The sequence below is a fragment of the Frateuria sp. GZRR33 genome (genome assembly GCF_051900425.1).
In the GTDB taxonomy this organism is placed as follows: domain Bacteria; phylum Pseudomonadota; class Gammaproteobacteria; order Xanthomonadales; family Rhodanobacteraceae; genus Frateuria_A.
In genome coordinates, this window is the sequence record NZ_JBHZGK010000006.1 from 1 (window position 1) to 56,380 (window position 56,380).

Genomic DNA, 56,380 nt, shown 5'->3' on the forward strand with positions numbered 1-56,380 from the left:
TGGATGCTCGACTACAACGAGCAACGCCCCCACGAATCGCTCGGTGATCTGACACCCGCCGAGTACCGCCAACAAGCCGCCAGTCGTTCTACTTTTGAAGTGTCTGCTTGACGGGGGAGCTTACGCCAGCGCTCCATAGCCTCTTGTAGAAGCTCTACAGCCCTATGCGTAAGAGGGACATTCCTAGTTCCTGTCTTACCGTCGACAACATCGGCTATGCGTTCCTCTAGATGTAGGCATGAGGGAGTTAGCTTGATGATCTCAGAGCGCCTCATAGCGGTTTCATAGGCTATCTCTACGATAATCCGCATCATGGGCTTAAGCCTTCCTAGGAGGGCGTCTAGCTCTGCCCTACTCACCACCTTGTCATTAGGCTTACTAGCAGGAGGCATAACTAGACTCGCTACAGGGTTAGCAACGTCTAAGAGGAGTTCCCTTATGGCGTACCTGTAGAAGCGGGAGAGGAACGCTAGTTGGCACCTACAAGTCTCTGACTTCACCTCCTTCAACCTAGCGAGCTTGAAGTCATTGACCATCTTCGGCGTTAGTTGGTTGATGGGGAGAGGGAACACCTGCCCTAGCTGTCTAGCCATGAGGCTAGCCTTCCAATAGCTCTCCCTGCCCTTTAGCTTCGCCTCGGCATAGGCCATGCCTAGCTCCTCCACCGTAGGCCACTTAGCCGCCTCAGTGAGCTTAGAGAGCTTGTGTAGGGACTCAGCCTGAGTAGCCCAAGCCTCTGCCTGTTCCCTTGAGGGGAACGTCTTAGACCTGGGGGATTCTCCCTTGATGCGTACCTGTACGTTCCAGCTACCGCTAGGAAGCATTCTGAGCGTTGCCATGAGTGAACTCCTGTCGTTAAGGGGAGTTCCTCAGTACGTCTAAGCCATTGATTCTATGAGTCCTTCACACGGCAGGTGTCGCAAGTTCGATCCTTGCATCGCCCACCACGCATAAAGAAAAAACCCGGCCTCGCGCCGGGTTTTTCTTTGCCGTGCCGGCTGCTCAGCCGCAGCTGCCGCCGGCTTCGATTTTCCGGATCGACGCGCGCCCGGATGTCGACAGCAGCACTTCCGCGCCCTGTACGCGATCGGTGCTCTCGCCGACGGTATCGCCATCGGACTTGGGGCACACCAGGAAGCTCAGCGGCTTGTCGCTGGTGGTCGAACCGTCCTGGCTGAATCCCACGTCGTTGACTGCCGCGCCGGTGTCGTCCACCAGGCGGATGCTGATTCCCGACTTGGGCTGCGTCACGCGCAGCACTTCGTCGGCCGAGGTGAACGTGGCCGCGGAACCGGGCGCGGTCTCCCGGTAGATCACCCAGCCGCCCTCGAACGTGTTCGTGCCCGTGCAGGCGGTTGCGTCCGTGCTGCCGCAGAGCTCCGTGATCACCCGGCGGGTGATCGCGTCGTTGCGTGCGTACTGGAGGTCCGCAAGCATGGCGTTCGATTGCGACGTCACCGCGTTGCGGCGCGTGAAATCACGGAAGTTGGGCAGGGCGATCGCGGCCAGGATCGCCAGCACGACCACGGTCACCATCAGCTCGATCAGGGTGAAGCCGCGCGAAGGCCTGGACGCGTGCATGCTCATGGCTTGGTCCCCGTCTCGCAGAACTGGGTGATGCGCTGCCTGGCGCGCAGTTCGGCCTGGTTGCGCTGCTCCGCATTGAGCTTCGTCGCGGCATCCGGGCTGTCGCCGCTGACCACCATGCGGTTCTTTTCGAGCAAGCCAAGATCGTTGCGTGCCGCTTCGCAGGCGCTCTTGCGATAGGCCGCCTGTGCCTCCTCCAGCTCTGCCGTCGGCTCCGTCGCGGGCGCCGGCGGGGCGGGCGCGGCCTGCTCGGCGTCCTGCCCCTGCAGCTTGAGCGTCTCGGCCTTGTGCCCGGGCGGAGGCGTGGCGCTGAAGTGGACCGTGCCGCTGGCGTCGGTCCATTTGTAATAGGTGCCGTCCTGCGCCGTCGCCGCCAGGCACAGGCATGCGGCGATGCACCCTGCCAGAAGCCTGCCGCGGGCCATGCTCAGCGCCCCCAGCATGCTGGATCGTTGGTGGTCGAGCCGGTCGATTCCTGGCGCCCGGCCTGGTCGAGGCTGAGCGTCTGGCACTGTTTGTCGTCGTCATGCTGCGAGCCCGCCGCCGTGGCCACCACGGTGTAGGTCGTGGTGGACGCGGTGGCCGGATCGACGGCAACGGTGTAGTAGCTTCCAGCCATGGAGCTCGTGCCGCCCAGGGCGGCGACGCTGTCTGCGTAGGCGTTGTTGCTGTAGAGGTACCGCTCCTGCCTGGCCGCCAGTTCGGTGAGCGCGCGCTGCGCGTCCACGCGGTGCGAGCGCACCACATACCGGCGATAGGACGGGATAGCGACCGCCGCCAGGATGGCGACGATCAGCAACACGATCATCATTTCGATCAGCGTGAAGCCCTGCTGCCTGCGCATGTGGCGCTCCTTATTTGTCCAGCGGTTCATGCCAGGATACCTCGCTGCTGAGCACCGACTTCAGGGTGGTGATCTCCTTGCAGATGATCGCACCGGTCGAGGTCTGCACGCAGGCGGTGAGCTTGCTCTTGCCGGTACCCTCGCCCACGTGGAGGCTCGGCGGCGCCGGCAGGCCGGGGCCCATGTCGGTCGACTTGTTCACCGCCTGCTTGCCACCGACAGTGGTGGTACCGAAGAACTGCTCGGTCGGACTGGCCGTGCCGCTCTTGTAGTTGAGGCCGTAGAGCGCGCCGCGGCCCACGTCGGTGCAGGTATCCGTGCCCGGGAAGAACGTGGTGGTGAGCAGCACGCCGCCCAACAGGCTCTGCGCGCTGACCACACGCTCGGCTGGCGTCTTGTCGGTCGTGGAGGTGGGCGCGGTCAGGTCCTGGTACCAACCCAGCCGCGTCGCCGTGTCGAAGCTGCCGAGCAACTTGTTGAAGGTGTTGATGCTGTTGCCATCGGCGTCGCTGCCGCCACCGCTCACCGAGTTGTCGGTGAACACGCTCACACCGGTGACATCGAGCAGATCGGACATGGCCAGCGGCAGCAGCTTGTATTGCTGGTCGCTGGTGGACAGGAGCGACGTGTCGATCAGGCCGACGATCTTCTGTTGCGCCGTCGAGGCCAGGTCGCTCTTGGTGTAGGCCCGGCCGGTGCCGAAGAAGACCATGGGCGCACCGCGGTCATTGCGGCCGACCGTGGGACGGATGGTGATCGGCAGTTCCAGGTCCGAGATCACGCGCTGGGGCGTCCAGTTGTCCGGATCCGGATCGGGCACGCCGTCGTTCATGAAGCTCAGCTTCCACAGGGAACCGCCGAAGCCGTTGGCGCCCTTGTCCTGCACGCTGCCGAAGTAGACACCCTCGGACCGTCCGTCGAGGTTGTAGTCCGAGGCGATCAGGTCACCGGCAAAGCTCTTGGCGCCGGGCGTGATGTTGTCCGTGGTCCCGCCGATGGAGGTCAGGTCGAAGGTCTTGGCCGGCGTGGCCGAGCGCAGGGTGGCGCTCAGGTCCTCCAGGTCGTACGCACGGATCTTCAGCGACGTGGAGGCAACGGCATTGCCGCCCTCGGTCTTGCCCACGCCGCCGTTGTCGGTCGTGCCTGAACCGGTGAAGAGGAAGAACTTGTTCGGGCTGCCGGTGGTGTTGTCGCGGAAGATCGCCGCGGCCGGAATCGAGGAGGTGTATGTATCCACCACCTTGGTGATGTCGGCGCATGAAGGCACGGCGGCGTTCGTGCCGCACTTCAGGCCGGTGCCGGAGAGCTCGGTATTGGTCAGCTCCGCCAGCAGCACGGGTGCCTTCTCCGGATTGGTCACGTCCAGCACGGCGTACGCCGAGAACGAGTTCTGCGTGGCCGTCGTGCCATCGGTGGCGGTGTTGACCGAGATCGGGCCGCCCCCGAAACGGAACGGCACGATCAGGATGGTGCCCCACCCGTCGGGGTGGTCGGTGTCATCGGCAAAGACCTTCACGTCCTGCGCGATCGGGCTGCCGTCGACGTAGAAGTTGTGCTTGTAGTCCGGATCGGCCAGCCAGCGCAGGTGCGGCAGCAGGTTGCCCGGGACGTAGGCCCACAGCTCGCCACCCAGCGGATCGGCGGTCACCGTCTGGCTGGTGTCGGTCGGGGTCAGCTGCAGCTTCTGTTCCCTGGCGTTGTAGAAGCCGCCATTGAAGGCATGCAGCATGCCGTCGTTGGCACCCACGTACACCACCTGGCGGCGGCTGCGGTAATGGTCGCGGAAGGTGCCGTAACTGGTATCGCCGTACAGCAGGTCGAACGCCTCGGACGGTGTACCCACCACGACCGGCGTCGAGTCGACGATGTCGCCCAGCCGCAGGGTCCGCAGCGTGCCGTCGTTGTTGTAGTCGACCGTGCGCGAGCGCCACAGGGCCGCACCCTGGCTGTCCTTGTCGGCCACCTCGTAGCCGCGGATCCACGCCACGATGCGCTTGGCCACCGCAGGGTCAGCCGTGTTGAGGTAGCGGAAGTTGCCCGTGGAAGTCGCAGTGGACTTGCCGCCCGAGTTGCTGGTGCTCTGGCTGCCGTAGAAACCGCTGCCCGCGCTGCTGCCGCTGAAGACGAACGGCTGCTGCTCGTTGGCGTCGACCACACCATCGTGGTCGGCATCGATCCACGTGAAGATGTAACGGCCGTTGCTGGTAGACCCGGTATAGCTGCGGTTGCTGCTGGTCAGGTCGGTGGTGTTCACGCCGGTATTGAAACCGGTGGTCCACAGCTGCTCCTGCGCGCTCCACACGGTCCTGAGCTCATCGAGCCCGTGATCGGTGATGGTCGCCTGGGTCTTGTCGAAGACTGTAACCGGGGTGCCGTCCGCGTTGCCGGGCATGATTTCCCGATGGAACTTGGTTTGTCCGTCGTTCGGGTCGTAATAGAACTCGATCACCGGGTCGACGTCATAGCCGTCGAGTGTGGCCACGCCACTGGACAGACCGTTGCCGTTCTCGCGCAGGCGCCCGAAGCTGTCGGTCCACAGGCCGTTGAGCGTGCCGTTCCAGTCGGCCGCGCGCTCGTTGGAGTCCTTGCGCTCGGCCTGATAGAGCGCCTGGTAGACCAGGCCCACGCCCTTGGCGCTGTTGGCGACCACCGCCGCCGCCGTACCGGAGCCGGCGCGCTTGAGGATGGCGTCGAACGTGCGCGACAGGCGATCGGCAAGCTGCGCCGGGTTGCGCACCAGGAAGTAGTTGTCGGGAATGCCGTCCTGTCCCGCCGCTCCGGTGTCGTTGACGATGGCGTCCCATTCGGCCGAGTCGGCGCGGTCGGGCTTGTTGTCGGCGTTCTGGTCCGCGAAGCCACCGTACTTGGCTGCGAAGAACAAGGGGTTCTCCAGCGGCAACTGTTCGGCCGGACCGGTGCTGTATTTTTCGACCGAGGGCTGGGTCCAGCTCTTCGCACCGCCGTAGTCGCCGAACAGCAGACTGCCGTTGGTATTGCCAGGGCGCAGCACCGTGAACTTCACGCCGCTGACGTCCTGATTGCCGCTGTTGAAGGCGCCGGCGGTGGTGTAGCCCACCTGCAATGCGTTGCCTGCATAAGCCGACAGCGATTCAGTGCGGACCAGGATCTGGCTTTCCTGCAGCGACTTGACATTGTTGCAGGCGTTGGAGGTCGTCCCTTCGCAGATGTCGGGCGTGGAATTGCCGTCGCCCGCGCGATCGTAGCTGCAGCCGCTGCCCTTGCAGAAGGTCAGCATCTCCACCACGTCGTTGTCGTGGTCGTTACCCCACTGGGAATCCTCCCAGGTGATGGTGAAGCTGCCGCTGATCGGCTCGCCGTTGACGTCGAGCGTATAGGGCAGTCCGAATACGTGACAGGGATTGCTGCTGGTGCCGCAGGTACCCGGGCTGGATGGCGTGGTGCCGCTGACGATCTTCTCCCAGTCGCTCTGCGAAAGAGTGGTCGACGTCTTCGTGCCGATCGTCAGATTGCCGAGATAGCAACTACGCCAACCGTTGGCACTGTTGAGGCTGGCCGAACCGTCGTTATTCGCCTGGCAGGCCGGTGTAATGGTGATCAGGTCGGTGGTGCTGGCGCTGGCACGCACACGGATCTGGAAGGTGGGCAGCGTTTCGGCCAGCGCGATCGCGTAGGTCTGCACCTTGGTCTTGCCGGGCTTGGCCGGACGCAGGTCCGGGCGCATGTCATTGGTCCAGGCTTCATAGGCCAGGCCGGCAAGCTGGTAACCGCCTTCCAGCGAGGGGATGTCCGGGCAGATGCCGAAGGTCGTCGACAGATCGGCGATGAACTTCGGTGTGCAGACGTCCTGGTAGGTCGTGGAAGTCAGTGCGCCCACGCGGCCAACCAGGTACTTGGGCGGCTTGCCGCTCGTCGCACCCGAGAGGTCCTCGTTGATGCCCACGTCGGTAGTAGCTGCGTTCGCCTGCTTGGGCAGGCCTTCCACGGTGGGGATCTGGTCGCTGTCGAACGAGTTCAGACCGGTGGAGATGAGCACGATGCTGCAGTTGGCGCAGTATGCGTTGCCACCTTCGCTGGGGTCGCGGTAAGGATCGAGCCAGCTCGCCTGCGGCAGGCCGGCGATGATGCTCGAGTCGCTCACGTTGAACGTGCCGGTGGGTGATTTGCCCTTGATGTAGCGCAGCGCCTCGGCATACATCTCGGCTAGCGGGTTGCCCGAGTCCTTGCACTTGTATGCGGTGGTGTTGCCGCTGGCGCCGTCTGGATCGAGCAGATGGCCGTTGGCGCCCTTCACGTCACGCTGCAGGATGCCGTAGGTGTTGCAGTCGGAGTAGACGTCGTTGGATGGATCCCACGAGGTCAAACGGAAGCGCCGAAGCGTGTTGATGATGCCTTCGTTGCCGTCTGTCTGGTTACAGAACTGGCCTGTCTGCAGGTTGATCTCGTCGACCTTGCCGGCGGTGTTGGAGCACGCGGTACCCGGCACGTTGCCGGCCAGCAGACCGATGTTCCGGCGCAGCATGCCGCCGGCGCGCGGTGCGCTGTAGGTGCCGGTAATCAGGCCGAAGCGCATCTCGCCGTTCTGGCCATAGCGTTGCAGCAGCCCGTAAGGCTTGTAATGGGTCGCGGTGGTGCCGTCGCTCTTGGTTTCGATATAGGCCTTGCAGAAGCTCTCGCGGATCGCACTGCTGCTGGGATCGCAGACTTCCACGCGCACGGTGTAAACGTAGTTGCCCAGGCCGTCGTTGGTCTTGGAAGGCGAGTCGGACTTGTTGATGTCCGCGCCGCTCTGGGTGATGTCCTCGCGCCAGCGACACTGCTCGCGCGCGGTCGAGGCCCATTCGGAATACGCGCCCTTGGCCACGCGCAACTGCGGCGCCCCGGTAAGGGTCGGCGTCACATTGCACATGGACAGGCCCTTGCTGCTGGTGTCCGAGGTGGTGAACGGGGTGAACGAATTGACGTCCGCGCCCAGGTACACCTTCGACCAGGCATGCAGGTCGCTGGGAATATAGGCGCGTTCCAGCACCGTCTTGTCGGCGTCATCGGTGGAGCGGTTGCCGCCGTAGAGCACGTAGCGCAGCACGTCGATGCGGCTCATCGCGGCCCAGTTGAGGAAGTTGCCGCTCCAGCTCTTGCCGTCGCACTCGTGCGCCTTGCCGTTGCCGTTGGCATCCGTAGCTGCCGCAGAGGCCTTGTACACACCGCTGGCGTAGCCGTAGCAGAGGTTGGAATCGAAGTACCCGGAGTAGTCGAACTTGTCCTGGTAGGTGATGTCGACGACACCGTCGTTATTCAGGTCGGTGTAGTCGGTATACGCCTTGATGTAGAGCTGCTCGTCGCGCGACATCACCAGCATCACCAGCGGCGGCACGGCACCGACGTTGAGCAGCGGATAGGCCGTGTAGTTGTCGGCGTTGGCGGAGCTTCCATTGGTCGTGGTCGAAATCGGCGCATCCAGCCCCACCGGGGTGGAGGTGCTGCCGCTTCCGCTGCCGCTGTTGCCGCCGGAACCGTTGCCCGCGCGGGCCGCCGGCACGACGCTGATGCCTGCCGTCAGCGTGACCAGGAACAGCGCCGCAATCGTGCGCAAGGATGCGTGGAGGGTTCGCATGGGAGGGTTCCCTTAGCTTCAGTTGCGGATCGATTGGCGATACTGGGCCATGGTGACGGCACGGCCGTCGCCAGGTACGGTGCCAACGCTCATCACTTCGAAATACATGCTGCCGCCGCCGGCGGCGGCGCCGCCGCCGATGCCGCGATAGCCGGCCGCCTGGGCGCCGCCGGAACCTTCCGCCAGCACCGTGCCGTCAGGCACGATGGAGATCGTCGCGGAGACATCGCGCGAACAGCCGCTGCTGGTCACGTCGCACATCGACAGGATCGCGTCCGGATGCCAGGTGCTGGTGTCGTAGCGCACTTCGGCCGGGAGGGAGCCGCAGCTTGGCTCGAGGTTGCCGTAGAACAGATCGACGTCGCCCGCGCAGTTCTCCTGCAGGCCGTTCTTCACCACCGTCAGCATGTCGTCCGTGAGCTCGAAACTGAAGTCGTCGTCCGGCAGCGTGCCGCCCAGTTGTTCGGGCCAGCCGCGCTGGAACACGTGTTCGTCGAAAAGGGCCACCGGCACGGCGCGGAGGGTCTCGGACGTCTCGAAAGCGCGCTGGTGGTTGGCCACGTTGGTGACCAGTCGCATCTCCATGAGCGTGCCGCGCATGGCGATCACCGCCACCAGCGACAGCACCACCAGAAACACCAGGCCGACGAATAGCGCGATGCCGCGCTGGCGTGAGCGTGTCGGGGAAATGTTCATCGGGAAGCCACCAGCATGCGGACGCGGTTGCGCAGTTGGACCACCTGGGTCAGCGGGGTGCGGGCGAATTGCCACGGCTGGTTGCCCGCAACCGTAAAGCCGGTGCAACCGGTCGTGGTCGTGGACGAGGCGCCGATCTGGTAAGTGCAGTTGCCCACGCGGAAGGTGCCAGTGTGCGGCATCGATACGTCACGCTGTTGTGACACCGCGACCAATCCGACATCGACGGTGATCACGCGCGACCACTCGTCGGCCGCCACGGCGCTGGCGTCCTTGTAGGCCGCGGGCACCAACTGGCTGACATCGGTGCCGGTAATGCCGTAGCGGAACTGCAGTTGCTCGATGCCTTCCACCAGCGGCTCCTCGGTGAGGTTGCCGGTGCTGTCCAGGCGCATGCGCATAAGCGTCGGAATCGGCGTCCCGTCGTCATCCGAAGCGTCGCAATGGGATGTGTCCGTTCCGCCGGACGGGTCGCTGCAGGGCCGCAGGTAATACATGTCCAGCCGGTAGGGATACACGTAGCGGCCGATCGCGGATGCCGGAGGGGTCGTCGGCACCGAATCGCTGCCCAGAAACAGGGCGGCTTGCTGGCCGATCGCCGACACCAGGTACACCTGCTTGGGCACGGCGCCGATCGTCGAGCTGGCTGCCGGGTCCATGCCATCGGCGTCCACGTAGCGCGTCACCAGCACATCCGAGCCCTTGACGTAGTCCTTGTCGTCCACGCAACCGGAAAGCGGGAAGGTGGTACCACCTTCATAGCCGTAGACGCCTTCCCGGGTGTCGAGGATCCAGTCGCTCTTGCAATCGCCCCGCGCGGTCACCGACGGGGAACCGGTCACCACGCTGCCGGGATTGCCGCCCCAGAAGTCGGCCATGCGCAACGACCAGCCGATGCGGTCGGAAGCAAAGCGCATGTTCTGCTGGAGGATGTTGGTGCCCTGCTGCAACTGGTAGGACTTGCGATTGGCCAGCAGCACCTGGATCAGGCCCGCGACCACGATCAGGCCCAGGACCAGGGCGATCATCATCTCCACCAGCGAGAAGCCGCCGGCCGAGCGGCGGGAACGGTTCGATCCCATGCGTGGCGTCCTCATGGCAGCATGCTGAAGCTGTAGGTGCCGTTGTCGGCGGAGGTCAGCTGCTTGTCGCCGTTGAGATCCAGGCCGTTCCAGGACACCGTGATGGTGAAGGTGCCCAGGTTGGCGTCGCGCGCCACGGTTGCTGCAGGTACGCCCTGGGCCGCAATCGTGCTGCGGTTCAATCGGTCGAGCCAGTCCTTGAGATCCTGCTTGGCCTGGGCACACGGCTGGTTGCTGGCGCAGGTGGCCGGATCCGGCGCGACCGAGCCGTCATAGATGTAGTAGCTGCTGCTGCCGTCGGCCGGGTCGACGCCCAGCGGGTTGGCGCGCATGGCGTCGGCCAGGCTACGCGCCTGGATGATCGCGTTGGTGCGCGAGCTCGATTCCTTGGTGAACTGGGCGCCCTTGGTCTGCAGCAACGCCAGGCCAAGCATGCCAATGCCGAACACGACGATCGCGACCATCACCTCGATCAGCGACACGCCGCGCTGGCTGCGCGCGTAACGATTCATTCCCGCCCCCTACCGGATCACGCCGATTCCAGCATAGGCGACCGCGCGCGGGCCGCCAGACCCGGGCGGACGAAAGGCGGCTTTTTTCCGACGAGCGGCATCCACCACCCCGCCGGATGAGGCCTGCGTCACACCACCTGGGCGCGACCGCCGACCTCCACGCGGTTGCGCCCGGCATCCTTGGCGCGGTACATCGCGTTGTCGGCGCGCCGGATCAGCTCGGCCAGGTCGTCGGCATCGTGGTCGGCCACCGCCGCGCCGACGCTGGCAGTGATCTGCAGCCCCGGAGCGAGGTTCGCCAGCGGGAGGGTCTCGACCTTCCGGCGCAGGCGCTCGGCGATCTGCAGTCCCAGTTCCAGCGAGGTATCCGGGAGGACCACCAGGAACTCCTCGCCGCCCAACCGTCCGATCATGTCGAAGCGACGCAGCGCCTGCTTGCACGATTGCGCCACCCGCACCAGCACCTGGTCGCCCACCGCATGCCCGAAGGCATCGTTCACCGCCTTGAAGTGGTCCACGTCCAGCACGAGCACGCACAACGGCTCGCCGTTGGCGCCGGCATGGGCCAGCGCCCGCTGGGCCAGCTGTTCGATATGGCGGCGGTTGGCGATGCCGGTGAGCGGGTCGGTCATCGCCAACCTGTGCAGTTTGCGCGAGCGCCGGAACTGCCGAAGCGCAAGCCATAGCAACAGCACGATCAGCACGCCGCCCAGCACCAGCGCCAGGCGCTGCCAGTGACGCACGCGCTCGAGCGATTCCAGTTGCTGCTCCTTCAGCGCACGGTCCGCCGCCAGCCGGCGGTTTTCCTGATCGCGCTGGGCGGTCTGGAACTGATAGTTCATCAGCGTGGCGTTGTCCGAATGCGCCTTGCGGTCCAGCGCCTCGTGCACCGAGACCAGCCGGCGCAGGTCCGCCACCGCCAGATCAAGGTGGTTGAGTGCCTGGTAGCTGCGTGCGCGGGCATCGAGCAGTTCGGCCAGGTAGCGCAGGTTGCCGCTCTGTTGCAACAGCTTCTCGGCCTGGCCGTACTCTTCGATGGCCTCGGCGTGCCTGCCCATCCCCGCGTGCGCCTCGGCGGTCTGCAGCATGATCATGTCGCGGTTGGAGCGATCGCCCATGCGCGCGAAGCCGGGCTTGGCCTTCTCCAGCTCTGCCAGCGCCTCCTGGTAACGGCCCTGCAGGTTGTCGACCTGGGCCAGTCCCAGATGGATGCTCGCGCCGCGCGAACGGCTGTCGACCGCCTGCGCCAGCACCAGCGCCCGGCGCAGGTGCCGCTCTGCCGATGCCTGGTTGCCCGCCTCGCTTTCCAGGAAGCCCAGCTCCATGTGCGCGCCGAGCTGCTGCGCGCGATCGTGCCGCTGTTCGCCCAGGGTGAGCAACTTGCCCAGGTACTCGCGCGCCTGCGTTTCCTCGCCCAGCCGGCGATAGGCCACCGCAATGTTGAAAAGGTTGTCTTCGCTTTCGACCGGTGCGCCGCTGGTTTCGTAGAACTTCTGCGCCTCGAGGAAATCCACCAGCGCCAGCGCGTGCTCACCCAGCAGCGATTGCACGCTGCCGCGCCAGGTCAGTCCGTCGGCGACCAGCCGCTGGTCCTCGTGCTGCCGGGCCAGTGCGATGCCGGCATCGTAGTCGGCCAGCGCATCGCGCGGTGTGGTCAGCGCTTCCTGGTTGGCGCCGCGGCAGAAGTGGAAGTTGATTTCGGCTTCGACGTAGCCCAGGCGCCTGGCATCCTCGATGCCCTTGTCGGCATAGGCGATGGCCTGCTCGGGCGAGGTGTCCAGCCCGAGGATGCAGTACATGTAGCGGTAGCGCAGTTCGCGCCGCGCGTCCCCCGGCGGCACCAGGCTCTTCATGTGCCCCAGCGCCTCGAGCACACCGGCCTGGGTGTCAGGGGATATTTCGCCCCGCTCCAGACGGCCGGCGTACTGGTCGAAGGCGGCCGCCTGTTCGGACGGCGCGGCCGCAAAAGCCCGCCCCAGGAACAGGCAAACGATCAGGATCGACACTGCCCGCAGCAGCGGCTTTGCTCTGGCTGTCGATGTGGGCAAGGCTGAGGAATCCGTTGGGCGCCCTTCCCTGGCGAGCTCTGGCTGTCATGTCTTCCTGCGTAACGGCAGGAGACCCGGAAACTGTAGTGGGCGGCGCCCCTTCATCCATTCGCCATCCACCGCAGTCCCCAAGCTTGCCACGGACGGCGCGCTTGCGTGCGCAGCGGCCGATCCGTAGAATTTCCGCCTCTTTGCCGGAATAGCTCAGTTGGTAGAGCGGCGCATTCGTAATGCGTAGGTCGTAGGTTCGAATCCTATTTCCGGCACCAGACCAAAAAAAGGCCCGCGCAAGCGGGCCTTTTCTTTGCGGCGGCGTAAGGCCTCAGAGGCTGGCGGGGACGTTCCCGCCATCCAGGCGCAGCTCCCGCGGCAGCGCGAAGGTGATCGTTTCGGCCTCGCCCTGCAGCTCTCGCACGTCCCCGGCGCCCCAGGATTGCAGGCGGGCGATGACGTCGCGGACGAGCTTGTCCGGCGCGGAGGCGCCGGCGGTAATGCCGATGCGGGCCACGCCATCGAGCCAGGCACGGTCGATGTGCTCCGCGCCGTCGATCAGGAAGGCGCGCACGCCATGTTTTTCCGCCAGCTCGCGCAGGCGGTTGGAGTTGGAGCTGTTGACCGAGCCGACCACCAGCACCAGGTCGACCGCTGCGGCCAGCCGGCGCACGGCGTCCTGGCGGTTCTGCGTGGCGTAGCAGATGTCGTCCTTGCGCGGCCCCTCGATATCGGGAAAACGCTCGCGCAGCGCGGTGATGATCGCCTTGGTGTCGTCCACCGAGAGCGTGGTCTGGGTGACGTAGGACAGCTGGCGCGGAAAGCGCGGCGCCAGCGAGGCGACGTCCTCGACCGACTCGACCAGCAGGATCTCGCCGCTGTTGGCCGGATTCCACTGGCCCATGGTGCCTTCGACCTCCGGGTGGCCGGCATGGCCGATCAGCACCACGCTGCGCCCGGTGCGGCCCAGCCGCGCCACTTCCATGTGCACCTTGGTGACCAGCGGACAAGTCGCGTCGAACACCTTCAGCGCGCGCTGGCCGGCTTCCTCGCGCACCGCCTGCGATACACCGTGGGCGCTGAAGATCACCGTGGCCCCGTCAGGCACCTCGTGCAGTTCCTCGACGAAGATGGCGCCATCGGCGCGCAGCTTCTCCACCACGTACCGGTTGTGCACCACTTCATGGCGCACATAGATCGGCGCGCCATAGGACTCCAGCGCGCGTTCGACGATGGCGATGGCGCGGTCTACGCCAGCGCAGAAGCCGCGGGGATTGGCGAGCAGGATATCCATGGGCATTCGCAGGAGTGGAACAGGTTTCTGTGGGAGCGCACCTGTGCGCGACCGCGATGCATCCGGTCGCGCGCAGGTGCGCTCCTGCAGTGGCGGCATTATCGCACGTTGGCCTTGCCGCTCCTGAAACCGAACAGGATCAGCAGCACCGCGCCCACCGTGATGCCGCAGTCGGCCACGTTGAACACCGGATAGCTCCACTGCCGGTAGTAGACCTGGATGAAATCGGTCACCTGCGCCGCGTGCAGGCGGTCGACCAGGTTGCCCAGCGCGCCGCCGACGATCAGCGCCAGCGGCAGCGCCGTGCGCCAGTCGCGGCGCGCGGTGCGCGCCAGCCATACGACCAATACGCCACTGATCACCAGCGCGAGCACCACGAAAAACCAGCGCTGCCAGCCGTCACTTTGCGCGAGGAAGCTGAAGGCGGCGCCCGTGTTGAAGGCCAGCGTCCAGTTGAGGAAGCCCGGAATCACCGGATGCGGCATGCCGGGCGGCTGCAGGGCGTGCAGCGCCCAGGCCTTGGTGAGCTGGTCGAGGCCGATGACCAGCAGGGAAAGCAGCAGCCAGGGCAAGGCGTTGGGTTTGGGGTGCATGGGTTTCTCGCTTCGTTCCCACTCCCACCGGGAGGGGTGCCCGACAGGGCGGGTGAGGGCTCGGGCGGAGCGCGCTGTCGAGGCTCGCCCGGACCCTCACCCCAGCCCCTCTCCCGGAGAGAGAGGGGCTTTCAAGGTCAGAACCAGCGGCGCGTTTCGCCCTGCCCCGCCACGTTTTCGACACAACGGCCGCACAGTTCGGGGTGCTCCGGATGGCTGCCCACGTCGGGGCGGCGGTGCCAGCAGCGCACGCACTTGGGCGCGTCGCTGGCGACGGCCGAAACCCAGGCCTCGCCATCGGCCAGCTCCACCTTCGCCGCCTCGTCGGCGCGCGCCGCCAGCGGCGCCAGCGAGGCGCCGGACGTGATGAAGAAGAAGCGCAGTTCGTCCTGCGCCGGCGCATACCGCTCGACCAGCGCCGGATCGGCATGGATCGCCAGGTTCGCCTCCAGCGACGCGCCGATCTGTTCGGCCTTGCGCATGCCCTCGAGCACGCGCGCGCCGGCTTCGCGAATCGCCAGCAGATCGGCCCACCAGCGTCGCTGCTCGGGCGAGCCCTGCGTCGCGACCAGGCCGTCGTACCAGGTTTCGAACAGCACGCTTTCGCCACGCTCGCCGGGCAGTTGCTGCCAGATCTCCTCGGCGGTGAAGGCCAGGATCGGCGCCAGCCAGCGCACCAGCGCCTCGGCGATGCGGAACATCGCGCTCTGCGCACTGCGCCGGCCGTGGCTGTCGGTCGGCATCGTATAGAGGCGGTCCTTGGTGATGTCCAGGTACAGCGCGCCCATCTCGTTGGTGCAGAAGTTCTGCACCCGCGCGACCACATCGGGGAAGTCGTAGCGCTCGTACGCGGCGATGACCGCCTGCTGCACGTCGAACGCCTGCTGCACGGCCCACTGGTCGAGCGGCAGGGTCTGCTCCACCGGCAGCAGATGCTTTGCCGGGTCGAAGCCGTCCAGGTTGCCGAGCAGGAAGCGCGCGGTGTTGCGGATGCGCCGGTAGCTGTCGGAGACCCGTTTCAGGATCTCGTCGGAGACGGTCATCTCGTTGCGGTAGTCGGCCGAGGCCACCCACAGGCGCAGCACGTCGGCGCCGAGCGTGTCCATCACCTTCTGCGGGGCAACCACGTTGCCGAGCGACTTGGACATCTTGCGGCCGGACGCATCGACGGTGAAGCCGTGCGTGAGCACCTCATCGTACGGCGCGCGGCCGTGGATCGCCGAGGAGGTCAGCAGCGAGGACTGGAACCAGCCACGGTGCTGGTCCGAGCCTTCCAGGTACATCACCTTGTACTGCGCCGCGTCGCCCTGCTGCAGCTCGGGCCGTTGGCCGATCACGCAGAAGTGCGTAACGCCAGAATCGAACCAGACGTCGAGAATGTCGGTGACCTTCTCGTAGTCGCCCGCCGCCTCGCCCAGCAACTCGGCGGCGTCCAGCTCGTACCACGCGTCGACCCCGCCCTGCTCGACCTTCTTCGCCACCTGCTCGAGCAAGGCGACCGAATCCGGATGCGGCTCCTGCGTCGCCTTGTGCACGAACAGCGCGATCGGCACACCCCAGGTGCGCTGGCGGCTGATGCACCAGTCGGGGCGGCCCGCGACCATGCCGGCGATGCGCTCCTCGCCCCAGGTCGGCACCCAGCGCACGTCCTTGATCGCCTTCAGCGCGGTGGCGCGCAGCTGCGCCTGCTCCATGCCGATGAACCACTGCGGCGTGGCGCGGAAGATCACCGGCGTCTTGTGGCGCCAGCAATTGGGGTAACTGTGCTCGATCTTCGCGTGCGCCAGCAGCATGCCGCGCCCGCGCAGCAACTCGACGATGGCGTCGTTGGCCTTCCAGATGTGCATCCCGGCCAGGGCGACGCCATCGGCGGCCGGCACGTCGTCGCGGTAGGCGCCACGCGGGCCGACATAATTGAGCGTACCCAGGCCATTCTCGCGGCCGACGATGAAGTCCTCCATGCCGTGGTCGGGCGCGGTGTGCACGGCGCCGGTACCGTCCTCGGCGGAGACGTGCTCGCCGAGCAGGACCGGCACTTCACGCGGGTAGAACGGATGGTGCAGCTTCAGGCCATCGAGGTCGGTGCCTTTGACGTGGCCGAGCACCTTCGGCGCATCGACGCCGTAGCGCTTGAGCGCCGGCTCGACCAGCGCACTGGCGATCACCAGCAGCACGCGTCGACCGTCGCGGGCGGGGCCCTCGACCAGCGCGTACTCGAGGTCCGCACCCAGCGCCACTGCCTGGCTGGACGGCAACGTCCACGGCGTGGTGGTCCAGATCGGCACCGCGACGATCGCATCGCCCGGATCGACGCCGAACTTGCCGGCCAGCGCTCCCGGATCGACCGCATCGTAAGCCACGTCCACCGCCGGCGACTGCTTGTCGCCGTACTCGATCTCGGCCTCGGCCAGCGCCGAGCCGCAGTCGAAGCACCAGTACACCGGCTTGGCGCCGCGTACCACGTGGCCGTTGTCGACGATGCGCGCCAGCGCGCGCAGCATGTCCGCTTCGTAACGGAAGTCCATCGTCTTGTAGGGGTGCGACCAGTCGCCCAGCACACCCAGCCGCTTGAAGCCCGCGCGCTGGCCGTCGACCTGCTCCTGCGCGTATTCGCGGCACTTCTGGCGGAACGCGCGCGCGTCGAGCTTCTCGCCCGGCTTGCCGTGCTTCTTCTCCACCGCGATCTCGATCGGCAGGCCGTGGCAGTCCCAGCCGGGCACATACGGCGAGCGGTAGCCGGCCAGCAGCTTGGACTTGACCACCATGTCCTTGAGGATCTTGTTGACCGCGTGGCCGATATGGATCTCGCCATTGGCGTACGGCGGGCCGTCATGCAGCACGAAGGCCTTGTCGCGACCGGCAACCTTCTGCTGGATCTGCGCGTAGCGGCCGACCTTTTCCCACTCGGCAAGCCAGTGCGGCTCGCGCTTGGGCAGGTCGCCGCGCATCGGAAAATCCGTCTGCGGCAGGTTGATCGTGCTCTTGTAGTCGTGCGTCATGAGGAGCTGTCCGTGGGGCGACGCCGGAAAGGCGCGAAACGCACCGGCGAACCATTGAAAATAGTGGAAATTGCTGCGTTGCGGTAGAGGAAGACCCGTAGAAGCGCACCCGTGCGACCCGTCACGCAGGCCGACTGCGGCCGCGCTCAGGTGTGCGTGTACTAGGCCTCGGCCAGCCGCGGATTCATGCCCAGCAGCTCGCGCGCCTGGCGGGCGTCGTCGTGCATCTGCGCGGTCAGCGCCTCCAGGCCGTCGAATTTCTGCTCGTCGCGCAGCTTGGCGACGAACTCCACCGCCATGCGCCGGCCATAGAGATCGCCTTCGAAATCGAACAGGTAGACTTCGAGGACCGGCTGCGCGACCTGGTTGACCGTCGGCCTCAGGCCCAGCGACGCCACGCCTGGCCAGCTGCACGGCGCCTCGCCGAGGCCGACCCGCACCGCGAAGATCCCCCGGATGGGACTGACACGCCCGCGCAGGTGGATGTTGGCGGTGGGGAAACCCAGCGTTCGACCCAACTGGTTGCCGCGCTTGACCTTGCCCTCGATCACGAACGGGCGGCCCAGCAGCGGCGTGGCGCCGGCGAACTCGCCGGTGGCAAGCAACGCCCGCACGCGAGTGGCCGACACGCGTGCGCCGTCGAGCAGCACCGGCGGCATCACCCGCGTGATGAATCCCAGTTCCCCGCCCAGGCGTTCGAGCATGGCCACGTCGCCCGCCCGCTTGTGGCCGAAGCGGAAATCCTCGCCGACCCACACCTCCCGCGCGGCCAGCCGCTCGACCAGCACGCGCCGTACGAAGTCCTCGGCGGACATCGACGTCAGCGCCCCGTTGAAACGCAGCAGCAGCGCATGCGACATGCCCGCCGCGGCAAAGCCCTTGAGCTTCTCGCGCACGCCGGAAAGCCGTGGCACCGGTTCGGGCGAGAAGTACGCCCGCGGCAGCGGCTCGAAGCTGATCACCGCGGGCGCCGCTTCCAGCGCCTGGGCGCGAATGCGTACTTCCGCGAGCAGGGCCTGGTGCCCGCGATGCAGGCCGTCGAAGGCGCCGATCGCCACCACGCTGCCTTCGGGGGCCAGGCAGGGGCCCGCAAGGTCCCGGGAAAGTCTCGTCATCGGGCCAGTATAAACGGACGTCCGTCGCCAGCCGTTCACGCCCCTGCGGTGGCGCTCGAGGACGGGCGCGCCTGCAGCACTAGACTCCGCGCAGCTCGCGCAGGCGGAAGCCCATGGCGAACAGCGCCACCACGTAGGTCGACCCGCCGGCCCCTACCAGTACTGCCAGGTGCCACAGACGCGTGAAGGTCGGCACCGCGGTCCAGTCCTGCCACAGCCAGCGCCCGAGCAGCAGCACCGCCACCATCGCCGTGCAGGCCACCGCCAGTCGCACGAAATGGCGCGCCCAGCCGTGCTGGCGCTCGTACACCCCGGCCTGCTTGAGCCAGCGCCACAGCAGGCCCAGGTTGATGTAGCTGGCCAGCGCGCTGGCCATGCCCAGCGCCATGTGCAGGCCCGGCACCTCGGCCAGCGCCTGCAGCCATGGGGCCTGCTTCTGGCTCGGGGTCGCCCACAGCGCGAACAGCAGCGCCACGAACAGCACGTTGAGGGCCATGTTGGCGACGAGCGAGGCCACGCCCGCCCGCACCGGCGTGCGCGTGTCCTGCCGCGCGTAGAACGCCGGCAACAGCACCTTGACCAGCGCGAACGCCGGCAGGCCGAAGCTCAACGCGGTGATCGACAGCGTTGCCATGCGCGTATCGAACGCGTCGAAACGGCCGTGCTGAAACAGCGTCGCCACCAGCGGCTCGGCCAGCAGCATCAGCCCGAACATCGCCGGTACCGCGATCAGCAGCGTGGTGCGCAGGCCCCAGTCCAGCGCGCGCGAAAAGCCGCTGCGGTCGGTGGTGACATGGTGGCGCGACAGCGAGGGCAGGATCACCGTGCCCAGTGCCACGCCGAATACACCCAGCGGCAGTTCGAGGAAGCGGTCCGCCTGCGACAGCCAGCTCTGCGAGCCGGCGATCAGCAGCGAGGCGATCACCGTGTCCAGCAGCAGGTTGATCTGCGCCACCGAGGAGCCGAACAGGGTCGGGACCATCAGCCGCATGATCCGGCGCACTTCCGGATGGCTCCAGCCCCAACGCGGCAGCGCAAGCAGGTCCAGCCCGCGAAGGGCGGGCAACTGGAACAGCAACTGCAGGATGCCGGCAGCCAGGATCGCCCAGCCCAGCGCCAGGATCGGCGTATCGAGCCACTTGGACAGCCACAGCGCGCCGGCGATCATGCACAGGTTGAGGATCACCGGCGTCAGCGCCGGCAGGCCGAACCTGTGGAAGCTGTTGAGCGCACCGCCCGACAGCGCGGTCAGCGAGACGAACAGCAGGAAGGGGAAGGTCAGCCGCAGCAGCTCTACCGTCAGCGCGAATTTCTTCGGTTCGTCCAGCGCACCTGGCGAGAAAAGCATGGTCACTTCCGGCGCAAAAATGAGCCCGATCGCCGTGACCACCAGCAGCACGCCACCCAGCGTGCCCGACACCCGCGCCATCAGCTCCTTGAGGTCGGCGTGGCTACCCTTCTCCTTCACTTCGGTGAAAACCGGCACGAAAGCGGTGGAGAAGGACCCCTCGGCGAACAGCCGGCGCATGAAGTTGGGGATGCGGAACGCCACCCAGAACGCGTCGGTCGCCGCGTTGGCGCCAAAGGCCGAGTTGATCGCCATGTCGCGCACCAGGCCGAGCACGCGGGAAATCATGGTCATGCTGCTGAACGAGAGCAGCCCACGGAACATGCTGGGGGATTTCATGCGTGGAACGGAACCTGGCCCGGCCAAAGGCGCTAGTGTGACAGCCCCCCGGGGCGCGCAGGTAGCCGGGACATGGCAGCGGCGGGGAACCGCCGCTCGTGCGAGCACGCCCTGTGTGCAACCTCGGCCTGCCGGTCGCGCACCAGGGGGCGCTCCTACAGGGGCGTGTGCCGCCCTGCGCCCCCTAAACAGTTGACCGGCCAGCGCATTGCCCGCATAATTGCCCGTCTTTTTCCAACCCAAGCCTTCTCTGGAGTTCTACCTTGGCCAACATCAAGTCCGCGAAGAAGCGCGCGCGCCAGTCCGAGCAGCGCCGTCTGCGCAACGTCAGCGCCCGTTCCATGGTGCGCACCGCCCTGAAGAAGGTCGTCAAGGCCATCGAGGCGAAGGACAAGGCCGCCGCCGTGGAAGCCTTCGCCGCCGCCCAGCCGGTCATGGACCGCTACGCCGCGCGTGGCCTGATCCACAAGAACAAGGCTGCTCGCCACAAGAGCCGCCTCAACGCGAAGATCCGCGAGCTGGCGTAAGCCGGCTTCGCACATCACGGGTTGGTGGAAAGGCCGGCGCAAGCCGGCCTTTTCGTGTGTGCGGAAGAAAAGGCAGGCACCCGGCGGTGTGCTTGCCCTCCGGTCAGGAAAAGCTGGTCGTGTACACGCTGGGCGAGGCGAACAGGCCATCCTGCTTCTTCGCATCGCACACGGCGTAGGTGAAGCCACGCTGGATCGCGTGCGCACCCACGGCACCGTCGCGCCGCAGCGCGAGGAAGCCCACCTGCATTTCCTTCGCGCCGTCCGGGCGCTTCTTCACGATGCGCCGCACGGCCTCCTCGCAGGCCTCCTGCGGGCTGCGCCCCTGGCGCATCAGCTCGACCACGAGGAAGCTGCCGGCATTGCGGATCACCTCCTCACCCACGCCGGTGGAGGTGGCGCCGCCCACTTCGCCGTCGACGTAGAGGCCCGCACCGATGATCGGACTGTCGCCCACGCGGCCGTGCATCTTCCACGCCATGCCGCTGGTGGTGCAGGCGCCGGCCAGATGGCCATGGGCGTCGACGGCGAGCATGCCGATCGTGTCGTGGTTGTCGTGCCCGCCGGGCAGGCTGCGGTGGTAGTCGAGGTTCTCGCTGTTGGCGACTGGCCGGTACTTCGCGGTCTCGAGCCACTCGTGCCAGGCCTTTTCCGCTTCGGGCGTGAGCAGGTTTTCCTCGTGGAACCCCTGCTCCCGGGCGAACTGCAGTGCGCCCTCGCCGACCAGCAGCACGTGCGGCGTGGCTTCCATTACACGTCGCGCCACGCGGATCGGGTGCGCGATGTTCTCCAGGCACGCCACTGCGCCGCAGCGACCATCGCCGTCCATGATGCTGGCGTCCAGAGTCACGTGGCCGTCGCGGTCGGGATAGCCGCCCTTGCCGACACTGTGGTTGGCCAGGTCCGATTCGGGCACCTGCGCGCCCTGCTCCACCGCATCGAGCGCCTTGCCGCCGCGGGCAAGAACGGTCCAGGCCATCCGGTTGGCGGGAACGCCGAAGTCCCAGGTGGAAACTACGCGGGCGCCGTCGGTGCCCGGCAGCGCGCCTTTCGAAGGCGTGGCACTCGCGGCCGCAAAGCGGGGCGCGGCAAGCGCGCCGGCGGCCAGCACCGAGGTTTTCAGGAATTCGCGGCGGGAGGGCATGACGGGGACTCCTCGGACAGAAGCTCCGCATCATGCGCGAATCGGGCTGGGCAGGCGAATGCGGGTTTCCGGCAAGGCCTCCCCCATCCGCCTGTCGGCACCTTCCCCGTGGGACGGGGGAAGGCTCGCTGAGGATAGTCTGCCGCGATTGCGTCCTCCCTTGGTTCAAGGAAGTACGGCAGCGATCGAGTCCTTCCCCCGGTTCCACGGGGGGAAGGTGTCCGAAGGGCGGATGGGGGAAGCCTGCGGGAAAAGCCGCTACGGCTCCCCACGCAGCCGCACGTCGCCAGGCTGCATATCGATGCGCTCCTCGCGCACCTGCCGCTGCGATTCGAAGAAGCGCTGCACCTGCTGGCAAACGGCCATGGTGTTGTCGCGCGCGATCGCCGACACAAGGAACCAGGGCTCCTTCCATTCCAGCCGGGCCACGATGTCCTCGGCCACTGCCTGCCGGTCATCCTCCGGCAGCACGTCGGCCTTGTTGAGCACCAGCCAGCGCGGGCGCTCCAGCAGCTCGGGATCGAACTTGGAAAGCTCCTGCTCGATCGCGCGCACCTGCTCGACCGGATCGGTACCGTCGATCGGGGCGATGTCCACCATGTGCAGCAGCAGACGGGTGCGCGAGACGTGGCGCAGGAACTGGATGCCCAGGCCGGCGCCTTCGGCGGCGCCTTCGATCAGGCCGGGAATGTCGGCGATCACGAAACTCTGGTCGGTACCCAGGCTGACCACGCCCAGGTTCGGGTGCAGCGTGGTGAACGGGTAATCGGCCACGCGCGGCGTCGCGGCCGAGACGGCACGGATGAAGGTGGACTTGCCGGCGTTGGGAAAGCCCAGCAGCCCCACGTCCGCCAGCAGCTTGAGCTCGAGCTTGAGCTCGCGCACCTCGCCCGGCGTGCCCGGCGTGGATTTGCGCGGAGCCCGGTTCACCGAGCTCTTGAAGTGGATGTTGCCCAGCCCGCCCTTGCCGCCCTCGGCCACCAGCAGGCGCTGGCCGTGCTGGGTGAGGTCGCCAATCACCTCGTCGGTGTCGACGTTGGTGATCACGGTGCCGACCGGCACGCGGATGGTGGTGTCCTCGCCGCCCTTGCCGTACATGTCCGAACCCATGCCGTTCTCGCCCCGCTGCGCCTTGAAGCTGCGCTGGTGGCGGAAATCGATCAACGTGTTGAGGCCCTCGTCGGCGACCAGCCAGACCGAACCGCCGTGGCCGCCGTCACCGCCGTTGGGGCCGCCGAACGGGATGAACTTCTCGCGACGGAAGCTGACGCAGCCGTTGCCGCCGTCACCGGCCTGGACTTTGATGATCGCTTCGTCGACGAATTTCATGGGCTCGGCCTTCGGAACGTGAACGGGGAACATGGGGACGGCGGACTGACAAGGTTAACCGGGACGCCGCATGAATCTCGTCCCTGTTCGCCGTCCCCTGCTTCACAAAAAACAAAAGCCCCGCCGAAGCGGGGCTTTCGCTGCATCGAAAAGAGCGATCAGCCCTTGACGACGTTGACGAACTTGCGGTTGTTCTCGCCGCGGGTCTTGAACTCGACCACGCCGTCGGTCAGCGCGAACAGGGTGTGGTCGCGACCCAGACCCACGCCGGTACCGGCATGGAACTTGGTGCCGCGCTGGCGAACGATGATGTTGCCGGCCTCGATGGCCTGGCCACCATAGATCTTCACGCCCAGGTACTTCGGGTTCGAGTCGCGACCGTTGCGGGACGAACCTACGCCTTTTTTATGTGCCATGACTTAATTCCTCCGGCTCTATCAGGCGTTGATGCCCGTGATCTCGACTTCGGTGAAATGCTGCCGGTGCCCCATCTGCTTCTTGTGGTGCTTGCGGCGGCGGAACTTGATGATGCGGATCTTGTCGGCGCGGCCGTGGCGACGCACGGTGGCCGAAACGGTGGCGCCGGCAACGGTCGGCACGCCGACGTTGACCGCATCGCCCGAGCCGACCAGCAGCACCTGGTCGAAGCTCACGTTGGCGCCTTCCTCGGCATCCAGCAGCTCCACGCGCAGCACGTCGCCCTGCTGGACGCGGTACTGCTTGCCGCCGGTCTTGATGACTGCATAACTCATGGGATGGTCCCTTCTGTCGTTATTCTCTTGGGTCTCACCGCGCGCGTGACGGCCGTGGTGAACGGCGAAGTATAGCGGCGCCGTCCGTCGCTGGTCAATCTTTAAGCAACCCGCTCAAGGCGTTGCGGACGAGCCCCCGGACGCCGGCGCCGACAGCCTCGCCCCGGGCGTGGCGGCAGGCGACGCCGGGCAGCGGCCCTGGGCGTCGATCCGACCGCTTTTCTGCAGTTCGGCCAGCATCGCCTGGGCGCGCTCGCGGCCCCATTCCTGGCCCAGTTGCATGCCCTCGGCCATGGTCGCGGGCATCTCGGTAACCACTTTCTTGCCCAGCGGGGAGCGGTAGAACTTGAGCAGCCCCTGGATATCGGCCGCGCTGAAATGGCGCTGGTAGATCGGCACCATGCGCTCGGTCAGTTCCTGCGCCCCCTTGGCATCGATGAAGCCCTGCCAGTAGCTGGCCGGAACGCAGGGCAGCTGCTGCTGCATCATCGCGGCCATCTGGCTGTTCATCTGGCCCAGCATGCGGTCGACACCGAACACGTCCATCAGCGCGCGCACCTGTGCCTCGCTGGGCGGCTTGGGCGAAGCCGCCAGCACGGTTCCCGTCGCCAGCCAAAGGGCAACGCCCAGTCCGGTCCACTTGCGCATGGGGGTCTCCTCGTCGCATCGCAGGGTTCGGCATTTGGCCACAGCCAGCGACCGACGGAAAGCTCGAAGCCGGCCGTCTCCAGGGCCGCGGAAGGCTGAAGCCCGCCCTACCGAGTCTCAATTTCTGACCTCGGCAGGTTGGTATAGTGGCCGGTCTCCCCCATATCCCAGCGCGCATGGAAACCATACGCATCCGCGGCGCCCGCACGCACAACCTCAAGAACATCGACCTGGACCTGCCGCGCGATCGCCTGATCGTGATCACCGGCCTGTCCGGCTCGGGCAAATCCTCGCTCGCTTTCGATACCATCTACGCCGAAGGCCAGCGCCGCTATGTCGAGTCGCTCTCGGCCTACGCGCGGCAGTTCCTGTCGATGATGGAAAAGCCCGACGTCGACCACATCGAAGGCCTCTCGCCGGCGATCTCGATCGAGCAGAAGTCGACCTCCCACAACCCGCGCTCGACCGTCGGCACGATCACCGAGATCTACGACTACCTGCGCCTGCTCTACGCCCGCGTCGGCACGCCGCGCTGCCCGGACCACGCGATCCCGCTGGAGGCCCAGACGGTCAGCCAGATGGTCGACGCCACGCTGGCGCTGGACCCGGACAAGCGCTGGATGCTGCTCGCACCGGTGGTGCGCGAGCGCAAGGGCGAGCATGTGCAGGTGTTCGACCAGCTGCGCGCGCAGGGTTTCGTGCGCGCCCGCGTCGACGGGGTGGTGTACGAACTCGACGCGGTGCCGCCGCTGACCCTGCGCCAGAAGCACACCATCGAGGTAGTGATCGACCGCTTCCGCCCGCGCGAGGACCTCAAGCAGCGCCTGGCCGAATCGTTCGAGACCGCGCTGCGCCTGGGCGACGGCCTGGTGATCGTGGTCGACATGGACGACGACAGCGCGCCCGAGCAACTGCTTTCCTCGCGCTATTCCTGCCCCGTCTGCGACTACTCGCTGCCGGAGCTCGAACCGCGCCTGTTCTCGTTCAATTCGCCGATCGGCGCCTGCCCGAGCTGCGACGGCCTGGGCGTGACCCAGGTGTTCGATCCGGCGCGGGTGGTCGGCCATCCGGAGCTTCCGCTCTCCAACGGTGCGATCCGTGGCTGGGACCGGCGCAACCCGCACTACTTCCAGATGCTGCTCTCGCTGGCCGCGCACTACGGCTTCGAGGCCGACACGCGTTGGCGCGACCTGCCTGCGCACGTCCAGCAGGCGATCCTGTACGGCAGCGGCAAGGAGAAGATCGCCTTCCGCTACCTCACCGAGCGCGGCGGCCGGGTGACCCGCGAGCACGCCTTCGAGGGCATCCTTCCCAACCTCGAGCGTCGCTACAAGGAGACCGAATCGTCCGCGGTGCGCGAGGAGCTGGCCAAGTACATCAGCGACCATCCCTGCCCCACCTGCGAAGGCCAGCGCCTGAACCGCTCGGCGCGCAACGTGTTCGTCTCCGACCAGCCGCTGCCGGCGCTGACCAACCGTTCGATCGACGACGCACTGGGGTTCTTTGCCGACCTCAAGCTGGCCGGCTGGCGCGGCGAGATCGCAGCCAAGATCGTCAAGGAAATCCGCGAGCGCCTGACCTTCCTCAACGACGTCGGCCTCAACTACCTCACGCTGGACCGCCAGGCCGATTCGCTCTCCGGCGGCGAAGCCCAGCGCATCCGCCTGGCCAGCCAGATCGGCGCCGGCCTGGTCGGCGTGATGTACGTGCTCGATGAACCCTCGATCGGCCTGCACCAGCGCGACAACGAGCGCCTGCTGGGCACGCTTACCCGCCTGCGCGACCTGGGCAACACGGTGATCGTGGTCGAGCACGACGAGGACGCGATCCGCATGGCCGACCACGTGCTCGACATCGGCCCGGGCGCCGGCGTGCACGGCGGCGAGGTGGTGGCGCAGGGCACGCTCAAGGACATCCTGGCTTCGGAGCGTTCGCTAACCGGCCAGTACCTGTCCGGCACACGCGCGATCGAAGTGCCGACCGAGCGGCGCAAGCCGGTCGACGAGGACGCCTGGCTGCGTCTCAAAGGCGCGCGCGGCAACAACCTGAAGCATGTCGACCTGTCCATTCCGGCCAAGCTGTTCACCTGCGTCACCGGCGTGTCCGGCTCGGGCAAGTCCACGCTGGTCAACGACACCCTGTTCCGCCTGGCCGCGTCCGAGTTGAACGGCGCGGGCGCGCAGCCGGCGCCGTTCGAATCGGTCAGCGGCATGGACCTGTTCGACAAGGTGGTCGACATCGACCAGTCGCCGATCGGCCGCACGCCGCGCTCGAATCCGGCCACCTACACCGGCCTGTTCACGCCGCTGCGCGAGCTGTTCGCCCAGGTGCCGGAGGCGCGTGCGCGCGGCTACACGCCGGGCCGCTTCAGCTTCAACGTGCGCGGTGGCCGCTGCGAGGCCTGCGAAGGCGACGGCATGATCAAGGTGGAGATGCACTTCCTGCCGGACGTCTATGTGCCCTGCGACGTGTGCCACGGCAAGCGCTACAACCGCGAGACGCTGGAGATCCACTACAAGGGCAACACGATTGCCGACGTGCTCGACATGACGGTGGAGGACGCGCTGAAGCTGTTCGAGAACGTGCCGACCATCGCGCGCAAGCTCGACACGCTGCGCGCCGTCGGCCTGGACTACATCAAGCTCGGCCAGAGCGCGACCACGCTCTCCGGCGGCGAGGCGCAACGCGTGAAGCTCTCCAAGGAGCTGTCCAAGCGCGACACCGGCCGCACGCTCTACATCCTGGACGAGCCGACCACCGGCCTGCATTTCCACGACATCGAGCAGTTGCTGGATGTGTTGCACCAGCTGGTCGACCAGGGCAACACCGTGGTGGTGATCGAGCACAACCTCGACGTGATCAAGACCGCCGACTGGATCGTCGACCTCGGCCCCGAGGGCGGCGCCGGCGGCGGCCGCATCCTGGTCGCCGGCACCCCGGAGGAAGTGGCCGCCTCGCCCGAGTCGCACACGGGACGCTTCCTGCTGCCGCACCTGAAGACCCCGGCGCCCACGCCAGCGGCGCAGAAGCCGGCGGCCAAGCGCACCAAGAACACGCTCAAGCACATCGCCTCGGCCGACAAGCACCGGCCCATGCCCCGCAGGAAGAAGGCCCCATGAGCCCGCGCAAGCCGACGAAGAAGGCCGAGGCCGAAGCGCCTGCCGAACAGCCTGTATCGGCCTCGCCCTCGCCGCTTTTCACGGCAACCCTGCCCGTACGCTGGCGCGACCTGGACGCGTTCAACCACGTCAACAACTCCAACTACCTGACCTACCTCGAAGAAGCGAGGCTGCAGTGGCTCAGCCACGTACCGGGCCCGTGGTTCGACGACCACGCCATGCCGGTGATGGCCGCCGTCCAGCTCAACTACCGCCGCCCGATCGAGTGGCCGGCACAGCTTCGTGTCGAACTCTTCTGCGAGCGGCTGGGCAACAGCTCGATGACCATCGGCCACCGCATCCTGGACGTCGAACATGCCGACCGCCTCTACGGCGACGGCCACGTAGTGATGGTCTGGATGGACCCGGCCAGCGGCAAGCCGGTGTCGCTACCCGAGGCGATCCGCGAGGCGGCCGGCTAGCTGCCAACGCTCGCGATCCCGGGCATGCCAGACAGGCGCTGCGACGCTCTCCCGGGCGTTGCGCGCCTCGCTCTCGCGACGTTTTCCTGAAAGGGACCCGGCGCAGCCGGTCACCCGAGCGTCGGCACGAAGCCCGTGGACTCGAAGGCTCGTCGCGACGGCCGTCCAGACTGCCAGACCTGGAGTTGGTGCGTTGCCTCCAGGCCCATGCCTCTATGATGGCCCTTCCCCACGAAGGAGCTCGTCATGACCCTGCCCCCTCGCCGTGCCCTCGCCTTCGCCTGCGCTGCCGCCTGCCTGGCACCCGCCGTCCAGGCAACCGACACCGAACTGACCCTCTACCGCAGTGACAACCCCGCGCTGTACACCGCCGCGGGCGACGGCAGCGTGGCCGAAGGCCATGCGGTGGCGCGCGAACAACGCACACTGCACCTGAAGGCCGGGACCCAGGACATCACCCTGGGCGATCTTCCGCTCTACCTCGACCCCGAAGCCATCGCCCTGTCCTTCGCCAACGACCAGGCCCGGGTGATTTCCCAGCGCCTGTTGCTGGGACAGGGCAACGAGGCGGCGCTCGCCGGCCTGGTGGGGCAGGACATCACCGTGCTCGGCGGCAACGGCGAATCGCTGGCGCAAGGCACGCTGCTGCGCGCGGGCAATGGCCTGCTGGTCAAGGGCACGCTCGGCAACACGCTGGTGCGCGACTACGCCGCCGTGCGCAGCGCCGGCGGCGACTTCCCCACCGGTGCGAGCCTGCGCCTGCGCGTGGACGCAGCACGCGCCGGCAACGCCACTGCCACGCTGAGCTATCCCACCGCAGGCCTGGGCTGGCGTGCCGCCTATGTGGGCACGCTCGAGCCGGGCAATGCCTGCCGCATGCAGTTCGAATCGCGCGCCAGCATCGCCAACCGCAGCGGGCGGGACTGGCACGACGCCACGCTCAAGCTGGTCGCGGGCGAACCGCATTTCGCCAAGCCGGACGCGCCCCAGCCGATGGCGGTCTCTATGGCCCGCGCGTACAAGAGCGAAGCGGCCGACATGCCCCGGCAATCCTCGCTGGGCGACTACCGTCTTTACACGCTCCCCCAGCCGGTCGACCTGCCGGACGGCAGCGTGAGCCAGGTGCCGCTATACACGCCCCGGACGCTGGCCTGCGAGCGCACCGCCCTGTACGAGAACGGCAATGCGTGGACGCCTCCGGAGCCGATGCTCGCCCCCGACTTCAACACCGGGGGCGGCAACACCATCGAAAGTACCCTGCGATTTGCCGCGTTCGACAGCCTGCCCGCCGGCTACCTGCGCGTGCTGGGCAACGACAACCGCGGCACGCCGCAATTCCTGGGCGAAGGCCGCATCGAGGACACGCCCAAGGGCAGCGATGCCACCCTCACCCTGGGCACCGCGTTCGACCTGCGCGCCGAGCGCGAGCGCACCTCCTTCAAGGTGGACAAGGCCGCCCGCACGATGGACGAAGCCTTCCGCATCACGCTCACCAATGCCGGCGAATCGGCGCGCGTGGTGACCGTACGCGAACACCCCAGCCGCTGGCGCGAATGGGCCCTGGCGTCCTCGTCGGTCAAGCCGAGCAAGCAATCGCCGGACGTACTGGAGTTCAAGGTGAATGTGCCGGCCGGCGGCAAGGCGACGCTGGACTACGCGGTGCACTACCGCTGGGCCGAGTAGGCGGGTCCGGGGCAAGGCCTCCCCCATCCGCCTGTCGGCACCTTCCCCCGCGGAGCGGGGGAAGGCTCGATCACGGACTGCCCCTCCTGGTCCTCCTCTGCTTGGGTGGGAAGGCTCGACCACGGGCTGCCGCCTACCGATCCCCACCCTGCTTGGGGGATGGCTCGACCACGGACTGCCACCCACTGATCCTTCCCCCGCTCTGCGGGGGAAGGTGCGAAGGGCGGATGGGGCAAACTTGCGACAATCCCACCAGCTTGCGCCCGACGAACCAAGGAATCCTCCATGCTCGACATCCTTCCGCACGACGGCGACATCGCCGAGATCCGCCTGGCCCGTCCACCGGTCAACGCGTTGAACCTGGACCTCATCGGCGCCCTGCGCGATGCCCTCGCCCAGGCGCCACGCGACGGCGCGCGCGGCCTGGTGATCTCCGGCGCCCAGGGTTTGTTCTCCGCCGGCGTGGACGTGCCCGAACTGCTCCAGCGCGACCGCGCCGGCGTCCGCGCCTACTGGCGCGCGCTGTTCGACCTGTGCGCAGACCTCGCCTACCTGCCGATCCCGGCGGTCGCCGCGATCACCGGCCACAGCCCGGCGGGCGGTGCCGTGCTCGCCTTGTTCTGCGACTACCGCGTGATGGCGCAGGGCCCGTTCCGGATCGGCCTCAACGAAGTGCAGGTGGGCCTGATGGTGCCCGACTGCATCCAGCTCGCACTGCGCCGCGTGGTCGGCATCTACCGCGCCGAACGGCTGCTGGTCGCCGGCGCCATGATCGAGGCCGAGCAGGCGCTGGCCTGTGGCTTCGTGGACGAGCTCACCAGCGTGGACCAGGTGGTCACCCGCGCGGTCCACTGGCTCACCGAACTGCTGGCGCTCCCCCGCCACGCCATGCTGGCGACGCGCGAACTGGCCCGCGCCGACCTGCGCGAGGCGTGGAAGGATGTCGATGCCCTGCCGCTTGACGCGTTCATGGACGCTTACTTCAACGCGGAAACGCAGGCGACGCTGCAGGGGCTGGTGGCGAGGCTGAAGGCAAAAAGCGCGGGCTGAAAGAGGCCCCCACGCCTGCTCGCAGGGGAGGGTCGGGAAAGGATTCTTTCTGCCCCGAAGGCCCCCTTCCCCGCTTGCGAACAGGGAGAAAGAGCCACCGTCAACCCGTGGCGATGGGCCGCGACGGGTCGCTCAGCCAGCCGCTCCACGATGGCGCGTACAGGCGCGAGCCGTGCAGCCCGGCATGTTCCATGGCCAGCAGGTTGTGGCAGGCAGTGACCCCCGAGCCACACATGTGCACCACCGTCTGCGGCGGCGTGTCGCCCAGCACCGCCCTGAACTCCTCGCGCAGCTGCGCCGGCGGCTTGAACCGGCCGCTGGCGTCGAGGTTGTCGGCAAAGGGGCGATTGAGGGCACCCGGCACGTGGCCGGCAGCACGGTCCAGCGGTTCGGTCTCGCCGCGATAGCGAGCGGCGGCGCGGGCATCCAACAGCACCGGCGCCGGATCGGCATGCAGCGTGGCGTGGTCGGTAATCGCCTGGTGGGGATTGAAGTGCAGGTCGGCCTGGCTGGCCGTTCGCTCCACGGTACCGCTTTCCACCGGCAAGCCGGCTTCGCGCCAGGCGGCGAAACCGCCATCGAGTACAGCGACCTCACGCACGCCCGCCAGCCGCAGCAGCCACCAGAGCCGGGCGGCCGCCAGCGCGCTGCTGCCGGCATCGTAGGCCACGACCTGCAGGCCCGGGCGCCAGCCCCAGCGGCCGAGCACGGCGGAAAACGCCTGTTCCAGCGGCAGCGGATGACGTCCCAGCCCCTGCCCCTCGCGGCCAAGATCGGACAGGTCGTGTTCCAGGCTGGCATGCACCGCGCCGGGGATGTGCGATTGCCGGTACTCGCGCTCGGGCTTGTCCGGATCGGACGCGCCGGCGCCGGCAGGGTCCGCCCGGCAGTCGACGATCAGCACCTCGTCCGGCGGCAGCGCGGCCAGCGTGGCCGCATCGATCAGCGTGGTATGCAGGCTCATGCGTCTTTCATCCTTTCAAGGAGGTTGAGCAGCATCGCGGCGGTGGCGCCCCAGATGCGGTGGCCGCCGTGGACGAATTCCACCATCGGCCGCCGATGCCCGCGGTAGTCCATCACATAGCGTTTGAGGTTTGCCGGTTCAAGGAAGAACGCGAACGGCACTTCGAAAACCTCGGCCACCTCCGCCGGCGTCGGGTAGAGCACCGCGCCCTCGTCGATGCGCGCGACCACCGGAGTGACGCAGTAGCCGCTGATCGTCTCGAAACAGTCGAGGAAGCCCAGCGGTTGCACCAGCGCGCGCTCCAGCCCGATTTCCTCCTCGCTCTCGCGCAGGGCGGTGTCGATCGCGTCGACGTCCTCCGGGTCCTGCCGGCCACCCGGAAAGGCGACCTGCCCCGCGTGCGACTGCAGGTGGGCGGTGCGCACGGTGAAGACCAGTCGCGGCTGCACGCCTTCGCGCACGCCGATGAGAACCGCCGCAGGACGCCTGGGCGTGTCGCCAAGGAGGTCGGCCATCTGGGCATGGTTCCATCCGGGGGCCGCCGGTGGATCGGAAAGCGAACGCAGGGCCTGCGGCAGCCCATCCAGCAGCCGTTGGAACGGTCGCTCGGGCGCGCCGTCCATCACGTCCTCGCGCGCGCGGGCAGGATCTCGCGCATGTAACGCAGGCGCTCGGCGTCGTCCATGGACCGCCAGCGCGCGATTTCCTCGCCGCTGCGCAGGCAGCCCTCGCACCAGCCGCGCGCGTCCAGCCGGCAAATGCCGATGCAGGGCGTGAGTGGCGCGGCGGGGACAAGGGGATCATGCGGCATTCGTGCGATTTTAGCCGATGCGCACAGGGGTGGCTGTGCGGATGGCCGCGACATGCGCTTCGACTTCGCCCCGCGGGCTGCGCTTGGCGCGAACGGTCTTGCCACTCGTGCGCGAAGGACTCGCCTACTTCGCGATGTCGAGCAATTCGATCTCGAACACCAGCGCTTCGTTTGGCCCGATGCGCGGCAGTTGGCCGCGTTCGCCGTAAGCGAGCCGGGGCGGGATCACCACCTTCCAGCGATCGCCCACGTGCATGCGCGGTATCACGTCCTGCCAGCCGGGGATGACCTTGTCGACCTGGAAGGTGACCGGCGCGCCATGTGCCCACGAACTGTCGAACTCGGTGCCGTCCACCAGCATGCCGCGGTAGTTGACCGTCACCGTGCTGGTGACCCTGGGTCTTTCGGTGCCCTTGCCCGACGCGATCACCGCGTACTGGATGCCCGAAGGCAACTGGACCACACCGGGGCGCTTGCGGTTCTGCGCCATGTAGTCGGCGCTCTTGCGCGCATTGGCCTCGGCGATGTGCTTGAACTCGGCCACGGCGTTGGCGTGCAGTTGCTGCTCCAGCCGCTGGAGCTGGGCATGCATGTCCTGCATCGAGACGGCCGGATGGCGCTTGGCATACGCATCGGTCATGGCCTTCTGCACGGTAGCCAGGTCCACGTCCGGTTGGCCGCCGGCGAACTGGCTGCCGATCTGGTACCCGATCGCATAGGACAGCTTGTGCTTGTCCAGCTTGACCTGCGACGTCGGCGCATCGGCGCGGTCCTGCGCATGCGCGACGCTTCCCAGCAGCAGCATGCCAAGCGCCAACCCACCCAGTCGTGTCATGCCTTGCCTCCAACGTCGACGGTACCGACATGCTATGCGCATTGGCGAGGCCATGCAGCGCCGCAACCGGCGTTTGCTTCGATCCCGCGCAGCCGCAAAGGTTCCCGCGCTACCATGCGCGTTTTCCTTGCCATCGGAGCGCTTGTCATGGCCTATCGCAACCTGGAAATCACCAACCGCGGCGCGGTGCGCGTGATCACCGTCAACCGCCCCGACAAGCTCAACGCGCTCAACCGCGACACGCTCAACGAACTGACTCTCGCCTTCACCCAGGCGGCGCAGGACGATGCCGTGCGCGCGGTGGTGCTCACCGGCGCGGGCGAAAAGGCCTTCGTGGCCGGGGCCGACATCGCCGAAATGAATGGCTATACACCGGTGCAGGCGCAGTCGTTCTCGCGCACGGGGCAGCGCCTGATGAGCACGATCGAGCGGCTGGGCAAGCCGGTGGTCGCGCGCATCCAAGGCTTCGCGCTGGGTGGCGGCATGGAGCTGGCGATGGCCTGCCACCTGCGCGTGGCCAGCGAGAAGGCCAGGTTCGGCCAGCCGGAAATCAACCTGGGCCTGATCCCCGGCTTCGGCGGCACGCAGCGCCTGCTGCGCCTGGCCGGTCGCAGCGCCGCGCTGGAGCTGTGCCTGACCGGCGCACCGATCGCTGCGGCGCGTGCCTATGAGTTGGGGCTGGTCAATCGCGTGGTAGCGCCCGAGGCGTTGGACGAAACGGTCAATGCGCTGGCCGACCAGTTGGCCGCCGCTGCACCGCTGGCCGCCGCCGGCATCCTCGATGCGATCCTGCTCGGCGGTGAAACGGCGCTGGACCAGGGCCTGGAGTTCGAAACGCAGGGCTTCGCGCTGGCCTTCGCCACCGAGGACATGCGTGAGGGAACCCAGGCGTTCCTGGAAAAGCGCAAGGCCGCGTTCAACGGCCGCTGATTTTTTTGTAGGAGCGCACCTGTGCGCGACCGCCATGCATCCCGGTCGCGCACAGGTGCGCTCCTACAATGAGGCGACTAGTGTCCGCCGCGGTACTTTTTCTCGCCGGCGGTCACGGCGACATCCAACCGATTCTCCGGCGGCGCCAACGGGCACGTCGCGAACGGCGTGAATGCACACGGCGGGTTGTAGGCCTTGTTGAAGTCCAGCTCCACCTTGCCCGGGTGCGACAACCCGCCCTGGGGCAAGGCGGCGTAGAAGAAGCGCGCGGCGCCGTAGGTCTGCTTGCCGGAGGTGCGGTCGGCGATCACGAAGAACAGCTCGCCGCCCGGCTCTTCCTGGTAGGGCATCAGCTCGAAGGTGTGGCCGTCGCGCTGGAACACCGCCTTGCCGGGCACGTCCACCGCCTCGATCGTGCCGATCACCGAACCGATTTCCAGCTTGTGCCCGGGCGCGAAGGGTACCCAGTTGGCTTCGATGCGCCAGGAAGGATCGATCGGAAAATAGTCGATGCCCACGAAGTGCGCGCGGGTGGGCGCTTCCGGGTCCTTCACGCGCAGCGCCTTGCGGCCGTCGCGATCGATCACGTAGAAGCTCGCGCTGCCGAAACGCACGAGCGTGGGACCCGCCGCACCGGCGTGCATGTCGTCGACCAGCGTCGCCTCGGCCACCGGCTTGCCGTCGACGGTGGCACCGGCGTCCTTGTCCAGCGCAATGCGCGCGGTGCCGTCCTGACCGAGGGTCACCGTGGCCAGGTGTGCAGGACCGGCGCTCAGCACGATGTCATTGTCGGCGGCGCTGCCGATACGGTTGGCACCCTCGTGCAGCCATTCCAGCCCGATCAGGCTCAGCCAGCCGTCCGGCGCGGTCAGCTTCGCGACGCGGTCGGCCCGCCACTGCTCGATCTGGCGGGTGTACGGATCGGTATCGGCGGCGTGCACGGCAACGGCTCCCAGGGTGATGGCGGCGACGAACAGGCTGGCGCGAAGCATGGGCTCTCCAGCATGGGGGATGGCCATCGAGTATAGACGAGCCTGCATCCCGCCCCTGTGGGAGCGCACCTGTGCGCGACCGCCATGCATCCGGTCGCGCACAAGTGCGCTCCTACGGCATCAGCGACCGCGCAGGAACAGACGATCGAGCTCGCCCAGCGACAGCTGCACCCAGGTCGGCCGCCCGTGGTTGCATTGGCCCGAGCGCTCGGTCGCCTCCATCTCGCGCAGCAGCGCGTTCATCTCGGGCAGAGTGAGGCGACGCCCGGCGCGCACGGAACCGTGGCAGGCCATCGTCGAGAGCAGCTCATTCTCCAGCTCCTGCAGGCGGCGCGAACTGCCGTGCTGGGCCAGCTCCGCCAGCACGTCGGTGACGAGCTGGTTGACGTCGGCGCCCTCCAGCAACGCGGGGATGCGCCGCACCACCACGGTGGACGGACCGCTGCGCGAAAGCTCCAGGCCCCACTCGGCCAGCGCCTCCGCGTGCTCCTCCGCGGCTGCCGCCTCCTTCGCGCTGACCGACAGGTTGAGCGGCACCAGCAGCATCTGCGAGCGCAGGTTGCTGCAGGCGCGACCGGCCTTGAGCTTCTCGTAGGTAATGCGCTCGTGCGCTGCGTGCATGTCCACCAGCACCAGGCCGTGCGCGTTCTCGGCGAGGATGTAGATGCTCTTGAGCTGCGCGATGGCAAAACCCAGCGGGGGCGCCTCGCGCTCGTCGGCCTCGGGCATGGCCACGGTCACGGCAGCCCCCGTCTGCGCCGCAGGCTCGCCGAGCAGCGCGGCGTAGCCGGCCAGCGGCTCGTCACGCAGACCAAGGCTGAGCCGGCTCTGCGCGAACTGCGCGGGGCGCGAACCGCCAGGGCTGCCGTAGGCGTACGCCGGTGCCGGCGAGAGCGGCGATTCGGGCGACGGCGGCGGCACGGCCAGTCCCGCCCGCGTCTGCGCCAGCGCCTCGTGCAGGCTGCGGAACAGGAAGTCGTGCACCAGCCGCTGCTCCCGAAAGCGCACCTCGTGCTTGGCCGGATGCACGTTGACGTCCACCCCGGCCGGGTCGAGTTCCAGGTACAGCACGAAAGCCGGATGCCGGCCGTGGAACAACACGTCGGCGTAGGCCTGGCGTACGGCGTGGGCGACCACGCGGTCGCGCACCAGCCGTCCGTTGACGTAGAAGTACTGCCCGTCGGCCTGCGCGCGCGACGCAGTCGGCAGCCCGACCCAACCGGAGAGCTGCATGCCCGCCGCGGCGTGATCGATGTGCAGGCTCTGCGCCGGGAACCCCTCGCCGAGCACCTCGGCCACGCGCGCCAGCGCCGAGGGCTGGTCGGGGCAGGCCCTGAACAGGCGCAGCGGCTTGCCGTTGTGGCTCAGGCGGAATTCCACCGAGCGGCGCGCCAGCGAGAGGGACTTCAGCAGGTCATCGATGTGCGCGAGCTCGGTGCGCTCGGCACGCAGGAATTTTCGCCGCGCCGGCACGTTGAAGAACAGGTCGCGCACCTCGACGCTGGTACCGACCGGATGCTGCGCAGGACACACCGGCTGCATGCGGCCGCCATCCACTTCCAGACGGAATGCGCTGTCGGCGTCACGCAACCGGGAGGTCAGCGCGAAACGCGCCACCGAGGCGACGGAGGCCAGCGCTTCGCCGCGAAAACCCATGCTGGCGACGTGCTCGAGGTCGTCGAAGCTGCCGATCTTGCTGGTCGCATGCGAGGCCACCGCCAGCGGCAGGTCGTCGGGGCCGATGCCGCCGCCGTCATCGCGCACGCGGATCAGCCGCGCACCACCCTGCTCGATGTCCACCTCGATACGGGTTGCGCCGGCGTCGAGGCTGTTCTCGACCAGTTCCTTGACCACCGACGACGGGCGCTCGATGACCTCGCCGGCGGCGATCTGGTTGACGAGGTCGGGGGGAAGCTGGCGGATGACGGGCATCGCGCAAGCTTAATGGGTGGGGACGAAGTTGCCCACGCCGCCAGGCACTCTGCAGGAGCGCATCTGTGCGCGACCCGGATGCGTAACGGTCGCGCACAGGTGCGCTCCTGCAGGGATTTCGGTTTGGGTCAGCCGGCGGGGATGGCCAGCACCGCGCCGGCCTGCACGGTGTCGCTGCTCATGCGGTTGGCACTCTTGAGCGCGTTCACGCTGACGCCGTACTGGCGCGCGATGCTGCCCAGGCTCTCGCCGCGTGCGACCCGGTGCAGGTCGCGCACGTTGGCATCGGCGCGCGTGTCCGCCACCGTCGCGGCGGGCTCGCTGGCGGACGCCAGGATGCCGCTGCGACGCATCGCCTGCGCGGCAAACCAGGTGCCCGGCGGCGGGGTCGCCTCGAAGTAATTGCGCACGCCACCCATCACCGCCTCCGCCAGCTGGTGCTGGTGTGCCGGATCGCGCAGCTTGCGCTCCTCGGCCGGATTGCTGATGAAGGCGGTCTCGACCAGGATCGAGGGTACGTCCGGCGAGCGCAGCACCACGAAGTTGGCGTGTTCGACGTGACCGCGGTGGGTCGGGCCCAGCTTGGCCAGCGCCTTGAGCACGTTGCCGGCGATCGCCTCGCTGGCCTGGATGGCGTAGCCCTGCTGCAGGTCGAGCAGGACCGCGGCGAGGCTGTCGTCCTTGTCGTCCAGCGAGACGCCGCCGATCAGGTCGGCGCGGTTTTCGCGGTCGGCCAGCCAGCGCGCCGCCTCGGAGGTCTTGCCGCGCGGCGACAGCACCCACACCGAGGAGCCCTTGGCGTCGCTGCTGGTGAAGGCATCGGCGTGGACCGAGACGAACATGTCCGCATTCTGCTCGCGGGCGATCTGGTAACGACGCTTGAGCGGGATGAAATAGTCGCCGTCGCGGGTCAGCACGGCCTTCATGCCAGGCTGGCGGTTGATCTCGGCGGCCAGGGCGCGCGCCACCGCGAGGGTGACGTCCTTTTCCTGCGTGCCGCTGGGTCCGTGCGAACCGGGATCCTTGCCGCCGTGGCCGGCATCGACCGCAACGATCACCTTGCGCTCGCCGCCGAGCAGCGCGGCAGCCTGTCTGGCGCCCTTGCCCACGCTGGAGGTGGGCTTGACGCTGGCCAGCACGCCGGGCGTGGGGTCGTCCGGCGTCAGGTTGTCCGCCTCGTCCGCGATGGCTCCGTCCTTGCCGGGGTAGAGATCCAGCACCAGGCGATAGCCGTGTTCACCCGCGGGCTTGAGCAGGAAGCTCTTCGGTTGTGCACCCGCGGCGGCATGCGCCACCAGATCCAGCTCGCCAGCGGAAACCCGGCTGTCCAGGCTCCTGTAGAGACCCTGCGCCGCTGGCGCGTCGAAGCCCTGCGCCAGGTCGCTGCTGTGCAGTTGCAGTTCGATCGTGTTGCCGTCACGACGCAGCTTGTAGTCCACCGGGCCGGACAGGTCGAACACCACGCGCGTGTACTCGGGGCCCGCCCATACGCGCGCGCCCTGCACGTCGGCCGCCTGCGCAGGGCACAGCGGCAACGCGGCGGCAAGGGCCACCACAGCCAGACTTCCCAGGCGCGCAAACGTACGTGTCATGGCGCCGCATTGAAACGCAGCAAAAACGCGATTGCAAGCGTTTTTCCCTTGGATATCCATAACCTGCGTTGCTTTTGTCATGCAAACCCAAGGTATTGGACCTCGGCCGCGCTCCTCCACGCGCACGCGCGGCGGATTGTTTTTTCTTACGGAACCGTAACTTAGCCTTCGCCCAGGCGTTCCAGAAGGGCCCTGCCGCGCTTGCTACGCGGGTCCGCGCGCGCACGCCGCCCATGGCCGGCGTGCTCCAGTTCGAACACCAGGTCCGGCGCGGGCAAGGCGTCGGCACCCCGTTCGGGCCACTCGACCAGCACCAGCGCGGCCGGATCGCCCAGGGCATCCAGCCCGAGCCATTCCAGTTCCCCTGGATCGGCGATGCGGTAGAGGTCCAGGTGCCAAGCCGTGAGCTCGCCGGCGCGGTAGGACTCCACCAGGCTGTAGGTGGGACTCTTGACCCGCTCGCCCACGCCAAGCGCGGTGAGCAGCGCGCGGGCAAAGCTGGTCTTGCCTGCGCCCAGGTCGCCATGCAGGTAGATCACCAGGCCGCCGTCGACCGCCGCGGCGAAGCGCTGGGCCAGCGCCGTGGTAGCAGTTTCGTCGGGGAGGGTCCAGTAGCTCATGCATCCAGTCCGTTCAGAAGGTGGCGCAGCGGGGCGAACAGGTCGCTGGCGAGCAGGCCGCGCTCACCTTCGCGGGCGGCCAGGTCGCCGGCACGGGCATGCAGGCCCACGCCCAGGCGGGCGGCATCCCGGGCGCTGCAGCCTTGCGCCAGCAAGGCAGCGACAAGGCCCGTCAGCAGGTCGCCCATGCCGCCCGAGGCCATGCCCGGATTGCCCCAGGGGCAGACGTCCAGACGGCCATCCTCGTCGGCCACCAGCGACCCGGCGCCTTTGAGCACCGCCACCGTGCCGAAGCGTCGTGCAAGCGCGCGCGCGGCGGCGAAGCGATCGTCCTCGACGTCGCCAACGGAACATCCCAGCAGTCGCGCGGCCTCGCCAGGGTGCGGTGTGATCACCACCTGACGCGTCGGATCGAAGCGCCGCGGCTCGGCCGCCAGCAGGTTGAGACCGTCGGCATCGAGCACCAGCGGCAGCGCGCTGTCCAGGGCGGTCAGCCAGAGCGCGTGCCCCCAGGCGCCTTGTCCCAGGCCCGGGCCGACCGCCAGTACGGTCGCCCGCTCGAGCAAGGGCTCCAGTGCCTGGGGACCGTTGACCGCATGCGCCATCAGTTCGGGGCGGGCGGCGTTGAGCGAGACCAGCTGCTCGGCCCGCGTCGCCACGCTGACCAGGCCCGCACCGCCGCGGAGGGCGGCCTCCCCGCACAGGCGGACCGCGCCCGCGGTGCCGTGGTCGCCGCCGATGGCCAGTACGTGGCCGTTGCGCCCCTTGTGCGCATCGCGCGGGCGTGGCGGCAACGTTGCCGCTTCGAGCAGGTGCGCATCGGGCGCTTCCTGCCACAGGCTTTCGGGCAATCCAAGCGTGGCCAGCTCGACGCGCCCGGTATGTGCGCTGGCCTGGCCGGTATGCAGGCCACGCTTGGCCGCGATGAAGCTGACCGTGAGGCTGGCGCGGATCGCCACGCCCGGGCAGCGACCGGTGTCGGCGTTCAGCCCCGAGGGCACGTCCAGAGCCAGGATCGGCTTGCCGCCAAGATTGAGTCGCTCGATCAGCGCGGCCGCGGCCGGCTGCGGCGGACGGTTCAGGCCGGTGCCATAGAGCGCGTCGACGTGCACGTCCGCTTCGGGCAACGGTGACATGCCGTCCCAGTGATGGACCGGTACGCCTCCCTGCTCGCAGGCGGTCCGGGCGCGGGCTGCGTCCCCCTCGCCCGCGGCCTCGGCCAGGGCCAGCACGTCGGCGGCCATGCCGGCTTCGTGCGCCAGCAGCGCGAGCAGATAGCCGTCGCCGCCGTTGTTGCCGGGCCCGCAGTACACCGCGATGCGCTGCGCGTGCGGCCAATGCCGGCGAAGGGTGGCGAACGCCGCGGCCGCCGCGCGGCGCATGAGCTCGTAGCCGGGAATCCCCAGCACCTCGATCGCACGCCGGTCCAGCGCGCGCACCTGGGCGACTGTATACAGGGCGTGGCGATGTGGCGCGGTCATCGGGCGATTATAGGTGCGGGCCCGCACTTACAATGGATGCATGTCCGTCGTTCCCTCCCCCGACTATGCCGCCCTGGCCCGCGAGATCAAACAGTGGGCGCACGAGCTGGGGTTTGCGCAAACCGCCATCAGCGGCGTCGAGCTGGGCGAGGACGAGTCGCACCTGGAACGCTGGCTCGAGGACGGCCTGCACGGCGAAATGGATTACATGGCCCGCCACGGCACCCGCCGCAGCCGCCCTGCCGAACTGGAACCGGGCACCCTGCGCGTGATTTCCGTGCGCATGGATTACCGCGCGCCGGGGACCCGGCACGCCTGGGACGTGATCAACGACGGCGAGGCCGGCTACGTGGCCCGCTATGCGCTGGGCCGCGATTACCACAAGCTGATGCGCAACCGGCTGCAGAAGCTCGCCGAGCGCATCCGCGCGGCGATCGGCGAGTTCGGCTACCGCGCGTACGTGGATTCGGCGCCGGTCCTGGAGAAGGCGCTCGCCCGCAACGCCGGGCTGGGCTGGATCGGCAAGCACACCGTGCTCATCAACAGGGACGCCGGCTCCTACTTCTTCCTCGGCGAGCTCTACACCGACTTGCCGTTGCCGATCGACGCGCCCGCCACGGCGTACTGCGGCACCTGCACGCGCTGCATCGACGTCTGCCCCACCCAGGCGATCGTGGGCCCTTACCGGCTCGACGCGCGCCGCTGCATCTCCTACCTCACGATCGAACTGAAGGGCTCGATCCCCGAGGATCTGCGCGCACCGATGGGCAACCGCATCTTCGGCTGCGACGACTGCCAGCTCGTGTGCCCCTGGAACAAGTTCGCACAGGACGCCACGGAGCCGGACTTCGCGCCGCGGCACAGCCTGGACGGCGCGAAGCTGGTGGCGCTGTTCGCGTGGAGCGAGGAGGAGTTCCTGCGCCGCACGGAGGGCATGGCGATCCGCCGTACCGGCTACGAGGGCTGGCTGCGCAACATCGCGGTCGCGTTGGGCAATGCGCCCCCGACGGCCGAGGTGGTCGCCGCCTTGCGTACGCGGGAGCAGCACCCCTCGCCCGTCGTCCGCGAACACGTCGCCTGGGCACTGGCACGCCACGGAACCGCGCCGCTGTAGGAGCGCACCCTGTCGCGACCCGCCATGCGGGCACACCGGGTGTGCGGCATTACCGGTCGCACACAAGGTGCGCTCCCACAGGTAACGCAACTTCCGAGGGCATGGGTCGGCACGCGGCGCAGTGCCGGTCGCGCGCAGGTACGCTCCTGCACGTCAGGTGCGGCGCTCGTGGATGGCACCGATCAGCGCGCAGGTCGCCGCATCCAGCGGCGGCACGTCCGACTGCTCGCCGCGCAACGCCGGCAGGATCTGCCGCGCGATGCTCTTGCCCAGCTCCACGCCCCACTGGTCGAACGCGTTGATGCCCCACAGGTGGCCGAGCAGGAACACCTTGTGCTCGTACAGCGCGATCAGTGCGCCCAGGCTCTCGGGGGTGAGCGCATCGAGCAGGATCACGGAACTCGGGCGGTCGCCCGGGAACGTGCGCTGGGCTGCCAGCGTCGGGCCGCCAGCGGGGTTCTCGGCCAGCGCCTCCTCGGTGGTCTTGCCCAGCGCCAGCGCGGCCGCCTGCGCGAGCAGGTTGGACAGCAGCGCGTCGTGATTGCCATGCAGCGGATGCGCCGGGTTGACGATGCCGATCAGGTCCAGCGGCACCACCTCGGTACCCTGGTGCAGCGCCTGGAAATAGGCGTGCTGCGCATTGGTGCCGACGCTGCCCCAGACCACCGGCACGGTCGGCTGGCCCACTGGCTGGCCTTGCGGCGTCACCGACTTGCCCAGGCTCTCCATTTCCAGCTGCTGCAGGTAGCTCGGCAGGTCGCCGAGCAGGTCCGCGTAAGGCACCACGCCGCGCGTCGGGTAACCCAGCACGTCGCGGTTCCATATCTCGACGAGCGCCAGCAGCACCGGCAGGTTCTCCTGCCACGGCGCGCTGCGGAAGTGGTCGTCCATGCGCGCGCCACCGGCCAGCACCGCACGGAAGCCCTGCGTGCCGATCGCCAGGGCCAGCGACAGCCCGACCGCCGACCACAGCGAGTAGCGCCCGCCGACGAAGTCCCACATCGGGAAGATCTGCCTGAGCGGCACGCCCCAGCTGCCTGCGACCTCCGTGTTGGCGCTGACCGCCAGGAAATGCCGCGCCACCTCGCGCTCGTCGCCGTTGCAGGCCTCCAGGATCCAGCCGCGCAGCACGTTGCCGTTGAGCAGTGTTTCCTGCGTGGTGAAGGTCTTGGAAACCATGACCACCAGCGTTGTCCTCGGATCGAGGCGGGTGATCAGGTCGTAGGCAGCCTGGCCGTCGACGTTGGTCAGGAAATGGCTGCGCACTTTCGGTGTGCGGAATGGCGCGAGCGCGGCAACGGCAAGCCGGGGCCCCAGGTCCGAACCGCCGATGCCGATGTTGACGATGTCGGTGACCGTATCGGGCAGCCCCAGGGCCGCCTGCTGGCCGCCATGGATGGCGTCGACAAGCTGGCCGATGCGCTCGAGTGTCGCCTCGATCTCGCGGCGTGCCCCGGCCGGTGCCGGCGAGGGCATCGACGAAGCGCCCGCCCGCAGCGCCGTGTGCAGCACCGCGCGGTCCTCGGAGGTGTTGATCGGCTCGCCGGCGAACATCGCGTCACGCGCCGCTTCCCAGCCGCTCGCTTCCAGCTGCGCACCCAGGGCATCGAGTGCCGGCACGTCCAGCTTCTGCCGGCTGAGGTCGAGCAGCAGCGGGCCGGCGCGGTGGCGCAGGCGCGCCCCGCGGGCCGCATCGGCGATCAGCGTGCGCAGGTGGGTCTGCGAAAGGCGGTGGGCGTGGTCGGCGAACAGCGAAGCGTACGTCGGGACGTTGGCGGGCATGGGCAGACGCGCTGGCGAGGGAAGCCTTGCATCTTAAGCCGGGCGCGCGTGAGGAACACGTCGGGCGGCACCACGCGCCGAGCCTCTCCGCGAACGAGGGGGGGGGGGGGGCACGACAGGCGACGGGGCTTTTCGGCGCGATGCCTGGGCGAGCCTCTCGCCAGGCCTCCCCCATCCGCCCTGCGGGCACCTTCCCCCGTAAACGGGGAAGGATCATGGGCTACGCGGACGCGGAGGACATGTCCGACACATCGGGTGGCATCACGCGCTCGAGCCTTCCCCCGCGAACGCGGGGGAAGGTGCCGACAGGCGGATGGGGGCGCTTTTGGGCGCGATGTTTGGGCGAGCCTTTCGCAAGGCCTCCCCCATCCGCCCTTCGGGCACCTTCCCCCGTAAACGGGGGAAGGATCACGGCACGACCAGGGCACTCCGCGGACGCGGAGGAAGGATCCGGTCAGGCGGCGGCCATCTGCTTGGGGATCGAGCGGTTGGTGTGGCTGATGCGATTGTCCGCATCCACGTACACCAGCGTCGGCTGGAACTTCTCCAGTTCCGCCTCGCTGAGCCCGACGAAGGCGGCGATGATGATCAGGTCGCCGGCCTGCGCGCTGCGCGCTGCGCTGCCGTTGACCGAGATGATTCCCGAGCCTTCCTCCGCGCGCAGCGCGTAGGTCACGAAACGCTGCCCGCTGTTGATGTTCCACGCGTGGATCTGCTCGTACTCGCGGATGCCCGAGGCATCCAGCAGCAGGCCGTCGATCGCGATCGAGCCCTCGTAGTGCAATTCCGCGTGGGTCACGGTTGCACGGTGGATCTTGGCCTTGAGCATGTTCAGGTGCATGACAGATGTGTTTCCGGCAGGAACAGCCTGCGTGCGTCAATTATCGAACCCCTGACGCTGCGCTGCAACATCGGAACCCTCTGCAGGCACGCACCTGTGCGCGACCGGGTTACGCGCGGTCGCGCCAGGGTGCGCTCCTACGAGGGCTTATGCGCGTTCGGCCATCCAAACCCCGCATGCCATAATGCGCGATCCCGCCGCAACGCCGCCCCGCCATGACCCGCCGCCTGCTCGTCACCAACGCCCTGCCCTACGCCAACGGCCCGCTGCACATGGGCCACCTGCTGGGCTACATCCAGGCCGACATCTGGGTGCGCGCGCAGCGCATGGCCGGCAACGAGGTGGTGTACGTCTGCGCGGACGACGCGCATGGCACGCCGATCATGCTCGCCGCGCAGAAGGCCGGCATGACGCCGGAGGCGTTCATCGAGGGCATCCGCGCCGGGCACGAGGCGGATTTCGCCGACTTCGGCGTGCACTTCGACCACTACCACTCGACCCACTCGGAAGAAAACCGCGAGCTGGCGACGCTGATCTACACGCGCCTGCGCGACGGCGGTTTCATCGCGCGCCGCGACATCAAGCAGCTGTTCGACCCGGAAAAGGAAATGTTCCTGCCGGACCGCTACATCAAGGGCACCTGCCCGCGCTGCGGCACGCCGGACCAGTACGGCGACAACTGCGAGAACTGCGGCGCCACCTACGCCCCGACCGACCTGATCGAGCCCTACTCGGTGGTTTCCGGCGCCGCGCCGGTACTTCGCGACTCGGAACACTACTTCTTCGAGCTGTCGAAGTTCGCGGCCCTGCTGCGCGACTGGTTCGCCGGCCGCTACACCGGCGGCAAGCCGGTCGCCAACGCCGGCGTCGCCGCCAAGCTGCGCGAGTGGCTGGACGGCGGCCTGAAGGACTGGGACATCTCCCGCGACGCACCCTACTTCGGCTTCCCGATCCCTGACGCACCAGGCAAGTTCTTCTACGTCTGGCTGGACGCGCCAGTCGGCTACCTGGCCAGCTTCAAGGCGTTGTGCAACGCGCGCGGCCTCAAGTTCGACGACTTCCTCGCCCCGTCCAGCCGCGCCGAGATGCACCACTTCATCGGCAAGGACATCATCAATTTCCACGGCCTGTTCTGGCCGGCGATGCTGCACGGCGCCGGCTTCCGCACGCCGACCGCGCTGCACGTCAACGGCTACCTGACCGTCAACGGCGCGAAGATGTCCAAGTCCCGCGGGACCTTCATCCAGGCGCGCACCTACCTGGACGTGGGCCTGAATCCCGAGTTCCTGCGCTACTACTTCGCCAGCATGCTGGACGACGCACCGGTGGACGTGGACCTGGACCTGAAGGCCTTCGAGGAACGCGTCAACTCGCACCTGGTGGGCAAGTGGGTCAACATCGCCAGCCGCACCGCCGGCTTCGTGCACAAGTTCTTCGACGGCCGCCTGGGTGCGCGCTTCGGTGCCGCCGAACAGACGCTGTGGAACACGCTGCTGGAACACTACGACGGCATCGACGCGCTGTATGACGCCGGCGATTTCGCCGAGGTTACCCGCCGCTTCGTGTTGATGGCGGACCTGGTCAACGGCCACATCGCGGCCACCGCGCCCTGGACCATGGCCAAGGACGAGTCGCGCCGCGCCGAACTGCACCAGGTGTGCTCGTTCGCGCTCGCCGCCTTCCGCCTGCTTGCCGGCCTGCTCAAGCCGATCCTGCCGGCCACCGTGGCCGCGGCGGAAGCTTTCCTGCAGGCGCCAATTGCCGACTTCGACGACGCCCGCGCGGAACTGCACAGCCACGCGATCGGCCCGTTCGAGCCGCTGCTCGCGCGCATCGATCCGAAGCGCATCGAGGCCATGATCGACGCGTCCAGAGAATCGCTCGCGCCCGCTCCGGCGGCCGCGCCCAAGTCATCCAAGGAAACCCGCAAGCCCATGACCGAGCCAGCAGCACCCGCCACCGACACGCCCGCCACCATTGCCATCGACGACTTCGCCAGGCTCGACCTGCGCATCGGCAAGGTCACCACCTGCGAGTTCGTGGAAGGCTCGGACAAGCTGCTGCGCTTCGAGCTGGACGCCGGCCCGCTGGGCACGCGGCAGATCTTCTCCGGCATCCGCGCCGCCTATGGCGAGCCAGAGAAGCTGGTCGGCCGCAATGTGGTGTTCATCGCCAACCTTGCGCCGCGCAAGATGCGCTTCGGGCTGTCCGAGGGGATGATCCTGTCGGCCGGCGATGGCGGCAGCGACCTGTTCCTGCTGGATGCCGACCAGGGTGCGAAGCCCGGCGCAACGGTCCGCTGACACGCTCTTTGCAGGAGTGCACCTGTGCGCGACCGTGAGGCTCCGGTCGCGCACAGGTGCGCTTCTGCAGTTAAACCGTCAGCGCGCGTAGGTGACGAAGAACCCGACCAGGTCGCCGTTCTCGTTGTAGGCCGACAGGTCCACCACGTGATAACCGCGCGCGGCGTATTCGGCGTGCGACTCGGTGAGCTTCCTGGCCATGTGGTTCTTGCGGAAGCCCAGCGTGGCATCGACGAACACCGTGACGGTATCGCCTTGCACGGTTTCCGCCCGTGCTGGCGTGGCGTGGGTGAGCAGCAACGTGCCGCTCATGCCGATGGCGGCAGCCAGCAGTAGCGATGCAGCGCGGAGGGAAGGACGGAAACGGGTCATGTGAAGCTCCTGCCGAGTTGCGGGACAATAGGGCGCTGATTATGCCGATGCCCGCCCGGCACGGCGCCCGGAACATCATGAACGACGTCACCGATCTGGTTACCCGCATCGACGCCCTGCTGCCGCAGACCCAATGCGAGCAGTGCGGCTTCCACGGCTGTCGCCCATACGCCGAGGCGATGGCGCGCGGCGACGCGCCAATCAACCGCTGCCCACCCGGTGGGGCGGCCGGCATCGCGAAGCTTGCGGCACTGCTGGGCACGCCCGTGCTGCCGCTCGATCCCGCACATGGCGTGGAGAAGCCGCGCACACTCGCGCGCATCGTCGAGGCCGACTGCATCGGCTGCACCAAGTGCATCCAGGCCTGCCCGGTCGATGCCATCGTCGGTGCGGCCAAGCTGATGCACACGGTGTTGCCCGATCAGTGCTCCGGTTGCGAGCTGTGCGTACCGGCCTGCCCGGTCGACTGCATCGTGCTTGAACCCATGCCCCTGGCGCAGGTGGAAGACCCCGCCCACGCGGAGGCCTGCCGCACGCACTTCCAGCGCCGCGAAGTACGCCTGGCCCGGGAACGGGGCGAGCGCGAAGCCGAACTGGCCGCGCGCAAGGCGGCGGTCGATACACCCGCCACCCCGCAGAACCCGGTGCTGGCGGCACTCGCCCGCGCCCGCGCCAAACAGGGTTCCCGGGCATGAGGCGCGCCGACGTCGTCGAGCTGTTCACCCGTCTGCGCGAGCTCAACCCGCATCCCACCACCGAGCTGGAATACCGCACGCCGTTCGAGCTGCTGGTCGCGGTCGTGCTCTCGGCGCAGGCCACCGACGTGGGCGTCAACAAGGCCACCCGCAAGCTCTACCCGAAGGCCAACACACCGCAGGCGATCCTGGCGCTGGGCGAGGAAGGCCTGAAGCGCTACATCAGTACGATCGGTCTGTACAACGCGAAGGCGAAGAACGTGATCGCGCTGTGCCGGCTCCTCATCGAGCAGCACGGCGGCGAGGTGCCGCGCACACGCGAGGCGCTGGAAGCACTGCCGGGTGTCGGGCGAAAGACGGCCAACGTGGTCCTCAATACCGCCTTCGGCGAGCCGACCATTGCGGTGGACACGCACATCTTCCGTGTCTCCAACCGGACCGGCCTGGCGCCGGGCAAGGACGTGCGGGAGGTCGAGGACAAGCTTGAAAAAGTGGTGCCGGCCGAATTCAAGAAGGATGCCCACCACTGGCTGATCCTGCACGGTCGCTACGTGTGCAAGGCACGCAAGCCCGACTGCCCGATCTGCCCGATCCGCGATCTCTGTCGGTACAAGCACAAGACGCTGCCGGCGTAGGTCGGGTTCAGCATAAGACTCCTCCCATCCGCCCTTCGGGCACCTTCCCCCGTCTCAACGGGGGAAGGATCAAAGGAGCGGCCCCCCGCTGCCGAGCCTGTTCCTGCGAGCGAGGAAGGGCCTCGGCGCCACGCTGCCGAGCCTTCCCCCGCGAACGCGGGGGAAGGTGCCGACAGGCGGATGGGGGCGCCTTCGGGCGTGACGCCGGCAAAGCGGGCCGGGTCCGTACGGAGACGGGCGCAAGCGTGCCCGGCCAAAGCCGCGTCAAGCCGCGTGGGTCAGCGAGCGGTAGAGCATGTAGATCGCCACCACCACGATGACGCCGGCGAACACCACGTTGAGTGCGCCGCGCGTGCCTGCCAGGCGGCGCGCGCCCAGGGCGCCCAGCCACCCGCCGATCACCCCGCCGCCGATGAACTCGGCCGCCACACGCCAGTCGACCAGTCCCGAGGCCGCGTAGTTGCCCGCGGTAGTCGCGGCGAAGGTCCCGACGGAAAACAACGAGGTGCCGATCGCGTTGATGATATCCATGCCACTGGCGAACATCAGCCCGGGCACGATCAGGAAGCCGCCCCCGATGCCGAAGAAACCGGCCAATCCGCCCGCGCCGATGCCGACCGCGCCCAACCGCGGCAAGGCATGGGGCAACGGGTAGCGGTCCCCTGCCCCACCGCGCCCCCCGCGCAACATGAGGAACGCCACCACCAGCATCAGCAGCGCGAACAGCGCCAACAGGCGATGGCCGTCCATCGCCTTGCCCGCGCTCGATCCCAGCCAGGCACCGAGTACACCGGCCGCGGCGAACACGAAGGCGGCGCGCCAGCGCACATGCCCCGCACGCGCATGCGGCAGGAGGTTGGCGAAGGCATTGGCCGACACCGCCACCGCACTGGTGCCGATCGCCATGTGCGGGTCGCGCATGCCGACCACGTAAAGCAGCAGCGGCGTGGCCAGGATCGACCCGCCGCCACCGATCAGCGCAAGCGAAAACCCCACGGCCGACCCGCACAGCACAGCCAGACACTCGCCGGCTCCCACCAGCATCAGGCGTGGACCCGGCAACAGGACATGCAATCGGCCCGCATTCGCTCACGCATGCCGCATCGCCCGCAACCGGGGCGCGAGCGCAGCGATGTCGTAACCGGCATCGGCAGCCGTCTTGACGATCGCCTCGGCTTCGCCTTCACGGGCCGCCTGCAGCGCCCACAGCGTGGTCGAACGCGTGCCGGTACGGCAGAAGGCGAGCACTGGCGAGGGCATCTCCTCCAGCGCCTGTGCCATGGCGTCGACGATGTCGGTGCCGTACCGCCCCGGCACGACCGGGATGGCCCGGTAGGCAAGGCCGTGCGCAGCGGCCGCCTGCGCCATCTCCGAATCGGAAGGCTGGTCCTCCGCCTCCCCGTCAGGACGGTTGTTGATCACGCTGCGGAAGCCGGCCGCTTCGAGGTCGGCCATTTCGCCGGGCAGGATCTGCGGCGACACGCTGACCTGGTCGGTGAGCTTGCGGATGTGCATGAGACCTCCTGGCAAGTCCAAGGGCAGCGCGACCATAGCAGCACGCTCGTGCCTGCCAGGCCGGGCAGCCGCGGAACAACGCAGCGCCGTGCCCATCGCCTCCGCTACACAGCATGCGGCGGCCAAAAAAATAACGGCGGGCTTGCGGCCCGCCGTTGTCCCTCCCTGGGTAGAACTCCCTTCCGATAACCACTCCTTGACACGGGGCTAATGATCCACGCCCCGCGTGAAAGTTTGTTCAAGAGCAGGCAAACGCAGCGCCCGCCTAGAACGCGACCTCGCCGAACACGCCAATCTCGTTCGTCTTGACGTTTTGTACATGCGGCGGCACCGGGTCGGCGACCGAATGTTCGGCCTTCTCGTGCTTCCACACGGCGGCCAGCTTGAAGCCCTTGGTCACCTGGTACTGCAGGCCGAGGTTGTAGTAGACGTCCTTGGCGGCGTCGTCCAGGTCCTTGCTCAATTTGGCGTTGTCGTAACGGGCGAACAGGGCGAGCTCGTCGGTAAGCGCGACCGAACCCCACACCGAGTAGCCGTCCGCCTTGTCCTCGACCGGGCTCAACACCAGGTTGCCCCAGTTCTTCGCCGTGAAGTACTCCGCGCCCACGCGTACCTTCTTGTCCTGGTAGGCGACGAGCACGTCACCACGCTGGGCGGTCTGCGGTGCGCCGACGCTCTCGGTTTCCTTGCCAAGGTGGCCGCTGTAGCCGCCGACGGCGACGACCATGCCCTCGAACGGCACGAAGCCCACGCGGCCCTCGATGTCCACGCCCTTGCTGCGACCAGGATTCTTGTAGCCGCCGCCGTTGACCACCGACACCGCGTAGTTGGCAACCTTGTTGGCGCCCAGGTCACCGCCCAGGTGCAGGCCCCAGTCGGCCGAGTTGGCGTACTTCAGGCGGTCGGTCAGGGTGTTCTCGACGTAGCGGAAGCCGTAGTAGCTCTCCACGAACGGAATCCACGGCATGTCCGCCGAACCGATGCGCAGCACCGCCGCGGGGTCGAACTTGCCCTGCACGTAGGCCTTCTTGACGAACAGGTTGGTCTCGCCGTCACTGCTGACGTAGTTGAAGTCGGTGGTGAGGTTGGCCGACCAGATGTCGTTGAACTGGTGGTCCACGCCCAGGTAGAAGCGCTTGACGTCCAGGCCCGTGCCGGAGGCATCGGTCTTGCCGGTGTCGCTGTTCTTCTGGTCGATGTTCGAGAAGTCGAAGAACATCTTGCCGGAGAACCTGGTGTCGGCCAGCGCCTTGTCGAGCGACGAGGCCGGGACGGCCTGGGTCTTCTGCAGCGCCTCGATGTTCTGGCCGGTGCTCACGTTGATGTCCGACTGCGCGTCGGTACGCTGTTCGAGCTCGTCCACCTTCGACTGCAGGGCCGCGAGCTGGGCCTTGAGCTGCTCGACCTCTACGCTGCGCGCAGAGGACTGCGCATCCTGCGGGGCCGGTGCCGCGTGCACGCCGGCGCCTGCCAGGCCCAAACCGGCGGCGATCGCCACCACGAGCATCTTCGAACGCATGTGTCTCTCCACTGTTGGTAGGAACCCCTCGACCGCCCCCTTCGATCCGGATGGCCAAGCTGGGATGGGCGGCAGGATGCGTCGCTTCGTTTACGGTTCCGTGCCGATTGCGTGACAGAACGAAGACAGTACGCATCAGGCTGCAGACGCGGACTTCGCGAGCGCCCCACCGGGCGCTGATATGCTTCCTCGATGGAATACGTAAGCAACAGCATGGCTGCCCGGATGTGCCAGCGGTTCCGCGGCTTCATGCCGGTGATCGTGGACGTGGAAACCGGCGGTTTCGACGCCGAACACGACGCATTGCTGGAGATCGCGGTGGTCACCCTGGGGATGGACGGCGAGGGTTACCTGCACCCGCGCGCGCCCGTGTTCACGCACGTGGAGCCGTTCCCCGGCGCCCGCATCGACCCGCGCTCGCTGGAGATCACCGGCATCGACCCGGACAATCCGTTGCGCGGCGCGCTGTCCGAACGGCAGGCGCTGGACCACGTGTTCAACCCGGTGCGCCAGGCCATGCGCGAAAGCGAGTGCCAGCGCGCCGTGCTGGTCGGCCACAACGCGGCCTTCGACCTGGCGTTCCTCAACGCGGCCGTGCGCCGCTGCGGGCACAAGCGCAATCCGTTCCACCCGTTCAGCTGCTTCGATACGGCGACGCTGAGCGGCCTGGCCTACGGACAGACCGTGCTCAGCAAGGCGGTGCAGGCGGCCGGCCATGCGTTCGACGGACGCGAGGCCCATTCGGCCATCTACGATGCCGAGCGCACGGCGGAACTGTTCTGCTCGATCGTCAATCGCTGGCGGCGGCTGGAAACGCTCGAGCGCGACCAGGTCGGACTGACCCTGATCTGACCGCTTTTCATGACAGCCGGATGCGGCGTGTCATCACGCTGCAACATTCATCTCATTTCATTGCAACACGCCTGACCTCAAATGCGTCCGCCGGGAATCCGCCCGCGACGCACACTTCCAAGAGGACCGACCGTGTTGAAAGCAACCACCACCGTTTCCCGCTTCGGCACCGCCGCCGTGCTGGCTGCCGCCACGCTGATGGGCGCCAACGCCGCCCAGGCCACCGACATCACCGGCGCCGGTTCCAGCTTCGTCTATCCGGTGCTGTCCAAGTGGTCCGCCGCCTATGCCGAAAAGACCGGCAACCAGCTCAACTACCAGTCGGTCGGCTCCGGCGCTGGCATCGCGCAGATCAAGGAAGGCACGATCGACTTCGGCGCTTCCGACGCGCCGATGAAGGCCGAGGACCTCGCGAAGTTCGGCCTGGGCCAGTTCCCGGTCGTGGTCGGCGGCATCGTGCCGGTGGTCAACATCGCCGGCGTACAGGCCGGCCAGGTCAAGCTCGACGGCGCGACGCTGGCCGACATCTTCCTGGGCAAGATCAAGAACTGGAACGACCCGAAGATCGCCGCGCTCAACAGCGGCCTCAAGCTGCCGGCGGGCAAGATCACCGTCGTGCACCGCTCCGACGGTTCGGGCACCTCGTTCAACTTCACCAACTACCTGTCCAAGGTCAGCCCTGAGTGGGCCAGCCAGGTCAAGTTCGGCACCTCGGTCGACTGGCCGACCGGCGTGGGCGGCAAGGGCAACGAGGGCGTGTCGCAGTACGTCAAGCAGATCAAGGGTTCGATCGGCTATGTCGAATACGCCTACGCGGTGAAGAACAAGATCAGCTGGGTCGACCTTAAGAATGCCGCCGGCAACGTCGTCGCGCCGAACGCCGACAGCTTCGCCGCTGCGGCCGCCACCGCCGACTGGGCCAGCGCCAAGGACTTCAACCTGATCATGACCAACGCGCCCGGCGCCAAGGCCTGGCCGATCACCGCGACCACCTGGGTGATCATGTACAAGCAGCCGAAGAACGCCGAGCACAGCAAGGTCGCCTTCGACTTCTTCAAGTGGGCGCTGGAGAACGGCCAGCAGCAGGCGGCCGCGCTCGACTACGTGCCGCTGCCGCAGAACCTGGTGCAGAAGATCGAGGCCTACTGGGCTTCGGAATACAAGCACTGAGCCACGACCGATGCCTTCCCCGTTCCAGGGGAAGGCAATCGCCGGGCCGACGGGGGCGCTACCGACGCGCCCCCGTCACTTTAGCGACTACCCTCCCTGCGATGGGGATCCGCCCGCCCCGTTCACCATGGTCTCCACCACTGATTCCTGCTGATGTCCACGATCCCCGCCTCCGCCGCCCCTGAACAACGGGCCCGTCACGACGCCCGCCACGACCGGCTGTTCGCCGGCGTGCTCAAGGCGTGCGCGCTGATCGTCCTGGCCGCGCTGCTGGGCGCGGCGTTCGCCACGCTGTGGGGCGGGCGCGAGGCGTTTGGCACGTTCGGCTGGCACTTCCTGGTCAGTTCCGCGTGGGACCCCAGCAGCCAGGAATACGGGGCGCTGGTGCCGGTCTACGGCACGCTCGCCACCTCGTTCATCGCGCTGCTGATCGCCGTTCCGGTGAGCTTCGGCATCGCGCTCTATCTCTCGGAAGTCGCGCCGCGCTGGCTGCGCACGCCGGTCGCCTCGGCGATCGAGTTGCTGGCGGGCATTCCCTCGATCATCTACGGCATGTGGGGCCTGTTCGTCTTCGCGCCGTTCTTCGCCGAGCACATCAAGCCGTGGCTGACCAACTACCTCGGCAACAACCCGGATGACGGCACCCCCTCGTGGGTGGCCACGCACGTGCCGTTCGTCGGCAAGCTGTTCGCCAGCGACTACCCGTTCGGCGCAAGCATCCTCACCGCCGGCATCGTGCTGGCGATCATGATCATCCCCTTCATTTCCTCGGTGATGCGCGAGGTCTTCCAGACCGTACCCACGCGCCTGAAGGAATCCGCCTACGCGCTCGGCTCCAGCACCTGGGAAGTGTCCTGGGACATCGTGCTGCCGTACACGCGCTCGGCGGTGATCGGCGGCATCTTCCTCGGGCTCGGCCGTGCGCTGGGCGAGACCATGGCGGTGACCTTCGTGCTCGGCAACGCGATGGACCTGTCCGCCTCGCTACTCGACCCCGGCTCCTCGATCGCCTCGACCATTGCCAACCAGTTCAGCGAGGCGGTGGGCCTGCAGAAATCGGCGCTGATGGCGCTGGCGTTCCTGCTGTTCGTGGTGACCTTCATCGTGCTGCTGATCGCGCGGCTGATGCTGCGCCGTCTGGCCAGCCGGGAGGGCCGCTGATGGACCTGCTGTACTTCCGCCGCCGCCTGACCAACGCCATGGCGCTCGTCCTCAGCACGCTCGCCACGCTGATCGGCCTGGCCTTCCTTGCCTGGATCCTGTGGGAAACCCTGCGCCAGGGCATCGCCGCGCTCGATCTGAAGCTGTTCACCAGGATCACTGCCTACGGCGACCAGGGCGGCCTGGCCAACGCCATGGTCGGCAGCCTGATCATCAACTTCGTGGGTATCGCCATCGCCACGCCGATCGGCGTGCTCGCGGGCACCTGGCTGGCCGAGTACGCCAACCGCACGCGGCTGGGCGAGACCATCCGCTTCTTGAACGACATCCTGCTGTCGGCACCCTCGATCGTGATGGGCCTGTTCGTCTACACGATCATCGTGTTGCCGAGCACCGCGCTGACCCACGGCAACACCACCTTCTCCGGCTTCGCCGGCGGCGTGGCGCTGGCGCTGATCGCGCTGCCGGTGATCGTGCGCACCACCGACGAAATGCTGCGGCTGGTGCCTTCCACCTTGCGCGAGGCCGCGCTCTCGATCGGCGTGCCGCAGTGGAAGCTGACCTCCCAGATCCTGCTGCGCGCGGCGCGTTCGGGCATCGTTACCGGCGTGCTGCTGGCGCTTGCGCGCATCAGCGGCGAGACGGCGCCGCTGCTGTTCACCGCCTTCGGCAACAACTTCATGACGGTCAACCCGCTGGACAAGATGTCCAGCCTGCCCCAGGTGATCTACCAGTACGCCAACGATCCGGGCGAGACGATGCATGCGCTGGCCTGGGCCGGCGCCTTCGTGGTCACGCTGTTCGTGCTGCTGCTCAGCCTCGCCTCCCGCCTGCTGTTTACCCGCAAGGTGTCCCATGACTAACGCTGCCGCCCTCGCCCTGGCTCCCTCGATGGCGCCACCCGTGGCCGAGCCCAAGCTCAAGGTCCGCGACCTCAATTTCCACTACGACGGCTTCCATGCGCTGAAAAACATCGGCATGGACATTCCCGAGAAGCAGGTCACGGCGATCATCGGGCCGTCCGGTTGCGGCAAATCCACGCTGCTGCGGATCTTCAACCGGATCTACGCGATCTACCCGAAGCTGAAGGCGACCGGTTCGATCGAGCTGGACGGCGAAAACATCCTCGACCCGCGCTACTCGCTCAACCGCCTGCGCAGCAAGGTCGGCATGGTGTTCCAGAAGCCGGTGCCGTTCCCGATGACGATCTTCGAGAACGTCGCCTACGGCATCCGCCACCACGAGCGGCTGTCGAGGTCCGACATGCAGGCGCGCGTGGAGCAGGCGCTGCGTGGCGCCGCGCTGTGGGACGAGGTCAAGGACAAACTCAAGCAGAACGCGCTGGGCCTTTCGGGCGGCCAGCAGCAGCGACTGTGCATCGCGCGCGCGATCGCGCTCAGGCCCGAGGTGCTGTTGCTGGACGAGCCGACCTCGGCGCTCGACCCGATCGCCACCGGCCGCATCGAGCAGCTGATCGAGGAGCTGAAAAGCCAGTTCACCATCGTGATCG

At 67.6% G+C, this 56,380-nt stretch carries 47 protein-coding genes, 1 tRNA gene and 2 pseudogenes (1 of these 50 cut by a window edge); 17 read left to right on the top strand and 33 right to left on the bottom strand.

Annotated elements, in window-relative coordinates; genetic code table 11:
* Positions 1–3 precede the first annotated feature (3 nt).
* Positions 4–111, top strand: coding sequence for an IS3 family transposase (locus ACFWZU_RS09040; RefSeq protein WP_439700789.1), 108 nt, complete (start codon positions 4–6; stop codon positions 109–111).
* Between the two features lie 26 nt (positions 112–137).
* Here the strand turns inward: ACFWZU_RS09040 and ACFWZU_RS09045 are convergent.
* From ACFWZU_RS09045 to ACFWZU_RS09085, 9 genes and pseudogenes are all read right to left on the bottom strand, one after another.
* Positions 138–839, bottom strand: a pseudogene (locus ACFWZU_RS09045) (tyrosine-type recombinase/integrase); the annotation flags it as partial.
* A gap of 163 nt (positions 840–1,002) precedes the next feature.
* A complete protein-coding gene (locus tag ACFWZU_RS09050; protein WP_439701184.1) occupies positions 1,003–1,587 on the bottom strand; it encodes a GspH/FimT family pseudopilin in 585 nt (194 codons plus the stop codon).
* Complete coding sequence (locus ACFWZU_RS09055) at positions 1,584–2,030, bottom strand: DUF4124 domain-containing protein (RefSeq protein WP_439701185.1); 447 nt, start codon at positions 2,028–2,030, stop codon at positions 1,584–1,586. The genes ACFWZU_RS09050 and ACFWZU_RS09055 overlap by 4 nt, the downstream gene beginning before the upstream one ends.
* Positions 2,015–2,431 carry a type IV pilin protein gene (locus tag ACFWZU_RS09060; RefSeq protein WP_439701186.1) on the bottom strand — a complete coding sequence of 139 codons (417 nt, stop codon included), beginning with the start codon at positions 2,429–2,431 and terminating at the stop codon, positions 2,015–2,017. The genes ACFWZU_RS09055 and ACFWZU_RS09060 overlap by 16 nt, the downstream gene beginning before the upstream one ends.
* A 10-nt stretch (positions 2,432–2,441) precedes the next feature.
* On the bottom strand, positions 2,442–8,024 hold the full coding sequence (locus ACFWZU_RS09065; protein ID WP_439701187.1) for a pilus assembly protein: 5,583 nt from the start codon (positions 8,022–8,024) through the stop codon (positions 2,442–2,444).
* A gap of 18 nt (positions 8,025–8,042) precedes the next feature.
* Positions 8,043–8,720 carry a PilX N-terminal domain-containing pilus assembly protein gene (locus tag ACFWZU_RS09070; RefSeq protein ID WP_439701188.1) on the bottom strand — a complete coding sequence of 226 codons (678 nt, stop codon included), beginning with the start codon at positions 8,718–8,720 and terminating at the stop codon, positions 8,043–8,045.
* Positions 8,717–9,802 carry a PilW family protein gene (locus tag ACFWZU_RS09075; RefSeq protein WP_439701189.1) on the bottom strand — a complete coding sequence of 362 codons (1,086 nt, stop codon included), beginning with the start codon at positions 9,800–9,802 and terminating at the stop codon, positions 8,717–8,719. The genes ACFWZU_RS09070 and ACFWZU_RS09075 overlap by 4 nt, the downstream gene beginning before the upstream one ends.
* Positions 9,803–9,813: 11 nt before the next feature.
* Entirely contained in the window at positions 9,814–10,314 is a 501-nt protein-coding gene (gene pilV / locus ACFWZU_RS09080) for a type IV pilus modification protein PilV (protein WP_439701190.1), read from the bottom strand.
* A 128-nt stretch (positions 10,315–10,442) separates the two neighbouring features.
* Positions 10,443–12,362 (bottom strand): diguanylate cyclase, encoded by a 1,920-nt coding sequence (locus tag ACFWZU_RS09085; RefSeq protein WP_439701191.1) that lies wholly within the window; start codon positions 12,360–12,362, stop codon positions 10,443–10,445.
* A gap of 193 nt (positions 12,363–12,555) precedes the next feature.
* Here ACFWZU_RS09085 and ACFWZU_RS09090 point away from each other — a divergent pair.
* Positions 12,556–12,631: transfer RNA gene (locus ACFWZU_RS09090), tRNA-Thr, on the top strand.
* A gap of 53 nt (positions 12,632–12,684) precedes the next feature.
* On the opposite strand, the gene ispH is transcribed toward ACFWZU_RS09090, so the two are convergent.
* The 5 genes from ispH to murJ all read right to left on the bottom strand — a co-directional run bounded on the left by ispH (position 12,685) and on the right by murJ (position 20,041).
* Positions 12,685–13,647 (bottom strand): 4-hydroxy-3-methylbut-2-enyl diphosphate reductase, encoded by a 963-nt coding sequence (ispH, locus tag ACFWZU_RS09095; protein WP_439701192.1) that lies wholly within the window; start codon positions 13,645–13,647, stop codon positions 12,685–12,687.
* 98 nt (positions 13,648–13,745) lie between these two features.
* Positions 13,746–14,240: a signal peptidase II gene (gene lspA, locus ACFWZU_RS09100; protein ID WP_439701193.1), complete on the bottom strand. Its 495-nt coding sequence runs from the start codon at positions 14,238–14,240 to the stop codon at positions 13,746–13,748.
* Between the two features lie 137 nt (positions 14,241–14,377).
* Positions 14,378–17,239 carry an isoleucine--tRNA ligase gene (gene ileS, locus ACFWZU_RS09105; protein ID WP_439701194.1) on the bottom strand — a complete coding sequence of 954 codons (2,862 nt, stop codon included), beginning with the start codon at positions 17,237–17,239 and terminating at the stop codon, positions 14,378–14,380.
* Between the two features lie 161 nt (positions 17,240–17,400).
* Positions 17,401–18,354, bottom strand: a complete 954-nt coding sequence (locus tag ACFWZU_RS09110; protein ID WP_439701195.1) for a bifunctional riboflavin kinase/FAD synthetase — start codon at positions 18,352–18,354, stop codon at positions 17,401–17,403.
* Between the two features lie 79 nt (positions 18,355–18,433).
* Positions 18,434–20,041, bottom strand: coding sequence for a murein biosynthesis integral membrane protein MurJ (murJ, locus tag ACFWZU_RS09115; RefSeq protein WP_439701196.1), 1,608 nt, complete (start codon positions 20,039–20,041; stop codon positions 18,434–18,436).
* Positions 20,042–20,304: 263 nt separating this feature from the next.
* On the opposite strand from murJ, the gene rpsT reads away from it, so the two are divergent.
* A complete protein-coding gene (gene rpsT, locus ACFWZU_RS09120) occupies positions 20,305–20,568 on the top strand; it encodes a 30S ribosomal protein S20 (RefSeq protein ID WP_017460878.1) in 264 nt (87 codons plus the stop codon).
* Positions 20,569–20,671: 103 nt separating this feature from the next.
* Here the strand turns inward: rpsT and ACFWZU_RS09125 are convergent, their stop codons facing one another.
* The 5 genes from ACFWZU_RS09125 to ACFWZU_RS09145 all read right to left on the bottom strand — a co-directional run bounded on the left by ACFWZU_RS09125 (position 20,672) and on the right by ACFWZU_RS09145 (position 24,441).
* Positions 20,672–21,712: a N(4)-(beta-N-acetylglucosaminyl)-L-asparaginase gene (locus ACFWZU_RS09125; RefSeq protein WP_439701197.1), complete on the bottom strand. Its 1,041-nt coding sequence runs from the start codon at positions 21,710–21,712 to the stop codon at positions 20,672–20,674.
* Between the two features lie 258 nt (positions 21,713–21,970).
* Positions 21,971–23,041, bottom strand: coding sequence for an Obg family GTPase CgtA (gene cgtA / locus ACFWZU_RS09130; protein WP_439701198.1), 1,071 nt, complete (start codon positions 23,039–23,041; stop codon positions 21,971–21,973).
* Positions 23,042–23,199: 158 nt separating this feature from the next.
* Positions 23,200–23,457, bottom strand: coding sequence for a 50S ribosomal protein L27 (gene rpmA, locus ACFWZU_RS09135; protein ID WP_439701199.1), 258 nt, complete (start codon positions 23,455–23,457; stop codon positions 23,200–23,202).
* A gap of 21 nt (positions 23,458–23,478) precedes the next feature.
* Positions 23,479–23,793, bottom strand: coding sequence for a 50S ribosomal protein L21 (gene rplU, locus ACFWZU_RS09140; protein WP_231320672.1), 315 nt, complete (start codon positions 23,791–23,793; stop codon positions 23,479–23,481).
* A 114-nt stretch (positions 23,794–23,907) separates the two neighbouring features.
* The gene (locus ACFWZU_RS09145; protein ID WP_439701200.1) at positions 23,908–24,441 is read right to left on the bottom strand and encodes a DUF2059 domain-containing protein; all 534 of its coding nucleotides are present in this window, start codon (positions 24,439–24,441) and stop codon (positions 23,908–23,910) included.
* Positions 24,442–24,617: 176 nt separating this feature from the next.
* On the opposite strand from ACFWZU_RS09145, the gene uvrA reads away from it, so the two are divergent.
* The 4 genes from uvrA to ACFWZU_RS09165 all read left to right on the top strand — a co-directional run bounded on the left by uvrA (position 24,618) and on the right by ACFWZU_RS09165 (position 30,754).
* The gene (gene uvrA / locus ACFWZU_RS09150) at positions 24,618–27,560 is read left to right on the top strand and encodes an excinuclease ABC subunit UvrA (protein ID WP_439701201.1); all 2,943 of its coding nucleotides are present in this window, start codon (positions 24,618–24,620) and stop codon (positions 27,558–27,560) included.
* A complete protein-coding gene (locus tag ACFWZU_RS09155) occupies positions 27,557–28,021 on the top strand; it encodes an acyl-CoA thioesterase (RefSeq protein WP_439701202.1) in 465 nt (154 codons plus the stop codon). The genes uvrA and ACFWZU_RS09155 overlap by 4 nt, the downstream gene beginning before the upstream one ends.
* Before the next feature lie 246 nt (positions 28,022–28,267).
* Positions 28,268–29,704: a DUF4139 domain-containing protein gene (locus tag ACFWZU_RS09160; RefSeq protein ID WP_439701203.1), complete on the top strand. Its 1,437-nt coding sequence runs from the start codon at positions 28,268–28,270 to the stop codon at positions 29,702–29,704.
* A gap of 285 nt (positions 29,705–29,989) precedes the next feature.
* Positions 29,990–30,754: an enoyl-CoA hydratase/isomerase family protein gene (locus tag ACFWZU_RS09165; RefSeq protein ID WP_439701204.1), complete on the top strand. Its 765-nt coding sequence runs from the start codon at positions 29,990–29,992 to the stop codon at positions 30,752–30,754.
* Between the two features lie 100 nt (positions 30,755–30,854).
* On the opposite strand, the gene ACFWZU_RS09170 is transcribed toward ACFWZU_RS09165, so the two are convergent.
* The 3 genes and pseudogenes from ACFWZU_RS09170 to ACFWZU_RS09180 form a co-directional block, all read right to left on the bottom strand.
* Entirely contained in the window at positions 30,855–31,718 is an 864-nt protein-coding gene (locus ACFWZU_RS09170; protein ID WP_439701205.1) for a sulfurtransferase, read from the bottom strand.
* Positions 31,715–32,529, bottom strand: a pseudogene (locus ACFWZU_RS09175) (NUDIX hydrolase). The gene ACFWZU_RS09170 and the pseudogene ACFWZU_RS09175 overlap by 4 nt, the downstream one beginning before the upstream one ends.
* A 124-nt stretch (positions 32,530–32,653) precedes the next feature.
* On the bottom strand, positions 32,654–33,364 hold the full coding sequence (locus ACFWZU_RS09180) for an FKBP-type peptidyl-prolyl cis-trans isomerase (protein ID WP_439701206.1): 711 nt from the start codon (positions 33,362–33,364) through the stop codon (positions 32,654–32,656).
* A gap of 147 nt (positions 33,365–33,511) precedes the next feature.
* Here ACFWZU_RS09180 and ACFWZU_RS09185 point away from each other — a divergent pair, with 147 nt between their 5' ends.
* Positions 33,512–34,294: an enoyl-CoA hydratase/isomerase family protein gene (locus ACFWZU_RS09185; RefSeq protein WP_439701207.1), complete on the top strand. Its 783-nt coding sequence runs from the start codon at positions 33,512–33,514 to the stop codon at positions 34,292–34,294.
* Between the two features lie 77 nt (positions 34,295–34,371).
* Here ACFWZU_RS09185 and ACFWZU_RS09190 read toward each other — a convergent pair whose 3' ends face one another.
* From ACFWZU_RS09190 to ACFWZU_RS09210, 5 genes are all read right to left on the bottom strand, one after another.
* Positions 34,372–35,286: a DUF1684 domain-containing protein gene (locus ACFWZU_RS09190; RefSeq protein ID WP_439701208.1), complete on the bottom strand. Its 915-nt coding sequence runs from the start codon at positions 35,284–35,286 to the stop codon at positions 34,372–34,374.
* Positions 35,287–35,406: 120 nt separating this feature from the next.
* Entirely contained in the window at positions 35,407–37,218 is a 1,812-nt protein-coding gene (mutL, locus tag ACFWZU_RS09195) for a DNA mismatch repair endonuclease MutL (RefSeq protein ID WP_439701209.1), read from the bottom strand.
* A 128-nt stretch (positions 37,219–37,346) separates the two neighbouring features.
* On the bottom strand, positions 37,347–38,810 hold the full coding sequence (locus ACFWZU_RS09200; RefSeq protein WP_439701210.1) for an N-acetylmuramoyl-L-alanine amidase: 1,464 nt from the start codon (positions 38,808–38,810) through the stop codon (positions 37,347–37,349).
* A 161-nt stretch (positions 38,811–38,971) separates the two neighbouring features.
* Positions 38,972–39,430: a tRNA (adenosine(37)-N6)-threonylcarbamoyltransferase complex ATPase subunit type 1 TsaE gene (tsaE, locus tag ACFWZU_RS09205; protein ID WP_439701211.1), complete on the bottom strand. Its 459-nt coding sequence runs from the start codon at positions 39,428–39,430 to the stop codon at positions 38,972–38,974.
* On the bottom strand, positions 39,427–40,911 hold the full coding sequence (locus tag ACFWZU_RS09210) for an NAD(P)H-hydrate dehydratase (protein ID WP_439701212.1): 1,485 nt from the start codon (positions 40,909–40,911) through the stop codon (positions 39,427–39,429). Before ACFWZU_RS09210 ends, tsaE begins: the two co-directional genes overlap by 4 nt.
* Before the next feature lie 40 nt (positions 40,912–40,951).
* On the opposite strand from ACFWZU_RS09210, the gene queG reads away from it, so the two are divergent.
* Positions 40,952–42,025: a tRNA epoxyqueuosine(34) reductase QueG gene (gene queG / locus ACFWZU_RS09215; RefSeq protein ID WP_439701213.1), complete on the top strand. Its 1,074-nt coding sequence runs from the start codon at positions 40,952–40,954 to the stop codon at positions 42,023–42,025.
* Positions 42,026–42,178: 153 nt separating this feature from the next.
* On the opposite strand, the gene pgi is transcribed toward queG, so the two are convergent.
* Positions 42,179–43,807, bottom strand: a complete 1,629-nt coding sequence (gene pgi, locus ACFWZU_RS09220; protein ID WP_439701214.1) for a glucose-6-phosphate isomerase — start codon at positions 43,805–43,807, stop codon at positions 42,179–42,181.
* Between the two features lie 454 nt (positions 43,808–44,261).
* A complete protein-coding gene (gene panD, locus ACFWZU_RS09225) occupies positions 44,262–44,648 on the bottom strand; it encodes an aspartate 1-decarboxylase (protein WP_209614577.1) in 387 nt (128 codons plus the stop codon).
* 215 nt (positions 44,649–44,863) lie between these two features.
* Between panD and metG the strand changes: the two genes are divergently transcribed.
* Positions 44,864–46,951, top strand: a complete 2,088-nt coding sequence (gene metG, locus ACFWZU_RS09230; protein WP_439701215.1) for a methionine--tRNA ligase — start codon at positions 44,864–44,866, stop codon at positions 46,949–46,951.
* A gap of 78 nt (positions 46,952–47,029) precedes the next feature.
* On the opposite strand, the gene ACFWZU_RS09235 is transcribed toward metG, so the two are convergent.
* Positions 47,030–47,323 (bottom strand): hypothetical protein, encoded by a 294-nt coding sequence (locus ACFWZU_RS09235; protein ID WP_439701216.1) that lies wholly within the window; start codon positions 47,321–47,323, stop codon positions 47,030–47,032.
* Between the two features lie 77 nt (positions 47,324–47,400).
* Here ACFWZU_RS09235 and ACFWZU_RS09240 point away from each other — a divergent pair, with 77 nt between their 5' ends.
* Both ACFWZU_RS09240 and nth read left to right on the top strand, forming a co-directional pair.
* Complete coding sequence (locus ACFWZU_RS09240) at positions 47,401–48,018, top strand: RnfABCDGE type electron transport complex subunit B (protein ID WP_439701217.1); 618 nt, start codon at positions 47,401–47,403, stop codon at positions 48,016–48,018.
* Positions 48,015–48,653: an endonuclease III gene (nth, locus tag ACFWZU_RS09245; RefSeq protein WP_439701218.1), complete on the top strand. Its 639-nt coding sequence runs from the start codon at positions 48,015–48,017 to the stop codon at positions 48,651–48,653. The genes ACFWZU_RS09240 and nth overlap by 4 nt, the downstream gene beginning before the upstream one ends.
* A gap of 264 nt (positions 48,654–48,917) precedes the next feature.
* Here the strand turns inward: nth and ACFWZU_RS09250 are convergent, their stop codons facing one another.
* The 3 genes from ACFWZU_RS09250 to ACFWZU_RS09260 all read right to left on the bottom strand — a co-directional run bounded on the left by ACFWZU_RS09250 (position 48,918) and on the right by ACFWZU_RS09260 (position 51,687).
* Entirely contained in the window at positions 48,918–49,697 is a 780-nt protein-coding gene (locus ACFWZU_RS09250) for a sulfite exporter TauE/SafE family protein (RefSeq protein ID WP_439701219.1), read from the bottom strand.
* Positions 49,698–49,742: 45 nt separating this feature from the next.
* Positions 49,743–50,168 (bottom strand): TIGR01244 family sulfur transferase, encoded by a 426-nt coding sequence (locus ACFWZU_RS09255; protein ID WP_439701220.1) that lies wholly within the window; start codon positions 50,166–50,168, stop codon positions 49,743–49,745.
* Between the two features lie 265 nt (positions 50,169–50,433).
* Positions 50,434–51,687 carry a porin gene (locus ACFWZU_RS09260; RefSeq protein ID WP_439701221.1) on the bottom strand — a complete coding sequence of 418 codons (1,254 nt, stop codon included), beginning with the start codon at positions 51,685–51,687 and terminating at the stop codon, positions 50,434–50,436.
* A gap of 192 nt (positions 51,688–51,879) precedes the next feature.
* Between ACFWZU_RS09260 and rnt the strand changes: the two genes are divergently transcribed.
* The 5 genes from rnt to pstB form a co-directional block, all read left to right on the top strand.
* Positions 51,880–52,539: a ribonuclease T gene (rnt, locus tag ACFWZU_RS09265; RefSeq protein ID WP_439701222.1), complete on the top strand. Its 660-nt coding sequence runs from the start codon at positions 51,880–51,882 to the stop codon at positions 52,537–52,539.
* A 135-nt stretch (positions 52,540–52,674) separates the two neighbouring features.
* Positions 52,675–53,709, top strand: coding sequence for a phosphate ABC transporter substrate-binding protein PstS (gene pstS, locus ACFWZU_RS09270; RefSeq protein ID WP_439701429.1), 1,035 nt, complete (start codon positions 52,675–52,677; stop codon positions 53,707–53,709).
* A 153-nt stretch (positions 53,710–53,862) separates the two neighbouring features.
* Positions 53,863–54,870, top strand: a complete 1,008-nt coding sequence (gene pstC / locus ACFWZU_RS09275) for a phosphate ABC transporter permease subunit PstC (protein ID WP_439701223.1) — start codon at positions 53,863–53,865, stop codon at positions 54,868–54,870.
* A complete protein-coding gene (gene pstA, locus ACFWZU_RS09280; protein ID WP_439701224.1) occupies positions 54,870–55,733 on the top strand; it encodes a phosphate ABC transporter permease PstA in 864 nt (287 codons plus the stop codon). Before pstC ends, pstA begins: the two co-directional genes overlap by 1 nt.
* A gap of 28 nt (positions 55,734–55,761) precedes the next feature.
* A protein-coding gene (gene pstB, locus ACFWZU_RS09285; RefSeq protein ID WP_439701430.1) for a phosphate ABC transporter ATP-binding protein PstB crosses the window boundary here: on the top strand, positions 55,762–56,380 show its 5' portion. The gene runs 152 nt beyond the window's last position; 619 of the gene's 771 nt are visible here — the first part of the coding sequence; the start codon lies at positions 55,762–55,764; its stop codon lies off the right edge, out of view.

What these genes read in the sequence shown, in the direction of transcription:
- ACFWZU_RS09040 (WP_439700789.1), top strand. Translation starts at nt 4, where the DNA reads ATGCTCGACTACAACGAGCAACGCCCCCACGAATCGCTCGGTGATCTG.
- ACFWZU_RS09050 (WP_439701184.1), bottom strand. Translation starts at nt 1,587, where the DNA reads ATGAGCATGCACGCGTCCAGGCCTTCGCGCGGCTTCACCCTGATCGAG.
- ACFWZU_RS09055 (WP_439701185.1), bottom strand. Translation starts at nt 2,030, where the DNA reads ATGCTGGGGGCGCTGAGCATGGCCCGCGGCAGGCTTCTGGCAGGGTGC.
- ACFWZU_RS09060 (WP_439701186.1), bottom strand. Translation starts at nt 2,431, where the DNA reads ATGCGCAGGCAGCAGGGCTTCACGCTGATCGAAATGATGATCGTGTTG.
- ACFWZU_RS09065 (WP_439701187.1), bottom strand. Translation starts at nt 8,024, where the DNA reads ATGCGAACCCTCCACGCATCCTTGCGCACGATTGCGGCGCTGTTCCTG.
- ACFWZU_RS09070 (WP_439701188.1), bottom strand. Translation starts at nt 8,720, where the DNA reads ATGAACATTTCCCCGACACGCTCACGCCAGCGCGGCATCGCGCTATTC.
- ACFWZU_RS09075 (WP_439701189.1), bottom strand. Translation starts at nt 9,802, where the DNA reads ATGGGATCGAACCGTTCCCGCCGCTCGGCCGGCGGCTTCTCGCTGGTG.
- pilV (WP_439701190.1), bottom strand. Translation starts at nt 10,314, where the DNA reads ATGAATCGTTACGCGCGCAGCCAGCGCGGCGTGTCGCTGATCGAGGTG.
- ispH (WP_439701192.1), bottom strand. Translation starts at nt 13,647, where the DNA reads ATGGATATCCTGCTCGCCAATCCCCGCGGCTTCTGCGCTGGCGTAGAC.
- lspA (WP_439701193.1), bottom strand. Translation starts at nt 14,240, where the DNA reads ATGCACCCCAAACCCAACGCCTTGCCCTGGCTGCTGCTTTCCCTGCTG.
- ileS (WP_439701194.1), bottom strand. Translation starts at nt 17,239, where the DNA reads ATGACGCACGACTACAAGAGCACGATCAACCTGCCGCAGACGGATTTT.
- ACFWZU_RS09110 (WP_439701195.1), bottom strand. Translation starts at nt 18,354, where the DNA reads ATGACGAGACTTTCCCGGGACCTTGCGGGCCCCTGCCTGGCCCCCGAA.
- murJ (WP_439701196.1), bottom strand. Translation starts at nt 20,041, where the DNA reads ATGAAATCCCCCAGCATGTTCCGTGGGCTGCTCTCGTTCAGCAGCATG.
- ACFWZU_RS09125 (WP_439701197.1), bottom strand. Translation starts at nt 21,712, where the DNA reads ATGCCCTCCCGCCGCGAATTCCTGAAAACCTCGGTGCTGGCCGCCGGC.
- cgtA (WP_439701198.1), bottom strand. Translation starts at nt 23,041, where the DNA reads ATGAAATTCGTCGACGAAGCGATCATCAAAGTCCAGGCCGGTGACGGC.
- rpmA (WP_439701199.1), bottom strand. Translation starts at nt 23,457, where the DNA reads ATGGCACATAAAAAAGGCGTAGGTTCGTCCCGCAACGGTCGCGACTCG.
- rplU (WP_231320672.1), bottom strand. Translation starts at nt 23,793, where the DNA reads ATGAGTTATGCAGTCATCAAGACCGGCGGCAAGCAGTACCGCGTCCAG.
- ACFWZU_RS09145 (WP_439701200.1), bottom strand. Translation starts at nt 24,441, where the DNA reads ATGCGCAAGTGGACCGGACTGGGCGTTGCCCTTTGGCTGGCGACGGGA.
- uvrA (WP_439701201.1), top strand. Translation starts at nt 24,618, where the DNA reads ATGGAAACCATACGCATCCGCGGCGCCCGCACGCACAACCTCAAGAAC.
- ACFWZU_RS09155 (WP_439701202.1), top strand. Translation starts at nt 27,557, where the DNA reads ATGAGCCCGCGCAAGCCGACGAAGAAGGCCGAGGCCGAAGCGCCTGCC.
- ACFWZU_RS09160 (WP_439701203.1), top strand. Translation starts at nt 28,268, where the DNA reads ATGACCCTGCCCCCTCGCCGTGCCCTCGCCTTCGCCTGCGCTGCCGCC.
- ACFWZU_RS09165 (WP_439701204.1), top strand. Translation starts at nt 29,990, where the DNA reads ATGCTCGACATCCTTCCGCACGACGGCGACATCGCCGAGATCCGCCTG.
- ACFWZU_RS09170 (WP_439701205.1), bottom strand. Translation starts at nt 31,718, where the DNA reads ATGAGCCTGCATACCACGCTGATCGATGCGGCCACGCTGGCCGCGCTG.
- ACFWZU_RS09180 (WP_439701206.1), bottom strand. Translation starts at nt 33,364, where the DNA reads ATGACACGACTGGGTGGGTTGGCGCTTGGCATGCTGCTGCTGGGAAGC.
- ACFWZU_RS09185 (WP_439701207.1), top strand. Translation starts at nt 33,512, where the DNA reads ATGGCCTATCGCAACCTGGAAATCACCAACCGCGGCGCGGTGCGCGTG.
- ACFWZU_RS09190 (WP_439701208.1), bottom strand. Translation starts at nt 35,286, where the DNA reads ATGCTTCGCGCCAGCCTGTTCGTCGCCGCCATCACCCTGGGAGCCGTT.
- mutL (WP_439701209.1), bottom strand. Translation starts at nt 37,218, where the DNA reads ATGCCCGTCATCCGCCAGCTTCCCCCCGACCTCGTCAACCAGATCGCC.
- ACFWZU_RS09200 (WP_439701210.1), bottom strand. Translation starts at nt 38,810, where the DNA reads ATGACACGTACGTTTGCGCGCCTGGGAAGTCTGGCTGTGGTGGCCCTT.
- tsaE (WP_439701211.1), bottom strand. Translation starts at nt 39,430, where the DNA reads ATGAGCTACTGGACCCTCCCCGACGAAACTGCTACCACGGCGCTGGCC.
- ACFWZU_RS09210 (WP_439701212.1), bottom strand. Translation starts at nt 40,911, where the DNA reads ATGACCGCGCCACATCGCCACGCCCTGTATACAGTCGCCCAGGTGCGC.
- queG (WP_439701213.1), top strand. Translation starts at nt 40,952, where the DNA reads ATGTCCGTCGTTCCCTCCCCCGACTATGCCGCCCTGGCCCGCGAGATC.
- pgi (WP_439701214.1), bottom strand. Translation starts at nt 43,807, where the DNA reads ATGCCCGCCAACGTCCCGACGTACGCTTCGCTGTTCGCCGACCACGCC.
- panD (WP_209614577.1), bottom strand. Translation starts at nt 44,648, where the DNA reads ATGCACCTGAACATGCTCAAGGCCAAGATCCACCGTGCAACCGTGACC.
- metG (WP_439701215.1), top strand. Translation starts at nt 44,864, where the DNA reads ATGACCCGCCGCCTGCTCGTCACCAACGCCCTGCCCTACGCCAACGGC.
- ACFWZU_RS09235 (WP_439701216.1), bottom strand. Translation starts at nt 47,323, where the DNA reads ATGACCCGTTTCCGTCCTTCCCTCCGCGCTGCATCGCTACTGCTGGCT.
- ACFWZU_RS09240 (WP_439701217.1), top strand. Translation starts at nt 47,401, where the DNA reads ATGAACGACGTCACCGATCTGGTTACCCGCATCGACGCCCTGCTGCCG.
- nth (WP_439701218.1), top strand. Translation starts at nt 48,015, where the DNA reads ATGAGGCGCGCCGACGTCGTCGAGCTGTTCACCCGTCTGCGCGAGCTC.
- ACFWZU_RS09250 (WP_439701219.1), bottom strand. Translation starts at nt 49,697, where the DNA reads ATGCTGGTGGGAGCCGGCGAGTGTCTGGCTGTGCTGTGCGGGTCGGCC.
- ACFWZU_RS09255 (WP_439701220.1), bottom strand. Translation starts at nt 50,168, where the DNA reads ATGCACATCCGCAAGCTCACCGACCAGGTCAGCGTGTCGCCGCAGATC.
- ACFWZU_RS09260 (WP_439701221.1), bottom strand. Translation starts at nt 51,687, where the DNA reads ATGCGTTCGAAGATGCTCGTGGTGGCGATCGCCGCCGGTTTGGGCCTG.
- rnt (WP_439701222.1), top strand. Translation starts at nt 51,880, where the DNA reads ATGGAATACGTAAGCAACAGCATGGCTGCCCGGATGTGCCAGCGGTTC.
- pstC (WP_439701223.1), top strand. Translation starts at nt 53,863, where the DNA reads ATGTCCACGATCCCCGCCTCCGCCGCCCCTGAACAACGGGCCCGTCAC.
- pstA (WP_439701224.1), top strand. Translation starts at nt 54,870, where the DNA reads ATGGACCTGCTGTACTTCCGCCGCCGCCTGACCAACGCCATGGCGCTC.